The sequence below is a fragment of the Streptomyces sp. NPDC031479 genome (assembly GCF_055581065.1).
Map to the genome: position 1 here is coordinate 104,668 of NZ_JBVIKC010000013.1, position 55,990 is coordinate 160,657.

The 55,990-nt window shown below is 75.0% G+C and carries 50 protein-coding genes (2 of these 50 running past the window's edge); 23 read left to right on the forward strand and 27 right to left on the reverse strand.

The window, feature by feature from the left end; all coding sequences use genetic code 11:
* Positions 1-813, reverse strand: partial view of a LacI family DNA-binding transcriptional regulator gene (locus tag ACZ5D2_RS17145; RefSeq protein ID WP_371675056.1) — the 5' portion only. It extends 231 nt beyond the left edge of the window; the window shows 813 of its 1,044 coding nt (coding positions 1-813); it begins with the start codon at positions 811-813; the stop codon falls past the left edge of the window.
* A gap of 234 nt (positions 814-1,047) precedes the next feature.
* Here ACZ5D2_RS17145 and ACZ5D2_RS17150 point away from each other — a divergent pair, with 234 nt between their 5' ends.
* Complete coding sequence (locus tag ACZ5D2_RS17150; RefSeq protein ID WP_266847404.1) at positions 1,048-1,419, forward strand: VOC family protein; 372 nt, start codon at positions 1,048-1,050, stop codon at positions 1,417-1,419.
* A gap of 83 nt (positions 1,420-1,502) precedes the next feature.
* Here ACZ5D2_RS17150 and ACZ5D2_RS17155 read toward each other — a convergent pair whose 3' ends face one another.
* Positions 1,503-1,928 carry a guanyl-specific ribonuclease gene (locus ACZ5D2_RS17155; RefSeq protein WP_468930040.1) on the reverse strand — a complete coding sequence of 142 codons (426 nt, stop codon included), beginning with the start codon at positions 1,926-1,928 and terminating at the stop codon, positions 1,503-1,505.
* A gap of 196 nt (positions 1,929-2,124) precedes the next feature.
* Here ACZ5D2_RS17155 and ACZ5D2_RS17160 point away from each other — a divergent pair, with 196 nt between their 5' ends.
* A complete protein-coding gene (locus tag ACZ5D2_RS17160) occupies positions 2,125-2,379 on the forward strand; it encodes a hypothetical protein (protein WP_371675058.1) in 255 nt (84 codons plus the stop codon).
* 53 nt (positions 2,380-2,432) lie between these two features.
* On the opposite strand, the gene ACZ5D2_RS17165 is transcribed toward ACZ5D2_RS17160, so the two are convergent.
* Both ACZ5D2_RS17165 and ACZ5D2_RS17170 read right to left on the reverse strand, forming a co-directional pair.
* Positions 2,433-3,149: a hypothetical protein gene (locus tag ACZ5D2_RS17165; protein WP_371675059.1), complete on the reverse strand. Its 717-nt coding sequence runs from the start codon at positions 3,147-3,149 to the stop codon at positions 2,433-2,435.
* Positions 3,150-3,263: 114 nt separating this feature from the next.
* Positions 3,264-3,431, reverse strand: coding sequence for a hypothetical protein (locus ACZ5D2_RS17170; protein WP_356217465.1), 168 nt, complete (start codon positions 3,429-3,431; stop codon positions 3,264-3,266).
* A 150-nt stretch (positions 3,432-3,581) separates the two neighbouring features.
* On the opposite strand from ACZ5D2_RS17170, the gene ACZ5D2_RS17175 reads away from it, so the two are divergent.
* On the forward strand, positions 3,582-4,319 hold the full coding sequence (locus ACZ5D2_RS17175; RefSeq protein ID WP_371675060.1) for a ribonuclease H family protein: 738 nt from the start codon (positions 3,582-3,584) through the stop codon (positions 4,317-4,319).
* 191 nt (positions 4,320-4,510) lie between these two features.
* Positions 4,511-5,059 (forward strand): DUF4232 domain-containing protein, encoded by a 549-nt coding sequence (locus tag ACZ5D2_RS17180; protein ID WP_371675061.1) that lies wholly within the window; start codon positions 4,511-4,513, stop codon positions 5,057-5,059.
* Positions 5,060-5,110: 51 nt separating this feature from the next.
* On the opposite strand, the gene ACZ5D2_RS17185 is transcribed toward ACZ5D2_RS17180, so the two are convergent.
* The 3 genes from ACZ5D2_RS17185 to ACZ5D2_RS17195 all read right to left on the reverse strand — a co-directional run bounded on the left by ACZ5D2_RS17185 (position 5,111) and on the right by ACZ5D2_RS17195 (position 10,553).
* On the reverse strand, positions 5,111-5,722 hold the full coding sequence (locus ACZ5D2_RS17185) for a nucleoside/nucleotide kinase family protein (protein ID WP_371675062.1): 612 nt from the start codon (positions 5,720-5,722) through the stop codon (positions 5,111-5,113).
* 49 nt (positions 5,723-5,771) lie between these two features.
* Positions 5,772-6,833, reverse strand: a complete 1,062-nt coding sequence (locus ACZ5D2_RS17190; RefSeq protein WP_468930048.1) for an NAD(P)-dependent oxidoreductase — start codon at positions 6,831-6,833, stop codon at positions 5,772-5,774.
* Positions 6,834-6,950: 117 nt separating this feature from the next.
* Positions 6,951-10,553, reverse strand: coding sequence for a hypothetical protein (locus ACZ5D2_RS17195; protein WP_468930051.1), 3,603 nt, complete (start codon positions 10,551-10,553; stop codon positions 6,951-6,953).
* Between the two features lie 308 nt (positions 10,554-10,861).
* Here ACZ5D2_RS17195 and ACZ5D2_RS17200 point away from each other — a divergent pair, with 308 nt between their 5' ends.
* Complete coding sequence (locus ACZ5D2_RS17200) at positions 10,862-11,977, forward strand: mechanosensitive ion channel family protein (RefSeq protein WP_371675065.1); 1,116 nt, start codon at positions 10,862-10,864, stop codon at positions 11,975-11,977.
* Between the two features lie 130 nt (positions 11,978-12,107).
* Here ACZ5D2_RS17200 and ACZ5D2_RS17205 read toward each other — a convergent pair whose 3' ends face one another.
* Positions 12,108-12,539 (reverse strand): VOC family protein, encoded by a 432-nt coding sequence (locus tag ACZ5D2_RS17205; RefSeq protein ID WP_371675066.1) that lies wholly within the window; start codon positions 12,537-12,539, stop codon positions 12,108-12,110.
* A 241-nt stretch (positions 12,540-12,780) separates the two neighbouring features.
* On the opposite strand from ACZ5D2_RS17205, the gene ACZ5D2_RS17210 reads away from it, so the two are divergent.
* The 3 genes from ACZ5D2_RS17210 (at position 12,781) to ACZ5D2_RS17220 (ending at position 15,792) form a co-directional block, all read left to right on the forward strand.
* Positions 12,781-13,329, forward strand: coding sequence for a hypothetical protein (locus ACZ5D2_RS17210; RefSeq protein ID WP_468930055.1), 549 nt, complete (start codon positions 12,781-12,783; stop codon positions 13,327-13,329).
* A gap of 119 nt (positions 13,330-13,448) precedes the next feature.
* Complete coding sequence (locus ACZ5D2_RS17215; RefSeq protein ID WP_371675068.1) at positions 13,449-14,102, forward strand: M15 family metallopeptidase; 654 nt, start codon at positions 13,449-13,451, stop codon at positions 14,100-14,102.
* 181 nt (positions 14,103-14,283) lie between these two features.
* Positions 14,284-15,792, forward strand: a complete 1,509-nt coding sequence (locus ACZ5D2_RS17220) for a glutamate synthase subunit beta (RefSeq protein WP_371675069.1) — start codon at positions 14,284-14,286, stop codon at positions 15,790-15,792.
* Between the two features lie 22 nt (positions 15,793-15,814).
* Here ACZ5D2_RS17220 and ACZ5D2_RS17225 read toward each other — a convergent pair whose 3' ends face one another.
* Positions 15,815-16,330, reverse strand: coding sequence for a cupin domain-containing protein (locus ACZ5D2_RS17225; RefSeq protein ID WP_371675070.1), 516 nt, complete (start codon positions 16,328-16,330; stop codon positions 15,815-15,817).
* An 88-nt stretch (positions 16,331-16,418) separates the two neighbouring features.
* Between ACZ5D2_RS17225 and ACZ5D2_RS17230 the strand changes: the two genes are divergently transcribed.
* Positions 16,419-17,033, forward strand: a complete 615-nt coding sequence (locus ACZ5D2_RS17230) for a TetR/AcrR family transcriptional regulator (RefSeq protein WP_371675071.1) — start codon at positions 16,419-16,421, stop codon at positions 17,031-17,033.
* A 33-nt stretch (positions 17,034-17,066) separates the two neighbouring features.
* On the opposite strand, the gene ACZ5D2_RS17235 is transcribed toward ACZ5D2_RS17230, so the two are convergent.
* The 4 genes from ACZ5D2_RS17235 to ACZ5D2_RS17250 form a co-directional block, all read right to left on the reverse strand.
* A complete protein-coding gene (locus ACZ5D2_RS17235) occupies positions 17,067-17,543 on the reverse strand; it encodes a hypothetical protein (RefSeq protein ID WP_371675072.1) in 477 nt (158 codons plus the stop codon).
* Positions 17,544-17,658: 115 nt separating this feature from the next.
* Entirely contained in the window at positions 17,659-18,906 is a 1,248-nt protein-coding gene (locus tag ACZ5D2_RS17240; protein ID WP_468930062.1) for a phosphodiester glycosidase family protein, read from the reverse strand.
* Positions 18,907-18,993: 87 nt separating this feature from the next.
* Positions 18,994-19,893, reverse strand: coding sequence for a PhzF family phenazine biosynthesis protein (locus ACZ5D2_RS17245; RefSeq protein ID WP_468930065.1), 900 nt, complete (start codon positions 19,891-19,893; stop codon positions 18,994-18,996).
* 59 nt (positions 19,894-19,952) lie between these two features.
* Positions 19,953-21,254: an MFS transporter gene (locus ACZ5D2_RS17250; RefSeq protein WP_371675075.1), complete on the reverse strand. Its 1,302-nt coding sequence runs from the start codon at positions 21,252-21,254 to the stop codon at positions 19,953-19,955.
* A gap of 98 nt (positions 21,255-21,352) precedes the next feature.
* Between ACZ5D2_RS17250 and ACZ5D2_RS17255 the strand changes: the two genes are divergently transcribed.
* Positions 21,353-22,279 (forward strand): ArsR/SmtB family transcription factor, encoded by a 927-nt coding sequence (locus ACZ5D2_RS17255; protein ID WP_468930068.1) that lies wholly within the window; start codon positions 21,353-21,355, stop codon positions 22,277-22,279.
* 34 nt (positions 22,280-22,313) lie between these two features.
* Here ACZ5D2_RS17255 and ACZ5D2_RS17260 read toward each other — a convergent pair whose 3' ends face one another.
* Positions 22,314-22,973: a hypothetical protein gene (locus tag ACZ5D2_RS17260; RefSeq protein WP_468930071.1), complete on the reverse strand. Its 660-nt coding sequence runs from the start codon at positions 22,971-22,973 to the stop codon at positions 22,314-22,316.
* Between the two features lie 127 nt (positions 22,974-23,100).
* Between ACZ5D2_RS17260 and ACZ5D2_RS17265 the strand changes: the two genes are divergently transcribed.
* Positions 23,101-23,490: a response regulator gene (locus ACZ5D2_RS17265; protein ID WP_468930074.1), complete on the forward strand. Its 390-nt coding sequence runs from the start codon at positions 23,101-23,103 to the stop codon at positions 23,488-23,490.
* A gap of 54 nt (positions 23,491-23,544) precedes the next feature.
* On the opposite strand, the gene ACZ5D2_RS17270 is transcribed toward ACZ5D2_RS17265, so the two are convergent.
* Entirely contained in the window at positions 23,545-25,902 is a 2,358-nt protein-coding gene (locus ACZ5D2_RS17270; RefSeq protein WP_468930077.1) for a family 20 glycosylhydrolase, read from the reverse strand.
* A gap of 224 nt (positions 25,903-26,126) precedes the next feature.
* Here ACZ5D2_RS17270 and ACZ5D2_RS17275 point away from each other — a divergent pair, with 224 nt between their 5' ends.
* Entirely contained in the window at positions 26,127-27,032 is a 906-nt protein-coding gene (locus ACZ5D2_RS17275) for an alpha/beta fold hydrolase (RefSeq protein ID WP_371675080.1), read from the forward strand.
* A 20-nt stretch (positions 27,033-27,052) separates the two neighbouring features.
* On the opposite strand, the gene ACZ5D2_RS17280 is transcribed toward ACZ5D2_RS17275, so the two are convergent.
* The 3 genes from ACZ5D2_RS17280 to ACZ5D2_RS17290 form a co-directional block, all read right to left on the reverse strand.
* Positions 27,053-27,451: a nuclear transport factor 2 family protein gene (locus ACZ5D2_RS17280; protein WP_266846204.1), complete on the reverse strand. Its 399-nt coding sequence runs from the start codon at positions 27,449-27,451 to the stop codon at positions 27,053-27,055.
* A 72-nt stretch (positions 27,452-27,523) separates the two neighbouring features.
* Complete coding sequence (locus tag ACZ5D2_RS17285; RefSeq protein ID WP_371675081.1) at positions 27,524-28,645, reverse strand: cation diffusion facilitator family transporter; 1,122 nt, start codon at positions 28,643-28,645, stop codon at positions 27,524-27,526.
* Between the two features lie 109 nt (positions 28,646-28,754).
* Complete coding sequence (locus ACZ5D2_RS17290; protein ID WP_371675082.1) at positions 28,755-30,206, reverse strand: MFS transporter; 1,452 nt, start codon at positions 30,204-30,206, stop codon at positions 28,755-28,757.
* A gap of 101 nt (positions 30,207-30,307) precedes the next feature.
* On the opposite strand from ACZ5D2_RS17290, the gene ACZ5D2_RS17295 reads away from it, so the two are divergent.
* The 6 genes from ACZ5D2_RS17295 to ACZ5D2_RS17320 all read left to right on the forward strand — a co-directional run bounded on the left by ACZ5D2_RS17295 (position 30,308) and on the right by ACZ5D2_RS17320 (position 36,124).
* Positions 30,308-31,195, forward strand: coding sequence for an MmyB family transcriptional regulator (locus ACZ5D2_RS17295; RefSeq protein WP_371675083.1), 888 nt, complete (start codon positions 30,308-30,310; stop codon positions 31,193-31,195).
* A 117-nt stretch (positions 31,196-31,312) separates the two neighbouring features.
* Positions 31,313-32,335, forward strand: a complete 1,023-nt coding sequence (locus ACZ5D2_RS17300) for a methyltransferase (RefSeq protein WP_371675084.1) — start codon at positions 31,313-31,315, stop codon at positions 32,333-32,335.
* 27 nt (positions 32,336-32,362) lie between these two features.
* The gene (locus ACZ5D2_RS17305; protein ID WP_371675085.1) at positions 32,363-32,917 is read left to right on the forward strand and encodes a YbaK/EbsC family protein; all 555 of its coding nucleotides are present in this window, start codon (positions 32,363-32,365) and stop codon (positions 32,915-32,917) included.
* Between the two features lie 230 nt (positions 32,918-33,147).
* Positions 33,148-33,807, forward strand: a complete 660-nt coding sequence (locus ACZ5D2_RS17310; protein WP_468930085.1) for a hypothetical protein — start codon at positions 33,148-33,150, stop codon at positions 33,805-33,807.
* A 94-nt stretch (positions 33,808-33,901) separates the two neighbouring features.
* Positions 33,902-34,447, forward strand: a complete 546-nt coding sequence (locus ACZ5D2_RS17315) for a heme-binding beta-barrel domain-containing protein (RefSeq protein ID WP_371681069.1) — start codon at positions 33,902-33,904, stop codon at positions 34,445-34,447.
* Positions 34,448-34,570: 123 nt separating this feature from the next.
* Positions 34,571-36,124, forward strand: coding sequence for an alpha/beta hydrolase (locus tag ACZ5D2_RS17320; RefSeq protein ID WP_371675087.1), 1,554 nt, complete (start codon positions 34,571-34,573; stop codon positions 36,122-36,124).
* 119 nt (positions 36,125-36,243) lie between these two features.
* On the opposite strand, the gene ACZ5D2_RS17325 is transcribed toward ACZ5D2_RS17320, so the two are convergent.
* Both ACZ5D2_RS17325 and ACZ5D2_RS17330 read right to left on the reverse strand, forming a co-directional pair.
* A complete protein-coding gene (locus tag ACZ5D2_RS17325; RefSeq protein WP_371675088.1) occupies positions 36,244-37,005 on the reverse strand; it encodes an SDR family NAD(P)-dependent oxidoreductase in 762 nt (253 codons plus the stop codon).
* Positions 37,006-37,111: 106 nt separating this feature from the next.
* Positions 37,112-37,696 carry a TetR/AcrR family transcriptional regulator gene (locus ACZ5D2_RS17330; protein ID WP_371675089.1) on the reverse strand — a complete coding sequence of 195 codons (585 nt, stop codon included), beginning with the start codon at positions 37,694-37,696 and terminating at the stop codon, positions 37,112-37,114.
* A 158-nt stretch (positions 37,697-37,854) separates the two neighbouring features.
* Here ACZ5D2_RS17330 and ACZ5D2_RS17335 point away from each other — a divergent pair, with 158 nt between their 5' ends.
* Positions 37,855-38,289 carry a CBS domain-containing protein gene (locus ACZ5D2_RS17335; RefSeq protein WP_266846192.1) on the forward strand — a complete coding sequence of 145 codons (435 nt, stop codon included), beginning with the start codon at positions 37,855-37,857 and terminating at the stop codon, positions 38,287-38,289.
* Positions 38,290-38,341: 52 nt separating this feature from the next.
* Here the strand turns inward: ACZ5D2_RS17335 and ACZ5D2_RS17340 are convergent, their stop codons facing one another.
* The 4 genes from ACZ5D2_RS17340 to ACZ5D2_RS17355 form a co-directional block, all read right to left on the reverse strand.
* Positions 38,342-39,004, reverse strand: coding sequence for a DUF2278 family protein (locus ACZ5D2_RS17340; protein WP_468930091.1), 663 nt, complete (start codon positions 39,002-39,004; stop codon positions 38,342-38,344).
* A 157-nt stretch (positions 39,005-39,161) separates the two neighbouring features.
* Complete coding sequence (locus ACZ5D2_RS17345; RefSeq protein WP_371675091.1) at positions 39,162-40,676, reverse strand: alpha/beta hydrolase; 1,515 nt, start codon at positions 40,674-40,676, stop codon at positions 39,162-39,164.
* 81 nt (positions 40,677-40,757) lie between these two features.
* The gene (locus tag ACZ5D2_RS17350) at positions 40,758-43,994 is read right to left on the reverse strand and encodes an amidohydrolase family protein (RefSeq protein ID WP_468930094.1); all 3,237 of its coding nucleotides are present in this window, start codon (positions 43,992-43,994) and stop codon (positions 40,758-40,760) included.
* 138 nt (positions 43,995-44,132) lie between these two features.
* The gene (locus ACZ5D2_RS17355) at positions 44,133-45,605 is read right to left on the reverse strand and encodes a multicopper oxidase family protein (protein WP_371675093.1); all 1,473 of its coding nucleotides are present in this window, start codon (positions 45,603-45,605) and stop codon (positions 44,133-44,135) included.
* 347 nt (positions 45,606-45,952) lie between these two features.
* Here ACZ5D2_RS17355 and ACZ5D2_RS17360 point away from each other — a divergent pair, with 347 nt between their 5' ends.
* Positions 45,953-47,839: a glycoside hydrolase family 15 protein gene (locus ACZ5D2_RS17360; RefSeq protein WP_371675094.1), complete on the forward strand. Its 1,887-nt coding sequence runs from the start codon at positions 45,953-45,955 to the stop codon at positions 47,837-47,839.
* On the opposite strand, the gene ACZ5D2_RS17365 is transcribed toward ACZ5D2_RS17360, so the two are convergent.
* The 3 genes from ACZ5D2_RS17365 to ACZ5D2_RS17375 are packed head-to-tail and all read right to left on the reverse strand — an operon-like array spanning position 47,787 to position 51,828.
* Positions 47,787-49,037, reverse strand: a complete 1,251-nt coding sequence (locus tag ACZ5D2_RS17365; RefSeq protein ID WP_468930102.1) for an anhydro-N-acetylmuramic acid kinase — start codon at positions 49,035-49,037, stop codon at positions 47,787-47,789. The genes ACZ5D2_RS17360 and ACZ5D2_RS17365 overlap by 53 nt on opposite strands.
* Positions 49,034-50,386, reverse strand: coding sequence for an MFS transporter (locus ACZ5D2_RS17370; RefSeq protein ID WP_468930105.1), 1,353 nt, complete (start codon positions 50,384-50,386; stop codon positions 49,034-49,036). Before ACZ5D2_RS17370 ends, ACZ5D2_RS17365 begins: the two co-directional genes overlap by 4 nt.
* Positions 50,383-51,828 (reverse strand): L,D-transpeptidase, encoded by a 1,446-nt coding sequence (locus ACZ5D2_RS17375; RefSeq protein WP_371675097.1) that lies wholly within the window; start codon positions 51,826-51,828, stop codon positions 50,383-50,385. Before ACZ5D2_RS17375 ends, ACZ5D2_RS17370 begins: the two co-directional genes overlap by 4 nt.
* A gap of 263 nt (positions 51,829-52,091) precedes the next feature.
* On the opposite strand from ACZ5D2_RS17375, the gene ACZ5D2_RS17380 reads away from it, so the two are divergent.
* The 3 genes from ACZ5D2_RS17380 to ACZ5D2_RS17390 all read left to right on the forward strand — a co-directional run.
* The gene (locus ACZ5D2_RS17380; protein WP_371675098.1) at positions 52,092-52,712 is read left to right on the forward strand and encodes an L-threonylcarbamoyladenylate synthase; all 621 of its coding nucleotides are present in this window, start codon (positions 52,092-52,094) and stop codon (positions 52,710-52,712) included.
* Positions 52,713-53,280: 568 nt separating this feature from the next.
* Positions 53,281-54,984 carry an AfsR/SARP family transcriptional regulator gene (locus tag ACZ5D2_RS17385; RefSeq protein ID WP_371675099.1) on the forward strand — a complete coding sequence of 568 codons (1,704 nt, stop codon included), beginning with the start codon at positions 53,281-53,283 and terminating at the stop codon, positions 54,982-54,984.
* A 353-nt stretch (positions 54,985-55,337) separates the two neighbouring features.
* A protein-coding gene (locus ACZ5D2_RS17390) for a TOMM precursor leader peptide-binding protein (RefSeq protein WP_371675100.1) crosses the window boundary here: on the forward strand, positions 55,338-55,990 show its 5' portion. 1,543 nt of this gene lie beyond the right edge of the window; only the first 653 of its 2,196 coding nucleotides appear in the window; its start codon is at positions 55,338-55,340; its stop codon lies off the right edge, out of view.

The window sequence follows — 55,990 nt, forward strand, 5'->3', positions numbered from 1 at the left end:
CCGCAGGACGCGCAGCGCACCGACCGCCATCTGGTCGCTGGCGGCGAAGACGGCGTCGAGCCGCGGATGCCGCTCCAGCAGGTCCGCCATCGCCCGCGCCCCGCCCTCCACCGTGAAATCGCCTTCGGCCACCATCGGCGGGCAGCCGGGCGGCAGGGCGTCCCGGTAGCCGTCCAGGCGGTCGGTCGCCGAGGTCATGTCGTCGGGGCCGGCGATGTGCGCGATGCGGGTGCGGCCGGTGTCGGTGAGGTGGCGTACGGCCAGCCGCGCCCCGCCCCGGTTGTCGGCGTCGACGTACGTCACCCCGGCGGGTCCGCCCGGGGCCGGGGTCCACGCGGGTCGGCCGCCGTACACGGTGGGCAGCCCGATGCGGGCCGCGATCGCGGGGAGCGGGTCGTCGGTGTGCAGGGAGAAGGCGAGCGCCCCGTCGACGTGGCCGCCGGCCAGGTACCGGGCGATCCGCTCGTAGTCCTCCGGGCCCTCCACCAGCAGGAGTACCAACTGGGTGTCGTGGGCGGTGAGTTCCTTGCTGATACCGCGGACCTGCTGGGAGAAGTAGGGGTCGGAGAAGATGCGGACCTCCGGCTCGGCGATGATCACCGCCACGGCCCCGGTGCGCCGGGTGACGAGGGTCCGGGCCGCCGGGTTGGGTACGTAGCCCAGCTCGGCCACGGCTTCGCGCACCTTGTCCGCGACGAGCTGCCGCACCCCCGCCCCGCCGTTGACCACACGCGAGACCGTCGCCCGGGAAACCCCGGCGCGCGCCGCGACGGCTTCCAGAGTGGGTCGGTGTCCGGTGGGCTGCTCAGGCACGGCGGGCTCCATTCCTGTCGCGGTCGGCAGCAGAGCGGCTGCGTCGGGATCTGCAGGGTATCCGGTGCCCTCCGGCCCGGAGAGCGCTCCCGTGACAACGGTCCGGGCTCGTGCTTTCGGGGGAATCGGTGGCGCGCGCCGGTGCGGAGGCGCCGCACGCGCGCGGCGGGGTCGGCACTCTTGGCAGTCGGCCGTCGGCTGTCGGCCGTCGGGACGCATACGGGAGGACGGCGCGTGTTCAGCGACACCAGGGCATTCAGCGGTTTCGCCGTGGACGACATCCAGCGGGCGAAGGAGTTCTACGGCGAGACCCTCGGCCTGCGGGTGACCGAGGAGCACGGCCTGCTCACCCTCCACATCGCGGGCGGCGCGGAGATCCTCGTCTACCCGAAGGACGACCACGCTCCGGCCGGTTTCACCCTGCTCAACTTCCCCGTCGAGGACATCGACGCGGCCGTCGACGAGCTGACCGGGCGGGGCATCCGCTTCGAGCGGTACCCCGGCTTCGAGCAGGACGAGAAGGGGGTCGTCCGCCAGGGGGGCCCGCTCATCGCCTGGTTCACCGACCCCGCGGGCAACATCCTCTCCGTCCTCCAGCCGTCGTAGCGGGCGCGCCGCACGGACGACGGCCGCCGTACCGCCCCGGTTGGGGGGCGGTACGGCGGCCCGGGTGGGGGAGGAAGCCGGGATCAGCAGGCGAAGTCGACCCGGCGGAACGAGGCGTAGTGGTCGGCGGTGTAGTAGTCCTCCTGCCACTGCTGCCCGGTGATGATCCGGCGGGCGCCGCGCGTGGGCGAGCCGGGGGTGATGACGGTGTACTCGTGGTAGTAGCCCGTGCTGTGACCGGGCAGCAGACCCTCACGGTTCTGGAAGACGACGCCGTCCTGGGAGTACGGGAACGGTCCGCCCTGGTCTATGAGGTCGAGGGTGTCATGCGCCTGGGAGGGCAGCGCGGAGTAACAGACCCTGCCCACCGCCTTCACCGATACGGAGGAGGCGGAGGTGACTGCGGAGGCGGGGGAAACGGGAGCCGCGGCGGCGACGGGTCCCGCGATGAGGGTGGCGGCGACGGCTGCGGCGCCGGCGAGGGCGACGAGGCGCGGGGGGATTCTCATATCGCCATGATGACGCGCGTAGAGCCGTGGCCGTCAACGCCAACTACGTTGATTTTCTTACCTGTTCACGACAAGGGCATCTACCGGAACGCGGGTGCCCCCGGGCCGTAACCCGTGCGCCACCCGGGGTGCGGTCCGGGGCCCGCACGGCGGCGCCCGGGATGCCCGGGTCGCGGGTCTCGGGCAGGCTGGGGCCATGGAGCATGCGCCGATCGTCGTGCACAGGATCGCGCCGTCGGGTGGCCGGCGGGTGACGATCCGGGTCCAGGGCCACGAGACCGCCCTGGGGGTCGCCCACGCGGATTCCGACGTGATCGAGTTCCTGCGGCGGATCGAGGTGCCCGATCCGGACGAGCTGGTCCTCGGCGACGCGCGGGTGATCGAGTGGCAGGGGGACTCCCCGCACCAGTACGAGTCCGAGACCGGGCCGCCGCCTCCCGACCTTCCTTAGGGCGTGAGGATCCTGCACCGACCGCGCGCGCCCGTTGAACCGTTCGCGCCCGGTCAGTGCAGGATGCTCACGGCCCGGGCGATGACGAGGAGGGAGGTGAGCAGGGCCGCGACCGACTGGACGGCCATCAGGAGCTTCGCGCGCGGGGAGAGCGGCATGGTGTCGGTCGGGCTGAAGGCCGTGGAGTTCGTGAGGGACACGTAGAGGTAGTCGAGCAGGGTGGGGACCCAGTCGGAGGCTCCGCTCGCACCGGCGGCGACCTCGCCGACGGCGTCGTCGTTCTCGTCCTGGGAGAACCGGAAGTCCGCCAGCGGCAGCTCCTCGCGCGGGAGTTGGGTGCGGCTGACCGGGCCGCCGCGGTCCAGCTCCCAGAAGGCGAGTCCGAAGGCGATGACGTTGGTGAGCCAGACCTGGAACGCCGCCACCAGTAGGGAGCGCCCGTCGGCGACCTGGGCGTGGAGCAGTTCGTGGACGAGGATGCCCAGTGCCACGAGGTTGCTGGCGACGATGACCAGTACCAGCGCCAGGGACAGGACGCGGAAGGTGCCGGTCTGGCGGGTCAGCCGTCTCGGGTTGATGGCGATGAGCGGGAGCAGGAGCAGTATCTCCAGGGCGGGCACCAGGTACCGCGGGGTGATCAGCAGCTGCTGGGGCAGGACCAGGTACAGGGCCATGGCGGTCAGCGTCGCCAGCACGGCGGGCCACCTCACCTCGCCCCGGCGCTGGTGGCGGGGGTGCAGGGTGTGTGCCTCGGCGCGGGTTCGCGGCATCGGTCCCCGTCCTCCTCGTCACTCGCAGCGGCGCCCCGCGCGGTGCACGGTGCGCCCAGTGTGACGGTCGAGCGGCCGCGCGGCCCGGCACGGCGCGGCCCTCGCGAGGACGGTTCAGTACTGGGTGCGGTGCCGGCCGCCACGGGGCGCGGGGACGGTGGTCAGGCGGGTGCGGGTGCGGCGGACGGAGGGGTTGCGCCTCGCCGGGATGTCGGGGCCGGCGGCGATCAGGGCGATGACCACGACGACCAGACCGATGATGAGAACGGCGAACAGGGACATGTTCCTGCCTTTCGTCGCATTGTGATGACGTGTCACTACTTCGTGTCACCAAATCCACGGGCGGTAAACACGTCGGGTGAGGAAACGCGTGTACGCCCCCTCACCCGTACCGCTGCCGGGGCCGCTCCGCGCGTGGGGCATGATCGGGGCATGTCTGATCGCATCATTGCCGCCTGCGACGGGGCGGCGAAGGGTAATCCCGGGCCGGCCGGATGGGCGTGGGTCGTCGCGGACGCCCAGGGGCGCCCGGAGCGCTGGGAGGCCGGCCCACTGGGCCGGGCCACCAACAACGTCGGCGAACTCACCGCACTGCAGAGACTGTTGGAGGCGCTCGCACCCGGAACCGCCGTCGAGGTGCGGATGGACTCGCAGTACGCCATGAAGGCGGTGACGCAGTGGCTCCCCGCGTGGAAGCGCAACGGGTGGAAGACCGCGGCCGGGAAGCCGGTGGCCAACCGGGAGCTCGTCGAACGCATCGACGGGCTGCTGGGCGAGCGGGACGTGGAATTCCGCTACGTTCCCGCCCACCGCGAGGACGGTGACCACCTCAACGCCATCGCCGACCAGGCGGCCAGCGACGCCGCGGTCACCCAGCAGGCCGCCGGTACCGCCCTCGGCACCGCGGACCTGCCGGTCCCGGCCCCCGCGCGCAGCACCCCGGCCCGCAGTGCCCCGGCGCGCGGCGGATCGGTCCGCCGGGCCCCCTCCGGCGCGGCGAAGGGGGCGGCGGCCTCCCGTACCGGGGGCGGCGCGGCCCGCGGGCGGGCCTCCGTCAAGGCGAAGTTCCCGGGGAGCTGCCCGTGCGGGCAGCCGTACGCCGCCGGGGACACGATCGTCAAGCTGGCCTCGCGCTGGGGCCACCCCGACTGCGCCGGATCGGAGGACTGAGGCGGCGCGGGCCCGGGAGGGCCCCGTCCGCCCGCGGCGCGGCCGTCGTGACGTCCGTACGCCGCCCCGCGGAGGGGCCTCCTGCGGTCCGGAGCCCCGGCAGATCCCCCGTGGGATAGTGGAACGGGGTCGAACCGACATCGAGCGGGGTGGCCGGATCCTGGCGCCCCCTGTCGGGGGGTGGAGCACGCATGAAGGGCACAAGGAGAAGCGGCGCGGCCAAGGCCCCGCTCGCGTTGCTCGCGACGGGCCTGCTCACCGCGGGTCTGCTGGCCGGCACCGGTACGGCGACGGCCGCGGCCAAGGCCGCGCCCGGAGCTCGGGCGCCGGCCGCGGCCTGCACCGGCGCGCAGCTCACGGCCGGCAGCGCGCAACGGGCGGGGTCCAACGGGGTACGGGTGACCGTCACCAACACGGGCTCCACGCCGTGCACGCTGAAGGGCTTCCCGACCGTGGGCCTCGCGGGTCTGGGCTCGCCCGGCAGCAACAAGGGGCTGAGCGTCGTCCGCCAAGGCCAGGCGCGCACCGTGCAGTTGCCGGTGGGCGGCACGGCCACGACCCAGCTGACCTTCACGCCGGTGCTCGGAGAGGCCGACGGCTACTGCGCTTCCGGCGGGAAGCCGATGGTCGCACCCACGATCGTGGTGGGTGTCGCGGGAGGGGGCACCCAGCTGGCGCCGGACGACGGCGGCGACTTCGCCCTGTGCGGCAACAGCGTGCGCGCCACGGCGTTCCGCTGACGTCGCCCGGCCGGGTCCGGGGCCCCGGCCCCTGACCCGGCCCCGGGTGCGTCAGTCCACCACCAGGTCCGCCCGGTGGCGGCCGGCCTCGATCAGCCGGGCGTTGGCCTCGTCCGAACGGGAGACCCACCGGGCCGCATCCGCCTCGCTCCTGCCGTGCAGCACGTGCCGGGCGACGAGGCGGCGCACGCGCAGGCCGTCGTCGGGAGCCAGGTACCAGGTCTCGTCCAGCAGGGGGCGCAGCCCCGCCCACTCCCCCGCCTCGTACAGCAGGTAGTTGCCCTCGGTGATCACCAGCGGTACCCCGGGAGGCACCGCGATGCTGCCGGCGACGGGTTCCTCCAGGGCGCGGTCGAAGGCCGGGGCGTAGACCACCTCTGGGGCCGCCGCGCGCAGCCGGCCGAGCAGGGCCCGGTATCCGGCCGCGTCGAAGGTGTCCGGCGCCCCCTTGCGGTCCGCGCGCCCCAGCCGGACCAGCTCGGCCTGGGCGAGGTGGTACCCGTCCATCGGTACGACGACGGCCCGTTCGGGGCCCAGCGCCCGCGCGAGCCCCTCGGCCAGGGTCGACTTGCCCGCTCCCGGCGGTCCCGCGATGCCGAGGATCCGCCGTCCGCCCGCGGCCGCCAGGGCCCGGGCACGGTCTTCCAGTTCCGCCCACTCCATCCGCGTATCGTGCCACCGCGGCGAGCCTCCGCGTCACACGGTCACACGGTCACGCGCTCACCACGGGAACGCCGTCCGGGCGGTCGCCGAGGAGGGCAGCGACGTGGTCCGCGCAGCGCAGGGCCGCGGTGCTCACGGCGCTCCGGGTCATCCCGGCGACGTGCGGGGTCAGCAGGGCGTTCGACAGGCCGGCCAGCGGGGACTCGAAGGCCGCGTGCTCGTGGGCGAAGGTGTCCACCGCGGCGGCCGCCAGGGGATGTCCGGGGTCGCGCAGGGCGTCGGCCAGGGCCTGTTCGTCCACGATCCCGCCGCGGGCGGTGTTCAGCAGGATCGAGCCGGGGCGCATGAGCGCCAGCTCCGCCCGCCCGATCATCCCCCGGGTGGCCGCCGTGAGCGGCAGGTGCAGGGAGACCACGTCACTGGTCGTGAGGAGGGCCGTGAGCGAGCGGACCGGGCGTGCCGGTGCCCCGGCCCGGTCCTGCCGGGACAGGCCCTGGACGTCCATGCCCAGGGCGGCCGCCCGCCCGGCCAGCGCCGAGCCGATGCGGCCCAGGCCGACGATGCCCAGGGTCAGCTCCGACAGCTGCACGGCCGGAGCCGCCGGGGCCCGCCAGACACCCCGGTGCGCGGTCGCGTTGTGGGCAGGCAGGTCGCGGGTCAGGGCGAGGAGCTGGGCCAGGGCGAATTCGGCGACGGCGCCCGCGTTGGAGCCGGGGGTGTGGGTGACCGTGACGCCGTGACGGGCGGCGGCGGGCAGGTCGACGTGGTCGGTGCCCGCCCCGGCCCGCCCGATCACGCGCAGCGGGCGGACGAGCGCGGGATCGGTGGCCGCGGCGAGGAACCCGGCGCGCAGGGGCACGCCGGCACGGGACTTGAGCGCGTCGTAGCCCTCTCCGCCGCGGACGGTCGCGGCGGTCAGGGCGGACTCGTCGAAGGCGTCGAAGTCGGTGAACTCCACCCGGTCGCCCCAGACGTCCCGGGTCCCGGTGTGGTCGGTGACCCTGCGGAGGTTCAGCGTGATCGCCAGCCCGTGGCCGAGCAGGCGGTCGACCTCTCGCGCCATCAGGTCCCCGGGAGCCGCGTCGAGCAGCAGGATCCGAGCCTTGTCCATGTGCGTTCCCCCCTTCCCCGTGCGCACACCCTACGACGGCCGCTCGCCGTGGGCGGGAGCGGCCGTCGGCCGTACGGGCTCGGGCTCCGCCCCGACGGCACGGGCCTTCGCTCCGGTTCAGGTCAGCAGGGCGGCCACCGGTGACAGGGGCTCCCATGCCGGGTCCCGGCCCGTGAGCCGGTCGGTGACGCGCCGCCAGGCCTGCGGATCGCTGCCGAGGCGGGCGGCCACGAGGCCGGTGAGGGCCCGCAGGGCGGCGTGCGCCTGCTCCGGGGCGTCCGTACGCCGGGCCGCGCCGCTCAGGTAGGCCAGCATCAGCGCCGCCGGGGCCGCCTCGTGCAGCAGGTCGGTGCCGGTGAGCATGCCGGAGGCGAGCAGTCCGTCGAGCTGGTTCGGCAGCGGGCAGTGGTACAGCCCGCCCAGCCCGTACCGGGCGCGGGCCCGGGTGAGTTCCGCGCCGTCGGGCAGGCCGTCCGGGCCCGGCTCCCGTACGAGGGCGGCGTTGCGCAGGCGCAGGCCGGCCGGGGCGGCGGCGCTGTTGACGACCCATCCCCAGTTGGGCAGCGGCTCCTCGGTGTGGGCGGCCTCCACGGCCTCCCAGTCGATGCCGCCCGGCACGGTGGCCGCGCCGCCCGGGGCCTGCCAGGCGGGACGGTCGCGCCGCAGCCGCGTGATGAACTTCTCCGGGGCGAGTTCCCGGGCGGCCCGGGTCCTGAGCACGGCTGCCGGGTCCGTGGACGCCAGCGCCTTCGCGCACAGGGTGGCCGCCGCCCGGCCGAGCAGATCGCGTCGGACGAGGGCGGCGAGCCGGTCGGCGCCGCCGTGTTCGAGCAGGTTCAGACAGCCGAGGACCTGCTGGAGGAGGCTCAGGTCGCGCCCCTCCCTGGCGAAGACCTCCTCGATCAGGTCCGGTTCGGCCGAGTGCAGCCAGAGGGCACCGCCGGCCAGCCGTCCGGACGGGTCCCTGCGTGCGTCGGCCAGCGCGAGCGCGCCGACCGAGACGGTCCCCGCGCCGGTCGTGCCGTGGGGACGGGAGCGGGCCACGATGCGCCGGCCCGTCGGTGTGGTGCTGCCGTAGCGCAGGAGGGTGAGGTCCACCTCCGGGTCGTCGAGGTCGGCGAGCAGTACGTCCGCGCCGGCCTCCAGTCGGCGTGTGCGGGCGGCGAGGACGTACAGGGCGTGCGGATCGCGTCCGGCCAGCAGTCGGCCGAAAGCGGTACGGGGGGTCCGCTCGTGGCGCGTCAGGTACGCGGCGAGCAGCCAGGGCCCGTCGGGGCCGAGCCGGGGCAGGACCGCGTCGACGGTGTCGGCGTCGGCCAGGCAGAGCAGGGTGCCGATCGGCCAGGTCCAGCGGTGGTTGCCCACTCCCACGAGGCGGACGGCCTCCTCCGGGGTGGTGGGGCGGGGGGTGGCGGACTTCGGGTCCTCCAGCGGCCGGTACGCGGGGTTCTCCATGAGGGCGTCGGCCGGTCCGGCGGAGAGTTCCAGCAGCTCCGCCCAGGTGGGTCCGCCGGCCGACCGGGGATCGGCACAGCCGGCGGCGGCCGACGCGGTCTCGGCCAGCCGCAGCCAGGCGTCGGGGTCGGTGCCGAGGGTCGAACGCAGCAGGCGTCCGACCGCGGCCCGCCAGGCTGCGGCGAAGGCGAAGCGGCGCCAGTCGGACGGGAGGCCGAGCAGGCGGCGGGCCGGCAGCAGGCCGGGAAGTTCCTCGGCCGGGAGGAGACCCTGGGTGTAGGCCATTTCGATGGGTGCGGCGGTGGAACCCCAGCTCTGGGGGAGTTCCGCACGCACCTCGGCGGGGCCGGGCGCGGTGGGCCAGGAGCCGTCGTGGGGCGGCTCGACGCCCTGGTCCGCGCAGGCGCGGACGAGCCAGCGGGGCGTGGTGAGACCGGGGGCCTCGTCCTGCCGGTGGTGCGCCAGGAACCGGAGCACACCGGGGTCGGTGGGGTCCGGGACCTCGTCGGGGGCGGCGGCGAGGGAGCGCAGCAGATCGAGGGCCGCGAGCGCGGCCCGCTCCTCCCGCCGCGCCGGAACCGCGGGTGGCTCGAAGCCGGGGGCCGCGGGCCGGGCGGTCCCGGGCTCCGCCCCGGCACCGGTCCCGGCCGAGGCCTGCGGGCGGCCCGCCGGCGCGGGAGCTGCCGGCGGAGTGCCGCCCGCCTCGGTGATCAGGGTGTGGAGGGTGCCCTGGTGGCCCGGCAGGAGGGTGTCCAGGGCGGTCCAGGCCTCGGGACGCTCGCCGAGGTGGGCCTCGGTCAGCTCGCGGAGGGCCGCCGGGGCGGCGTCACCGAGCCGCCCCCGGCCGGCCAGCCGGGTCAGCGCGCCGAGCGCGTGCACGGCGGGGTGTCCGGTGCGGACCAGTTCGACCGGGTCCAGCAGCCCGGCGGCGACCATGCCCTCCGCCCAGAGGGCGGCGGAGTCGTCCAGGGGTTCCCGGGCGAGCCGCAGCTCGGGCGGGTGCGTGTTCCCGGACCGGCGGCCGCCCGCGCGCCAGGGCTCGTTGAGGACGCTGAGCCGGAACGCGAGGCGCTGCTCGTCGCTCGCGTCCTCGTGGCGGGCCAGCTCCTCGCACGCCTTGGGCATGAACGGGGTGGCCGCGTGGGCCTCGGCCAGGGCCGTCAGGTCGTGCGCGTACGGTTCGGCGAGCAGGTCGCGCAGGGTGCTGGTACCGCGGGCGGTGGCGAGCAGGGCCGGGAGCCGTGCGGGGTCCGCGTAGGGCTCGCACCCCTCGCGCAGGCTTCGCAGCGCGGAGCCGTCGTTCGATCGGGCTTCGGCCGCGAGCGCCTTCTCTACGGCCGCGACGACGGGGATGCTCAGGTTCCATGTGAGGGCCGGTTCGTCGAGGACGGTGCGTACCGCCGCGGGTCCGGAGCATTCCCACACGCGGACGAGGGCGTACCGCACGACGGCGCCCCGCCCGGTGTGGAGCAGCAGGGCGCGGACGGTCAGCTGCGGGTCACCCGAGCCGAGCAGGGGCGTGAGCCAGGTGGCCGGCGGATACCCGGCGGGGTCGGTCAGTTCGGCCCGCAGGTCCGCGTCCATCGGGACCCGGTCCAGGCGGTGCGCGAGGGTGCGGCGCAGGGATGGGGTGCAGCGCGGGTTGCGGTAGACGGCCGCGCCGACCCGGGAGTCGCCCGTGGCGAGCAACCGGGCGAGGACCCGGGAGTCGATCCGGCTGTGGCGGGCCAGGGCGGTACGGGTGCGGGTGTCCCCGTGCTCGGTGACGGCGGCGACGAGGCCGGGGCCCGGGAGCGGACCGCCGGAGAGCAGCGCCTCGACCGTCCGGTCGGGCAGGGCGGCCAGCACGGCAGCCGCTTCCTCGGGCCCGGCGTGCTCCAGGAGCAGCTCCAGGGTGAGGTCGACGCTGCGGGGCACGGGTCTGGGGACCGCGCCGGGGCCGGCCACCGGTGCCGGATCGGGTACGTCGGCCAGCAGCGCGGGCAGGGTGCCCCGGTGCGTGGCCAGTGCCTCGCGGAGGGCGAGCCAGCGGTCGGGACGGCCCGCGAGGTGACCGCGTATCAGCTCCCGCAGGCGGGACGCGGCTTCGTCGTCCGCCCCGCCGGCGGCGGCGACACCCGCGCCGACGGTACGCGCGGGGCGTGCCTCCTCGACCACCCGGAGTGCGGCGCCGTCCGGGGGCACGCTCTCGGGGGTGGTCGCGGCGGAGGGCGCGAGGAGGCCCCGCACCACGTCGGCGGTCGAACTGCTCTGCGAGTGGCTCATGATCGCCATGCTAGGGCGGGGGTCCGACAACCGGTGTCCGCCGGCGGTCGGCGGCGGGTGCCGGGCGAGCCGGGGAGGCATGACGGCCGGGTGCCCGGCCCACCTGCGGAGTCTTCGGTTCCATGAGGGAGGATGGCAGCTCGCCCCGGTGCGCACACCCTTGCGAACGGGGTCGGCACGCAACACGACCTGACAGGTGACATCGTGACGACACAACACATACGGCGAGCGGCGGCCGCGCTCCTCGCCGCCGCCCCGGTCCCGTCCCCGGCGTCCGCTCCGGACGCGCGAGGCCCGGAGGACGTCCGTTGACCCGTGACCTCGTCCTGCACGACTGGGTGGTCGCCGCCATCGCCCTGGCCTCGGGCTGCGTGGCGGGGCTGCTGGTGCGCGCCCTGCTGAAGTGGCTGGCCAAACACGCCCTCCGGACGAAGTGGACCGGGGACGACCTGATCGTCGACTCCCTTCGCACCCTCGCGCCGTGGGCCACGGTCATCGCCGGCGTGGCCGTGGCGGTGTCGGCGCTGCCCCTCACCGCCCGGATCGGGGGGCTGGTGAACCAGTCCCTGACCGCCGTGCTCATCCTCATCGCCACGGTCACCGCGGCCCGGGTCGTCGCGGGTCTCGTGCAGTCGGTGGCGCAGTCCCGGACGGGGGTCGCCGCCTCCGCGTCCATCTTCGTGAACATCACGCGGATCGTGGTGCTGACGATGGGCGTGCTCGTGGCCCTGGAGACCGTCGGGGTGTCCATCGCCCCGCTGGTCACCGCCCTCGGCGTCGGCGGTCTCGCGGTCGCCCTCGCGCTGCAGGACACCCTCGCCAACCTCTTCGCCGGCGTCCACATCCTCGCCTCGAAGACGGTCCAGCCGGGCGACTACATCCGGCTCAGCAGCGGGGAGGAGGGGTACGTCGTCGACATCAACTGGCGCAACAGCGTGGTGCGCAACCTGTCGAACAACCTGGTGATCATCCCCAACGGGCGCCTGGCGCGGACCAACATGACCAACTACACGCAGCCCGAGCAGAAGCTGTCGATCCTCGTGCAGGTCGGGGTGGGCTACGAGAGCGACCTGGAGCACGTCGAGGCGATCACGCTCGACGTCGTGGACAGTGTGATGGCCGACATCACCGGTGGTGTCCCCGACCACGAGGCGGCGGTGCGCTTCCACACGTTCGCCGACTCCAGGATCAACTTCACCGTGATCCTGGGCGTGGGCGAGTTCAGCGACCAGTACCGGATCAAGCACGAGTTCATCAAGCGCCTGCACCAGCGCTACCGGGCCGAGGGCATCTCGATCCCCGCCCCCGCGCGGACGGTCTCGCTCCGCCAGGACGGCCCCCTCGTGGAGCCCTCCGGGCCTCCCCCCCTCCCGCTCCCGCACCAGCGCGACGCCCCGTCGGACGCGCTCCTGGCGGACCGGTAGCCCTAAGGGTCGCGGCGACGCCGGCGGCGGGCACGGCTCCGGCCCCGGGGGCACTCCCCCGGGGCCGGCGGCCGTCCCGGGGACGGGTGGTGCGGCGCCCCGGTACGGGGGGGGTGGCCCGGGACGCGGTTCAGCGCTGCGACAGCTCCGAGGGCGCCTCCTGGACCGTCCAGCCGTTGCCGTCCGGGTCCTCGAACGACATGAAGGAGTTCCAGGTCTCCCCCTTGCCGTCCGCCCAGCCCGTCGCGCCGATGTGGCGGACCGGGGAGACGTCCACGCCCCGGGCCACGAGCTCCGCCCGGGCCGCCTCGATGTCCGTCACGCAGATCTGCAGGCCCTGGAGCGTGCCGGGAGCCATCGCCTTCGTGCCGGGGGCGGCGGGCATGCCCTGGAGCATGGCGATCGAACAGCGGGAGCCCGGCGGGGTCAGCTGGATGACGCGCACCCCGGGCGCCACCTCACTGTCGAGGTCGACGGTGAAGCCGGCCTTGTCGGCGTAGAACTCCTTCGCCCGGTCCATGTCGGTCACGGGGACCGGAACCACTTCCAGCGTCCAGTTCACGGGGATCTCCTCACGCGCGTGTGCCGGTCGGCGCTTTCGCCGGGGGCCGTGTCGGGTCCAGCCTCGCGCAGCGGGCGGCGGAGCCGCACGCCGCAACGCCCGTACACGGGACGGGAGAAGCGGGAGGGGAGGGATGCCGGTGGTCACGATTGGGTGGAGACCCCCGCAGAACCGGATGTCCGTTCCTATGATGTTGCTCCTTTAACCAAATCCAGACGACCAACTTCAGGTGGGGGCACGGATGTACGGCGCGAACGACGACCGGGGCAGAACGACGGCGACGGCGAACGGCCGCGGGGCGGGGCGGCGGGCGGGGCGGATCCGGCTCGCGTTCGTCGGCCTGTTGGCGGCGGGCGTCGCCGTCGCCTGCGGACCCGCGGAGGGCAGCGGTCCGGCCGTGAGGCCGCCGGCCCCCGCCTCGGCGTCATCGTCGCCGACGACGGCCTCCTCCCCCACCGCCTCCCCGACGCCGACGCCGACGCCGACGATGACGCCGACGGCCCTGCCGAGCCCGTCCGCCACCACCACCGGCCCGGACGCCAAGGCTCCCGAGGCCCCCACCCCGACCCGGGCCGCCACCCGGCCCGCGCCGGAGCCGACGACGAAGGCGCCGACCACGGCCCCGGAGGAGCCCGCGAAGGCCGACTGCGAGATCGTCTCCAACGCGGGCAACTGCTACAACGCGGGCCAGTACTGCCGCAAGGCGGACGTGGGACGCTCCACGCACGCCGGGAACGGCCGCATGATCCACTGCCGGCAGGACGGCGGCCAGCCGCGCTGGGGCTACTGAGCCCGGCCCCGGCGGCGGTCCCGATCCGGACCGCCGCCGGGATGAGGGACCGTCAGAGCGGCCCGTCCGCCCGGGGGATCCCCCACCAGCTCCGCCGCGGCCCGGGAGATGATCGGCCCATGAACGAAATCATCCTGATGTCCGACCCCAGGGTCGCGGCCGTCCCCGTGGCCGAGTGCGGTGAACGGCTCGTGGACGTGCGCGCCGGGGGTTCCTTACTGGTCGATTCCCGCAAGCAGGACCCCGCCGGGGCCTTCTCCCGGCTCCGCGAGGGCGTCCTCGACCGCCTCCTCGCGGCCCAGGGCGCGCTGCCCGCGGGAACCCGGCTGCTGTTCGTCGAGGGGTACCGGCCCCCCGCGCTCCAGCGCCGGTACTTCGAGGAGTACGCCGCCACCCTGCGGGCGGAGCACCCCGACTGGTCCCCCGAGCGGGTCCACACCGCCGCGAGCCGCTACGTCTCCCCGCCCGGCATCGCCCCCCACAGCGCCGGCGCGGCGGTGGACCTGACCCTCGCCGATGCCGACGGCCGGGAACTCGATCTCGGTACCCGGATGAACGCGAGCCCGGAGGAGAGCGGGGGCGCCTGCTACACGGACGCCCCCGGCATCACGGCGGCCGCCCGAGCCCGCCGCGCGACCCTCGGAGCCGCCCTGTCGGACGCGGGCCTGGTGAACTACCCGACGGAGTGGTGGCACTGGTCGTACGGAGACCGCTACTGGGCCCTGGCCACGGGCGCCGTCTCGGCCCCCTACGGCCCCCACGGGCCGGCGTAGGCCTCCGGCGGGCTCCGGTGCGGGCACAGCGGCCGGGCCGCCGCGTGTCCGCCGCCGCCGTCCCGACCGGGCTCCGAATCGCCCGGACGGCGTAATCTGGTCAAAAGGTGGCATACGGCGCGCGTCATGCGCGCCGTACCGCGCCTCGTACCCGCTCGCACGTGGGCCAGGGAGGCGGCGCGTGACCGATCCGTTCGGCTTCCTCAGGATCCCCCGCAAGGCCGTCGCGGCGCGGCCCGTCGAGGAGCGGCTCGGGGACTGGCGCGAGGTGTACGCGGGCCAGGCGCTCCTGCCGCTCGTCCGCGAGCAGGCCGACCGCTGCATGGACTGCGGCATCCCCTTCTGCCACACCGGCTGCCCGCTGGGGAACCTCATCCCCGAGTGGAACGCCTACGCGGCGCACGCGGACTGGAGCGCCGCGTACGAGCGGCTGCACGCCACGAACAACTTCCCGGAGTTCACCGGCCGGCTCTGCCCGGCGCCCTGCGAGGACGCCTGCGTCCTGACGATCAACGCCGATCCGGTGACCATCAAGAACGTCGAGCAGACGATCGCCGACGAGGGCCTGCGGCGCGGCTACATGACCCCCCGCCCGCCGGAGCGGCGCGGCGGGAAGTCCGTGGGCGTGATCGGCTCCGGGCCGGCGGGGCTCGCCGCGGCGCAGCAGTTGACCCGGGCCGGGCACCGGGTCGTCGTCCACGAGCGGGCCGACCGGATCGGGGGCCTGCTCCGCTACGGCATCCCCGAGTTCAAGATGGAGAAGGTCCACCTCGACCGCCGGATCGAACAGATGCGGGCCGAGGGGACCGTGTTCGTGACCGGAGCGGACGTCGGCGGCGCCGAACGGGCGGACGAGCTGCGCGGGCACTACGACGCGCTCGTCGTCGCGGTCGGCGCCGGGGAGCGCAGGGAGCTGCCGGTCCCGGGGCGCGCGCTGCTCGGCATACACCAGGCGTTGGACTACCTGACCTGCGCCAACCGGGTGCGCGAGGGCGACTGCGCGGTGTCCCCGGTGACGGCGGACGGTGCCCACGTCGTGATCGTCGGCGGCGGGGACACCGGCTCGGACTGTCTCGGTACGGCCCTGCGGCAGGGGGCGCTCTCGGTGGTCCAGCTCGACATCAACCCGGAACCGGGGCCCGCGCGCCGCGACGGCGAGCCGTGGCCGGTGTACCCGAAGGTGTACCGGATCTCCCACGCCCATGAAGAGGCCCGCGGGCAGGCGGGCGGCGACCCCAGGCTCTTCTCCTGCGCCACCCTGCGGTTCGACGGGGACGCCGACGGCCGGGTACGGGCGCTGCGCCTGACCGCCGTCGAGCCCCGGGCCCGGCGGCCCCTGACGGGGACCGAGCGCGTGATCCCGGCCGGGCTCGTCCTGCTGGCCCTGGGATTCTCCGGTCCCGAGCGGGCGGGCGGACTGAGCGGGCAGCTGGGGCTGGAGTTCGACGAGCGCGGGAACTTCGCCCGCGACGCGGGCTTCGCCGCCGCCGGCGGACGGGCCCCGGGGGTGTTCGTCGCCGGGGACGCGGGCCGGGGCCAGTCGCTGGTGGTGTGGGCCATCGCCGAGGGCCGGTCGGCGGCCTCGGCGGTGGACCGCTACCTGACCGGCTCCACGGCCCTGCCCGCGCCGGTGGCCGCGCACGACCTGCCCATGACGGCCCTGGGACGGATGCGGTACGGGGACCTGTAGGACCCTCGGGATCCGTCGGCGCTCAGGGCCGGGCCTCGTAGTGGATGTGGTGCCGGGAGGCGATGGGGTTGATCTTCACGGGATCCAGTTCCCCGTCCGTGAGCACGGCGGGGCCCGCCTCGATCAGGTCCTCGACGTAGCACTCCCAGCCGCCGGGCGAGGAGATCTGCAGCACCCGCGGGGGCGGGTCGGAGGCGCGGCGCAGGGCGTGCGGGACGCCCCGGGGCAGCAGGACGAAGGTGCCCCGGGGCGCCGAGTGGGTCCGGTCGTCGAACTCGACGTCGAGGGTTCCGTCGAGTACGTAGACGCACTCGTCGGCCCGGTGGTGGGTGTGCCGCGGGATGTCCTTCGCGACGGTCACCTCCAGCAGCGACAGCCGCCCCTCGGTGTCGGCCGTCGTGGCCTTGACGGCGAAGGCCGGGGGCAGCGGTACGCGGCCCGGCCGGGCGGCGCCGGGCCCCAGCAGGAGGAAACGTTCCGCTCCGGACGCCCGCCCTTCGGACGTGACCGGCTCCGGTGTGTCGTCTTCTCGGTGCATGACGCGGACCCTCCTCGCATGGCACAATGTGAACCGGAATCCGGTTCCGTTTACTGACGGGTCCAATGTACGTGGAGGAGTGGTCGGATTGTCAACGCCCCCGGCACCGGGCGGTAGCCGCAGGCCGCGCGCCGACGCGGAGCGCAACCGCGCCCTCGTGCTGGCCGCCGCCCGCGCCCTGTTCGAGGAACACGGCGAGGAGGTCCAGATGCCGGAGGTGGCCCGGGCCGCCGGGGTCGGCATCGGCACCCTGTACCGGCACTTCCCCTCCAAGCAGGCCCTCGTGGAGGCGGCGGCGGAACAGCGGTTCGCCGAGATCCTCCGGCTCGCCCTGACCGACTGCCTGCGCGAACCCGAGGCCGGCCGGGGGCTGGCCCGGTACCTGCGCCACGTCGGGGGGATCCTCGCCGAGGGCCGGGGCCTGACGGCCTCCGTCGCAGCCGCCCTGGGCTCCTCGGCGCCCGGAGGGGAGACCCTCGCGCACCTGGAGGACGCCGTCTCGGCCCTGATCGACCAGGGGCGCACCGCCGGCACGCTCCGGGAGGACCTCACCGTCACCGATGTGTACATGCTGGTCGGCGGGCTGTCCGCGATCATCCGTACGGGGAGCGGGGACTGGCACCGCTTCCTCGACCTCGCCTTCGACGGCCTGCGCCCGCGCGGGGGCGGAGCAACGGATCCCGACGGCGGCGGCTCCCGCTGAGGCGGGGCCCGGCCCGAGCGCGGCAGGCCGGCCTCAGTCCGCGGCCGGGGGCTCCGCCGAAGGGGTCGCGGGGGCCCGGGACTTCGAGTGGGCGCCGTCGCAGAGCAGGGTGATGACGACCTGCGCGGTGGGGAACTCCGCAGCGGCGGAGCCGGTGAGCTCAGTGGTCGCGGTCCAGTTGGCCTTGCGGAGGCTGAGCATCCCCTCCATGGGGCTCCGGGAGTCCTTCCAGCCGTGGCCGGAGCGGGCGCGGGCGAACCCGGCCCGCAGCGCCGCGTCCGCCGTCGCCGAGGGGTACTCGGCGCCCAGGGTCTCGTGGCACTCGATCGGGCTCGTGTGCTGCGGCATCCGGCGCACCGTCACCCCTTCCTCGGCCATCGCCGCCGTCAGATCGGCCACCGCCTCGTCCGTGGCCAGCGGTGGGCCCGAGTACCGCGGGGGCAACGGCCCCAGATCCTGGAGGGGGTGGCCGCAGCCCGTCACCGCCACCATGACCAGTACCGCAGGCACCCAGCGTCCTCGCCCCCGTCGCACGTTCCCGCCCTTCCGCTCTCCGCCGTTACGGCCGCCCAGTCTCGCACCGGCCCGCCTCCCGCGTCCCACCGGGCCCCCCGGCCGGGGGCGTTCACTTCCCGGCGGTGATCGCGATGCCGTTCGGCACGCGCCGTTCCTGGCCCTGCTGGAGGTGGTTGCGGATGGCGACCTTCCCGGTCGCGGGGTCGCGTACGGCGAGGGTGGAGGAGGCGCCGCCGTCCATGTAGAGGCCTTCGACGCAGCCGAGCGAGCGCAGCACGTCGGCGAGTTCACGCACGGTCAGACCGGTGGAGGTGCCCTCCCGGCCGTCGGTGACCAGCAGGAACAGCGTGTCGCCGCCCTCGCCGACGCCCACCGCCGAGCGGGGCTCCGCGGTGCGCGCGTCCAGGCCCGGCAAGGGCCGGTGGTCGCGCAGCACGGTGTGCGCGCCCAGCGCGAAGCGGAAGGGGACCCCCGGGCCGGAGTCCAGGTCGTACGCGATCCGGACGCGCGTGCCGGGGACCAGGGCGCGGAGCGCGTCCGCGCCCGCCTCCCGGCCCAACAGGATCTGGGTGTCGGCGTCGACGGGCCCGCTGCCGGGGGTGTCGGAACCGGAGACCACCTCGCCCCGGCGGACGGTGACCTCGTAGACCTCTTCCGAGCAGGGCGCCGCGCGGCTCCTGTCGGTGCCGCACACCGCCCGCGCGCGGGACGCGGAGCCCCAGTGCGAGGTGAACAGGCCGACGGAACCGACGGGCAGGGCGTACTGGTTGTACCCGCCCAGGGCGAGCCGTCCCGCCGGGGTCTCCACGCGGCCGACCAGCTTCAGCCGGCCGCTGCGCGCCTTGCCGTCGGTGCCGACGCCGACCACGTCCCGGGCGCTGTCACCCGCCGGGGGCTTCCAGCCGAACCGCTGCCCTTCGGGTACGGCGGCCTTGAGCGCGCGGCCGTCCTTCACCTCCGGGCCCGACGGGGAGCCGGTGGCGGCGATCCCGGGGTGCTGGCTCTCCACCATGTGGAAGAAGTCCCCGTTCACCGCGGCCACGGCTCCCTGCCGCCGGGCCATCTGCGACACCGGGGCCCGGCCGCTGACGGAGCCGGGGTACAGCAGGTCGGCCCGCACTCCGGGCGTACGCAGATCGACTTCGACGAGATGGAGGCGGGCGCTGCCGTGCGAGGTGGGGACGGTGAACTCCCGGTAGGTCACGCCGGGCGCCGGGTGCTCGGGGCGGGTCGCCTCCGGTCCGGGCGCTGCCGGGCGGGCGGTCTCCGGGCGGGCCGCCGCCGGCCGGGCCGGGACGGCGGCGAGACCGACCGCGGCCAGGACCGCGACGGCGGCGAGGCGGGGGAACCTCTTCATCGCGTCATCGTGGGTGATGGTCCGTGAGCAGGCCCGCAGACCCGCCGGGTTCGGGCCCGGTTCACACCGACGTGTGCCGGCGCGGGGTCAGGGGAGTTCGGCGAGCCGTCCCTCGCCGACGATGACGACGCCGCCGCCGACCTCCACCGTGCGCACGTCCGTCCCGTGACCGTGCGCGCTGATGGTCATCTCGCTGGGCCGGCCGGTGAAACGTCCCTGCCGCAGCACGGCCCGCTCCCCGTCGCCGAGCCGGCCGTGGCGGCGCAGGTACGCCGCCGCGCAGCCCGCTCCGCTGCCGGTGGCCGTGTCCTCCAGGAGGCCGTCGTTGGTCCAGTGCCTCCCTTCCATCGCGGTGACGTCGAGGAGGTAGGCGTACGCGGCCCCCAGGCGGGCCAGGGGCGCGTCGAGCGGGGTGGCGACGCGGGCCCGGGCCAGTGCGTCACCCCGCACGGGAACGACCAGGTAGCGCAGTCCGGCGGACACCGTCTCCGGTGGCAGCCGCGGGTCGAGGTCGTCGGCGCCGAGGGAGAACCAGGAGGCGATGGCGGCCCGGGTGGCCCGGTCCGGGCCGTGCGGGCCGCGGGTGAACTCGGCGGGACCCTGGTCCAGGGTGCCCTCGTAACGGCGCGGTCCGTTGCGGCGGGTGACGGCCTCCACCGTGCGGGAGCGCAGCCGCAGGGTCCACCTGACACGGTCGTCGGGAACGCCGTCCGCGGCGTCGGCGGCGTGCTGGTCGTGGAGCACGCCCGCGGCGCCGAGCAGGGGGTGTCCCGCGAAGTCGAGTTCCCCCGTGAGGTCGAAGACCCGGGCCCGGTGGGTGCGCGGGCGCGCCGGGTCCCGTGCCAGGAAGACCGATTCGAAGTGGCGCAGTTCCCTGGTGATGCTCAGCATCCGGTCGCCGGTGAGGCCTTCGGCCTCGGGGAAGACCGCGAGGCTGTTGCCGCTGTAGGGGCGGGCGGTGAAGACGTCGACGTGGGTGTAGCGCACGAGGTGCTCCCTGTGGGATTCGGGCGGGCGGGGTCGGGGGCGCGTGGGGCCGGGGCGGGTCAGGGGCGCGAGGCGGGCGCGGGGTCGGACCGTTGCGCGCCGGACGGCAGTTCGCGGGCCGTGCGCAGCGGCGAGAGGAGGAGGGGAAGTACGGCCAGGAGTTCGCCCAGGGCCCCGGTCCACAGGGCCGGCCGGGCTCCGAAGTACCGGCCCAGCAGCCCTCCGGCGAGCGCGCCGACCGGCATGGACCCCCAGACCACGAAGCGGAAGGTCGCGGTCATCCGGCCCAGGAGCGGTTCGGGGCACAGCCGCTGCCGGTAGGCGACCGAGGTCACCTTGAAGGTCATGAAGGCCGTCCACCCCAGTCCCTGGAGGGCCACTGCCACGGCGAACCGCCAGTCGGCCCGGTAGAAGGGCAGCGCGAGCACCCACAGCAGCCCGCTGACGACCACCGACGCGCACATCGCGCGTCCCTGGCCCCATCGGGCGGCGATCCGGCCGGTGAGCAGGCTGCCGATCAGGCCGCCCACGGCTTCGGCGGTGAACACCGCGCCGCAGAGCAGCGGGGGCAGCCCGAGGTCCCCGGCGAGCAGCACCAGCAGCATGGAGGCGCCGATGGTCCCGCACAGGTTGGAGACGGCGGCGGCGAGGGTGAGTGCCCGCAGGACCGGGTTCCGGAAGACGAGGCGGAGCCCTTCCGCGATCTCGGCGCGCAGTGTGGTGCCGGGCCGCTCCCCGTCCCGCCGGCCGAGGGGGCGCACGCGCGAGAGGAACAGCGCCGAGACGCCGTAGCTGAGGGCGTCGGCGGCGAGGGCGAGGGGCGCGGTGAGGGCGCCGACGAGGGCTCCGGCCAGGCCGGGGCCCCCGACCTGGGTGATGTTGCGGCCGGCTTCGAGCCGGACGTTCGCCCGCACCAGCCCGGTCCCGCCCACCAGGCGCGGCAGTGCGCTCTGGGCGGCCACGTCGAAGAAGACCGTGCACACCGACATCCCGAAGGCGACGGCGTACAGCTGAGGGAGCGTCAGCGCGTCCCGCCACGCCGCGACCGGGACGGAGAGGAGCAGGGCGGCGCGGCCGAGGTCGCCCGCGACCATCACGGGGCGCAGCGGCAGCCGGTCCACCCAGGCACCGGCGGGCAGGCCGATGAGGAGGAAGGCGAGGTACTCGGACGCGACGAGCAGGCCGACCTCGAACGGGGTGGCGTCGAGGGTGCCGATGGCCACGAGGGGCAGCGCGAGCAGGGTCACGGCGGATCCGCACTGGCTCACAAGGTCGGCGATCCACAGCGGGCGGAAACCGGAGCCGAGGGCCGGACCGGCTCGGCGGGGGCGCGGGGCGGCGCCGGGGCGGGGGTGCGTCATGGATGCGAAGATCACCGGCGCGGGGGCGGCGCGGCCATTGTTTTAGTCTGGGCCGAAAGCTGGTGCGGGCGGGCGTCCCGCCGGACGGGGGCGCGGGCATGGGTGAGGTGCGGTTCGGGGTGCGGGACGTCGCGGGCGTCAGGTTCGCGATCTCACCGCTGTGGGAGACCGTCACCAGCTTCCGGGCCGTGGCGGATCCGGGCCGCTACGCCGTCCACCTGCCGTGGCTCACCTCGGTACGGGCGCTGCGGACGGACCGGGCCCTGGCCGTGCGGACCGCCCCCTTGCGGGCCCTGACCGCCGTGGACCGGCCCGGGGCGCGTCCGCCGGCGGACGTACCGGCCTTCCTGACGCCCCCTCCGCGCTGCCCCCTGGCCGAGTTCGAGGAGGAGCTCGCGCTGCTGGCGGTCCCACCCGCCGGGGTGGCCGGGATGGCCCCGCCGGACCCGGCGGACGCCCTGCGCGCCTGGTGGGAGGCGGCGGTCCGGCCCTGTTGGCCCCGCGTCCGGGCGGTCCTGGAGGCGGACATCGCCTACCGGACCCGGCAGTTGGCCGAGGACGGCATCCAGGAGGTGCTCTCCCGGCTCCATCCCGCGCTGCGCTGGACGGGCGACCGCCTGGTCTCCCCCGAGCTGGGCCCGGCGGTCCTCGACCTGGACGGCGGGGGGATCACCCTGGCCCCGAGCGCCTTCGCGGTCCGCTGCCACCTGCTGACCGGGCCCGGGCCGACACCGCCGGCCGTCGTCTACCCGGCGCGGGCGGTGGGCACGCTGTGGGAGCGGCGCGGTGTCCCCGGCGAGGGGCTGGCGCGTCTGCTGGGGCGCAGCCGGGCCCTGCTCCTCTCGTGCACGAGCTCGCCCGCCACCACGACCCAGCTGGCGGCCCGGACGGGGCTCAGCCTCGGCGCGGTCTCGCAGCACCTCGGGGTGCTGCGGGACGCCGGTCTCGTCACGAGCCACCGCTACCGGCGCGAGGTGCACTACGCGACCAGCGAGCTGGGCGACGCCCTGCTGGAGCGGGCGTAGGGTCCGGGCCCTCCCCCGGCCGGGCCCGGCCCGTTCACCGGGCCCGGCGGCCGGCGGTCAGCCCGACCGGCCGGACGGCGGGCCGGACGGACGGGTCGCCGGGGCGGCGGGCCAGGGGGGCGAGGGAGGCGCAGAAGAGGGCCGCGGCGAGGGGCATCAGGTCGAGGCCGCCGGCCGCCGCGGTGGCGGTTCCGGCCACCGCCGCCAGGGGGCTCCAGAGGCTGACGCGACGCCGGGCGGAGAGCTGGACGAGGATCCAGATCAGGCCGACGTAGAAGAGCAGCGGGCCCACGCCGTACACCGCCGGCACCACCCCGGGGTGACTCTGCACCTGCTCGAACAACCGCTCCATGCCGGGCCGGTCGGTGGCGCGGAGGCCGACGTACAGGTCGATGCACGACTGGACGGTCACGGCCAGGGTGCCGGCCAGCCCGAGGGCCGTCGCGGCGCCGGCGCTCAGCCGCCCGGCGGGCCCCGCGTCCGGCCGTGCCAGCGTCCACAGCCGGGCGAAGACCGGCACGAACAACAGCATGGCGACGGTCAGCGCGAGGTGCCCGGTGGTCCATACGGGGCCGGGGCCGTGGTCCGGATCGGTGAGCCGGATGGCACCGTAGGCGAGGATGAGGAGCGGCGCCGTCACGAAGGCGGCCCGTGTCAGGGCCGTCCGGGCGGAACGGCGGGGTCGACGAGTCATGAGTCGATCTTGTCCGTGGGGCCGGCCGCCGGACATCGGGCATCACCCCGACCCCACCCCGAACCGACCCCGAGCCCGCTCGGGGCTCACAGCTCAGGGCTCACCGCCCGGAGCGGAAGGAAGCACCATGAGCGGCGACATCCCCGCCAGGATCCTCCTGATCGTGAAGGACCGCAGGCTCTGGGGGCTGCTCGAACGGCTCCTCGTCTCCGCCGGCTACGTGGTCCTCGACGGCGGGAGCGGCCGGGAGACGGTGGCCCTGCTGGAGCGCGAGGCGCCCGTGGGCCTGGTGGTCTGCGAGCGCACCGGTCCCGGGCTCGACGAGGTGGCACTGTTCGAGGAGATCCGGCGGGATCCCGGACACGGGCGGGTCCCGATCCTCGCTCTGCCCCCGGCCGACCCGGAGTGCACCGTCCAGGCGTTGAAGGCGGGAGTGGACGAGGTCCTCGCGAAGCCCTTCCATCCGAACAACCTCCTCGACCGCGTGCACCGCCTCACCCGGGGCGGGCGCGACTGACCCGGGGCGGGACGGTGGCGCCACGGGGCGGCGGGGCCGCCGGGCGCCACGGGGTCAGGCGATCAGCCAGCTCTGGAACGCCGACCCGGTCGCGGCCTGCTGGGTGACGGCGGCCCCGTCCGTTCCGGAGGCGGTGGTGAGCAGGAGCCCGCTCTTCCCGTTCGTCACCGAGGAGCCGCCGCCCGGCAGCCCGGCTGTCCTCCAGCGCTGGCCGTCGCCGCCGGTGCAGACGGCCTGGACGACGGCCGCGCCGGCCGAGGCGGAGCCGCCCTCGATGTCCGCGCAGAGCCCGGAGGCCACGTTGACCAGGGTGTGGGTGCCGTCGGGGCCGGGGGTGAGCCGCCACTGCTGGTTGGGGCCGCCGTGGGGTGTCCAGGTGATCAGCCGGGTGCCGGGGGCGGTGGAGCCCGCCGGGTCGTCGAGGGCCTTGCCGGCGGCCGTGAGGGTGCGCGGGGCCGGCGACGGGCCGGCGTAGACCTCGAACTCGTGGAGGGAGTAGCCGTAGGCGGTGCCGCGCCGGGTGCCGAGGACGCGGATGTACCGGCCGGTCCCGGTCAGGCCGGTGAGGTCCTGGACTCCCCCGGTGCCCGTGGTGGTGGAGTGGATGGTGCGCCAGGTGGTGGCGTCGTCGGAGAGCTGGATCTGGAAGGACTTCGCGTACGCCGCCTCCCAGCGCAGGACGACGCGGCCGACGTCGCGCGGGGCGCCGAGGTCCACCTGGAGCCACTGGGGGTCGGCGTAGGCGCTGGACCAGCGGGTGCCTGGGTCGCCGTCGGTGGCGGCCGCCGCCGGGAAGTCCGCGGTCTCGGTGCTGGAGGCGGTGGTCGGGCGGCCCAGGGCGAGGTTGCCGGGCAGGGCGGCGCCGGGCCAGGCCGGGTTGTGGCCGACGGCCGCCACGATCGGGGTGAAGGCGGCGTACGTGGGCACCGGCTTCGGAGAGCCCCAGGTCTGCTGGGCCAGTCCGCGCAGCGGGTACATGATCCCGGCCGCGATCTGGTCCTCGGTCTCGGCGGTGGGGTTGTCGCACCAGACGTGGAGCAGGGAGCCGGGGTTGCGGGTGGGGTCGGAGAGGGTGGCTCCGCCCTCGAAGCGGTCCGCGGTCCAGGTCTCGTACATCCACTTGGTGTCGGGTTTGGCTCCGCCGAGGACGTAGTAGGTGGGCGTCCAGGAGGCGTTGGCGACGGTGTGCCCGGCGGCGGCGAGCTGCTGCGGGGTGAGGCCGTAGGTGTACCAGTACTCGACCAGGATGCCGGGGTGCGGGGTGAGGGTGCCGTCGCCGGACTTGATGCCGTCGTTCCACATCCTGGTGGTCTTGCCGGCCGCCCGGACCAGGTCGTCCGCCCAGTTGACGAACCCGTAGTAGGTGTCCTTGGCGGTGGCGCCGGCGCCGTAGTGGGCGCGGGCGTAGGCGAGGAGCTGCGGGTACTTGGTGTAGTCGGTGACGTATTCGTCCGCGCCTATGTGCCAGTACGGGGCCGGGAACAGCGGCAGGTACTCGGTGACGAGGTCCTTGACCAGCGCGTACGAACCGGGCAGCGAGAGGTCGATGAAGTCGGGGCTGGCTGCTCCGGAGGCGCTCGTGAGCCTGAGTTCGGGGTGGGCGGCGAGGACGGCGTTCATATGGCCCGGGGTGTCGATCTCCGGGACGATGGTGACGTGGTACTTGCGGCCCAGGGCGACGAGGTCGGCGATGTCCTGCTTGGAGTAGTGGTCGGCGGAGACGACCTCCGGGTGGGTGGAGCTCTCCAGGCGGAAGCCGAAGGTGTCCGACAGGTGGAAGTGGAAGTAGTTGAGCTTGAGGTAGGCCAGTTCCTTGATGTGCCGCCGCAGCCATTCGACGGTGAAGAACTTGCGCCCCTGGTCGACCATGAGCCCGCGCTCGGGCTTGTCCGGCCAGTCGACGGCGGTGCCCGCCGGCACGGCGGCGGACCGGTGGAGCAGTTGCAGGACGGTGCGGGTGCCGTTGAAGGCGCCGGTGGCGGTGGCGGCCCGGAGGGTGAGGGCCGGTCCGACGGTCATCCGGTAGCCCTCGGGCGGCAGGGCGGGATCGTCCAGGCCGATCCCGATGTCCCCGGCGGCCGGAGTGCCGGTGACCACGGGGACCTGGTGCCCGGTCAGCGCCGTGAGGTCCTCGGCGAAGGTGGCGGCCTCGCCGGAGAGCCGGTCGGCCGCTGCGGGGTCGACGACGATCCGGGCGGCGGCGGTGAAGGAGTAGGGATCGGCGGCCGACGCGGTCCACTCCCGCAGGGCGGGAACGGTCTGCGGCGGGGTCACCGCCGAGGCGGCCTCACGGTCGGCGACGGCCGCGGGACGCGTGTCCGCGGCCGCGGAAGCCCCGTGGGCCGCGGCGCCGGGCGCTGTCAGTACGGACACCGCGCAGGCGGTGGCGACCAGGAATCCGAGCGGGCGCATGGCTGCCTCCAGCCGGGTGGGGCCGCGGAACACGGGTGCCCAGTGCAGCGCAGCGTCACGTACATGTCAAGAGATGCTCGGAACGGCGCGGAATCGAGCACCCTCGCGCATTTTCCCGCCGATCGCGCGGATCCCGCCGCCCCGCACGGGCACGGGACCCGCGACGGGAAACGTCGGGATCCGTCTTCGGCCGGGGCGGCCACGCGCCGCTCTATGGTGGGCCCATGACGGAACAGAAGGCGTTCGGCGTGGGCCCCTCGAAGATCGAGATCGCCTACGAGCGTTTCGGTGATCCGCGCGATCCGGCGGTGCTGCTGGTCATGGGCATCGCCGTGCAGATGCTGGGCTGGCCCGAGGGATTCTGCGCCGAGCTCACCTCGCGCGGGGTGCAGGTGATCCGGTTCGACAACCGCGACGTCGGGCTGTCCTCGCACTTCCCGGACGCACCCGTCCCGGACGTCCGCGCGGCGCTCGCCGGGGACCTGTCCTCGGCCTCGTACACCCTCTCCGACATGGCGGCCGACGGCGTCGGCCTGCTCGACGCGCTGGAGATCGACGGCGCGCACGTCGTCGGCCTGTCCATGGGCGGTGCGATCGCCCAGACGATGGCGCTCGAACATCCGGGCCGGGTGCGTTCGCTGACCTCGTTGATGTCCACGACGGGCGACCTCTCCGTCGGACGGCCGAGGCCCGAGGCGCTGGGGGCCCTGGCGGCGCCGGTCGCGACGGCGCGCGAGGAGGTCGTCGAGCGGATGGTGCGGACCGTACGGGTCCTCGGGTCGCCCGGTTTCCCGTTCGACGAGGCGGCCGTGCGCGACCGGGCGGCCCGCGCCTACGACCGGTCCCACGACCCCCTCGGCGTCGCCCGCCAGGCGGTGGCCTCGATCGCGGCCGGGGACCGTACGGAGCGGCTCCGCGCGCTGGCGGTGCCCACCCTGGTCATCCACGGCGCCGACGACCCGATGTGCGACGTCAGCGGGGGGCGGGCCACCGCCGACGCCGTCCCCGGCGCCGAGTTCGTGACCTTCGAGGGGATGGGCCACGACCTGCCGCGCGCCCTGTGGCCGGAGATCGCGTCGCTGATCACCGGGCTCGTCCGGCGCGCGGAGGCGGTCGCACCGGTCCGCTGAGACGCCGGGCGGCGGCGGGGTCAGGGCCGGTCGAACCAGGAGAAGGCGGCGATCCGCCAGCCCTGCGGGGTGCGGACGAACTGGATGGTCTTGGTGCCGCCGCCCTCGAAGGGTTCGCCGTCCAGGGTCCCGGACTTGCGGTACTCGCCGAAGCGTGACGCGATGCCACCCTCGATCTCGGTCCGTTCCGAGACCTCCCACTCGCTGAACCCGACCAGCCGGCCGTCCTTCAGGAGGCGCTCGCGGGGCTCGATGAACTCGTCCACGGTGTACACCGTGAACTCCGGTCCGGTATGCACGATCACACCGCCGGGCAGGATCAGCCGGCGGAGCCGGGCCACGTCGGCGCCCCCGCCGTCCCGGTTGTCGAAGGCGGCGAAGAACTCGGCGGTCAGCGCGTCTATTTCGGTCTTGGACATGGGCGCGACGGTAACACCGGGAGGCCTCGGGTCACGGGGGAAGGCCGGGTTTCCCCCGGGCGGAGCCGGGCCTCAGCCACGGCCGGGATGGTGGGCGAGGGCGGCGTGGGGGTCGTGGCCGCCGGCGTGGACGTGGTCCGTGTGGACCGTCGCCGCCGTCAGCCTCGGCACCGCGTGGATCAGGGCGTGCTCCGCGGCGACCGCCAGGCGGTGGGCCTGGACGACGCTCAGGTCGGGGCCGACCACGATGTCGGCCTCGGCGCGCAGGGCGTGACCGATCCACCGCATGCGCAACTGGCCGACGTCCAGCACCCCCTCGACGCGGCGCAGCGCGCGCTCGGCGGTGTCGACGAGGGCGGGGTCGACGGAGTCCATCAGCCGTCGGCCGACCTGGCGGGCGGAATCACCCAGGACCAGCAGGATCGCGAGGGTGATCAGCAGGCCGACCACCGGGTCGGCGCTGCGCCAGCCGAGGGCGGACCCGCCTGCGCCGAGGAGGACGGCCAGCGAGGTGAAACCGTCGGTACGGGCGTGGAGCCCGTCGGCGACCAGCGCGGCGGAGCCGATCCTGCGGCCGGTGCGGATGCGGTGGCGGGCCACCCATTCGTTGCCGGCGAACCCGGCCAGCGCCGCGGCGGCGACGGCCCACAGGTGGCTGACGTCGCGGGGGTGCAGCAGCCGGTCGACGGCCGCCCAGGCCGCGAGGGCCGCGGAGGCGGCGATGGTGAGGACGATCAGCACGCCCGCCAGGTCCTCGGCCCGGCCGTAACCGTAGGTGTAACGGCGGTTCGCCGCCCGGCGGCCGAGGACGAAGGCGATGCCCAGGGGGACGGCCGTCAGGGCGTCGGCGGCGTTGTGCACGGTGTCGCCGAGGAGCGCCACCGACCCGGACAGGACCACGATCACCGCCTGGACGGCGGTGGTGACGCCGAGGACGGCGAGCGAGGCCCACAGGGTGCGCATCCCCTCGCGGGAGGTCTCCATCGCCGCGTCGACCTTGTCCGCGGTCTCGTGGCCGTGCGGGGTGAGCAGGTGGGTGAGCCGGTGCCGGAGGCCGTCGCCCCGGCCGTGCCCGTGGCCGCCGGCGTGGTCGTCGCCGTGGCCGTGGCCGTCGCCGTGGCCGTCGCCGTGGGTGGGGCCGTGGTGATCGCCGTGGTGGTGTGCGGGGGTGTGGGTGCTCTCGTTGGCCTCCATACGTTCACCGTGGCACACGGAGCCGATTGCGGCTACGGCCGTCGTACGCCCCGTGACCAGGTGCGACGTCCTCGCAACTACGCTCCGTGGGACGGACGGCGGGGCGCGCTCAGCGCAGCACGCGCGGCAGGCGGAGACTGAGGAGCACGGTGACCGCGATCATGCCCAGCTGGACGAGCAGCGCCACGGTCAGGGCCGTCCCCATGCCCGCCCCGGGCACCAGGGCGAGGAAGAGGCTGCCCAGGGTCGCCACGCCCAGGGCGAGCGCCGACTGCTGGGTGGTGACCATGACCCCGCCGCCCACGCCGGCCCGGTCGGCCGGGACGTCCGACAGCATCATCCGCATCAGCACGGGCAGTTGCAGGCCCTGACCGAGGCCCGCCACGGCGACCGCGGGAGCGAGGGCGGCGAGGCCGACGTCCGGCCAGTCGGCGCGGACGGTCAGCAGGAGCAGGCCGATGCCCAGGCCCTGGAGCAGCCCGCCCGCGGTGACGACCCGGCTGCCGAAGCGTCCGACCAGCTTCGGGCCGGCCAGGGACGCGGCGAAGAAGGCCACGGCCATCGGCACCAGCGCCAGCCCGGCGGACACCGGCCCCATCCGCAGGCCCTGCTGCAGGGCGACGGCCACGACGAACATGAAACCGCTGAAGCCCATCGAGAAGGGCACCATCAGCACCAGGCCGCGCCGCAGCGACTCCAGCCGCAGCAGGCTCGGCGGCACGAGCGGGGTACGGCCCAGCCGGTCCGCGCGCCGCTCCGTGAGGTAGAAGGCCGCGGCCGCGAACGGGAACACGGCGAGCGAGAGCCAGGTCCACAGCGGCCAGCCGGTCGCCCTGCCCTCGGTCAGCGGCAGCAGCAGGGACACCAGCGACAGGCCGAGCAGCAGCGTGCCGGGTACGTCGACCGAGGCCGGGCGGTCCGAGCGGGTCTCGGGGACGTACCGCGCGGCGAGGACCAGACCGAGGACCACGACGGGCACGTTCACCAGGAACACCGAGCGCCAGCCGGACCCGGCGAGGTCCGCGGCGACCAGCACCCCGCCGAGGATCTGCCCGGTGACCATGGACAGCCCGGCGGTGGCCCCGTAGAGGCTCATCGCGCGGGCCCGGCGCGGGCCCTGGGTGGTGGCCTGGATGGTGGCCAGCACCTGCGGCAGCATCAGCGCCGCGGCCGCTCCCTGGGCCACCCGGGCCCCGACCAGGGTCCATGCCGTGGGGGCCAGTCCGCAGGCCAGCGAGGTGAGGCCGAAGGCGGCCATGCCGATGAGGAAGAGCCTGCGCCGCCCGGCGGTGTCACCGAGGCGGCCGCCGAGCACCAGCAGGACGGCGTAGGCGACTCCGTAGCCGCCGACGATCAGTTCCAGCATCGCGGGGCCGGCGGCGAGGTCGCTGTCGATGGCCGGCAGCGCCACGTTGACGATGAAGAAGTCGATCAGAGGCAGGGCCGCGCCCAGCAGTACGGTGAACAGGCCCAGCGGGTTCAGCGCCGCGCCCGTCCCGGCGTCCGGGTACGTGGGGCGGGAGGGGGACGGATGGTTCGTACGTACGGTGGTCTCACTCACACCCAGGACGATCCTCCAGCACCCAGTCTGGTACCAGAGTCTTCTTATCCTGGTATTGGCACTACCTGGCACCCGGATGCCGGCTGCGGCACCCTGGAGTCATGACCACTGTGGCCCCCGAGAGCGACGTACGCCGGCACGAGCTGGCCGATTTCCTGCGCAGCCGCCGCGAGCGGATCACGCCCGAGCAGGTCGGGCTGGTGCGCGGCCGCCGCCGGCGCACGCCGGGGCTGCGCCGCGAGGAGGTGGCCCAGCTCTCCGCGGTGGGCGTCACCTGGTACACCTGGCTGGAGCAGGCCCGCGCGATCCAGGTGTCGCCGCAGGTGCTGGACGCCCTGGCGCGCGCCCTGCTGCTGGACCCCAGCGAGCGGGCGCACCTGTTCGCGCTGGCCGACAGCACCGATCCGGCGTCGCACACGCCCTGCCCCAGTGTGACCCCGGCCCTGCGCGCGATGCTCGACCAGCTGGATCCGGTTCCGGCCTGCGTCCAGAACAGCCGGTACGACATCCTCGCGTACAACACCACGTACGGGCGGCTGTTGTGCGATCTGGACCGGCTGCGGCCCGAGGAACGCAACTGCATGTGGCTCGCCTTCACGAACCCGGACTGGCGGGCGGCCGTCGTCGACCTGCCCGAGGTGAACCGGATGATGGCGGCCAAGTTCCGGGCGTCGATGGCGGAGCACCTGGCCGAGCCGACGTGGAAGGCGCTGCTGGCCAGGCTGGAGGCGGCCTCGGCCGAGTTCCGGGAGATCTGGGCGCGGCACGAGGTGGTCGGGCCGGGCGGGAAGGCGAAGTACATCTTCAACGCCCACGTGGGCCTGCTGCACCTGGAGCACACCAACCTCTGGCTGGGTCCGGCGGCCGGACCTCGGCTGGTGACGTACGTCCCGCTGGACGAGGAGAGCCGCGAGCGCCTCGAACGCCTCGGTTCCCTCCGGTCCCCGGACACCGCCGCCCCGGCGGTGGCAGCCGCCCTCGCGTCCTGAAGGCTCCTGCCCTGAAGTCGACTTGACGGCGGGCGGCTGCGGCGAAAGCGGCCCGCCCCGCCGTGCGGGGGGCCACCATGACGGTGCGGCAGTCCCCGACACGACAGGAGCGCGACCGTGGCCCGTCCCGGCGACCTCACCGACCCCTACGCACCGTCCGCCCTGCACGACGTGATGTTCGGGCACGTACACGCCGCGGCCCTGCGGGCCGTGGCCGTCCACCGGATCCCCGACCACCTCGCCGACGGCCCCCGCACGGCCGAGGAACTCGCCGCCCGGACCGGCACCGACGCCGCTGCCCTGCGGCGCCTCCTGCGTCTGCTCGCGGTCCGCGGGCTGTTCCGCGAGGACGAGCGGGGCGCCTTCCGGCTGGAGGAGAGCGGGCGCCCGCTGCGCACCGACGCGCCGGACTCACAGCACGCCGGCGTGCTCATGATCACCGATCCGATGTTCGCGCGGTCCGCGGCCGAGCTCCCCGGGACGCTGAGCACCGGGGAGTCCTCCTTCGAACTGGCCCACGGCGTGCCCTTCTTCGAGTACCTCCTCAAGTCCCCCGCCGAACGGTCCGTCTTCGACGCCGGCATGGCCTCGCTCTCCGGCCCCGCCGACGAACTGATCGCGGGGAGCTACGCGTTCCCCGAGGGCTCCCGCGTCATCGACGTCGGCGGCGGGCGGGGCGGGCTGCTGCGGGCCGTGCTCGGCCGGTGGCCCTCGCTGGAGGGCGTCCTGTTCGACCGGCCCGCCACGGTGGCCGAACACCTGCTGGACCAGCCCGGTATCGCGGGGCGGTGGCGGGTCGAGGGCGGGGACTTCTTCACCGCCGTACCGTCCGGCGGCGACTTCTACGTCCTCAAGCACGTCCTGCACGACTGGAGCGACGAGGACGCCCTGCGCATCCTCGAATCCGTCCGCCGCGCGGCGGCGCCCGGCGCCCGGCTGCTGATCGCGGACGCGGTGCTGCCCGGGAGCGGCGTGCCGCATCCGGCGGTGGAACTGGACATCGTCATGCTGATGGTGGTCCGGGGCCGCGAGCGCACCGCGGCCGAGTTCGAGTCGATGCTCGCACGGTCCGGGTTCCGGCTGCACCGGATCCTGCCGACGCCCGCGCTGCCCTCGGTCATCGAGGCCGTCGCGGTGTGAGGGCGCGGGCGCTGTTACCGTGCGGGCATGCGTGCTCCCATCGGCTCCTTCGACCTCGCCCGGCCCGCCCCCGACTGCCTGGAAGAACTCGTCCCGCCCGTGGCGGCGGCACTCCGCGCCCTCGCGGCGGACCTGCCCGTCGAGCGGATCGTGTACGTCGACACGGATCCGGCCGTCGCCGACACGGCCGCCTTCGTGGAGCACTACGGGCGCGACCTGCTGGCCCGATCGGCGAACTGCGTGGTGGTGGCCGCGCGGCGCGGGGGCGAGACCGCGCTCGCCGCCTGCCTGGTGCCCTCGGCGTCCCGGGCCGACGTCAACGGCGTGGTCCGGCGGCACCTGGGGGCCCGGAAGGTGTCCTTCGCGCCGATGGACACGGCCGTGGAGCTGACCGGGATGGAGTACGGGGGCATCACCCCGCTGGGCCTCCCGTCCGACTGGCCCCTGCTGGTGGACCCCGCCGTCGTCGACATGCCGTACTGCCTGGTGGGCAGCGGCCGCCGCCGCGGCAAGCTCATCGCCCCGGGCGACCTCTTCGCCCGACTGCCCGGCGCCGAGGTGATCGAGGGCCTGTCGGCCTAGAACCCCGGGGCCCGGCCCTGCCCCGCCTGACGGGCCGGCCGGCTGAGGCATCCGCAGAACGGGATCGTCCACCGCCTCACCCGGCGGCGTGCCGGCGCGGTGCAGGCGCCACCCTTCGCCATCGGCCATTCGGGTCGCCGCCGCCCCCCGGGTGTCCGGGGCGCTCCTAGGATGGGGCGCGCCGCGGCTCCAGGAGCCGCGTTTCGCGTTCACGAGCGGGGAGTTGAGGCATGAAGCGGTTGCGGGTGCTGGTGGCGATCGGGGTCCTGGCACTGGGTTCGGCCGGTGCGGGGACCGCCCAGGCCGCTCCGGTGTCCCGATCCGGCTGTCCGACGGCGGAGGTCTTCGCCACGGACAACACGGCGGTCATCACGGATCCGGCCGACCCCCGGCTGCGGACGCGCCTGACGCGCTTCGACCACGAGGTGCGGGGCATCGTCCGGGCGCACGGCGCGCTGACGGCCGGCTCGACCCTGCTGGACGGGGTGTTCTGGTCCGGCGAGCAGAAGCAGACCACGTACGAGCGGTCGCGGGAGTTCGACGTCGAGCGCGTGGGGCGGGACGGTCTGCACCACATCGCCGACGTCATCCGCAAGCAGTACGACCAGGAGTCGGTGCTGACGTTCCGCTGTCTGCCGCGCACCTCGCCGGAGACCGACGCGGTGGAGGTGCGGGCCGCCGGGGTCAGCCCCACCCGGCTGCGCGAAGCGCTGGTCGCGGACCCCGAGGCCCGCGAGCGGCTCGGCGGCGGCTCGGTCACCCTGGGCGGGGAGCTGATCCTCATCGCCCCGGTGTCCGACCTGCCGCTGGCCCGCAGGTTCACGGCCGCCCTCGGGGTCGACTGGAGCCGTGCGGAAGTGCGTTACGGTGACGAGGAGTTCGTGGCCTGATCCGTCGGCCCGCGCCTGACGCCCGCCCCGGGACGGCGGCCGCGTCCGGCTGGGCTGCGCGCCACGGGGGAATCCGCAGACAGGCAGGGTGAACATGTTCGAGTCGGTCCAGGACAATCCGTACCCCGACACCCACGTCCTCGGCGAGGGCCCCGAACCGCACCCGCTGCTGCGGCCGGTGCTGCCGCTGATCGGGCGTTGGCACGGGCGCGGGGAGGGCGAGTACCCGACGCTGGAGCAGGACTTCCGGTACGAGCAGGAGCTCACCTTCAGCCACGACGGCCGTCCGTTCCTGCGCTACGAGGCGCGCGCCTGGCTGATCGACGGATCCGGGGCGCCGGTGCGGCCGGCGGGGCGGGAGGCCGGGTGGTGGCGGGTGACCCCCGACGCCTCCCTGGAGGTGGTGCTCGCGCACCCGACCGGCATCGTCGAGACCTACGTCGGCCGGGTGTCCGGGACCGAGGTGGAGATCGAGACGAAGGACGTGGCGCTGACCCCGCTGGCCAAGGAGGTCACGGCCACCCGCCGTCACTACACGCTCGACGGCGACCGGATGACGGTCGTTCACGACATGGCAGCCGTGGGCCGGCCCCTGCAGCACCACCTCACCGCGCACCTGCGCCGCCGCCCCTCCTCCTGACCGGCACGCCCCCGGGGGTGGCACCAGCACCACCCCCGGGACGGATGCCAGGGGGATCGCCGCGGGACCCCCGGGGCGGAGAGGGTGGGGTGACCGATCCACTCCACCGGGGGGAACCCGACCGTGCACCTCTTCCGCAAGCCCGCGCGCTGGGCCGCGACCGCCGCCTGCGGGCTGCTCGCCCTCGCAGCCCTGCCCGCCTCACCCGCCGCCGCGGCCGCTCCGCCGGCCGGCGCGCCCGCCGTTCCCGGGCGGTACGCCCACCAGCGGCTCGACTGGCGTCCCTGTCCGTCCGGTTCGCTCGAATGCGCCTCCATGACGGTGCCGCGCGACTGGTACCACCCCGGCGAGGGAGCGGACCTCACGGTCACGGTGTCCCGCCACCGGGCCGCCGGTCCCGCCGCCCGGCGCGGTGTGCTGATGATGGCCGCGGGCGGGCCCGGCGCCTCGGGGCTGGGCCGGCCCGAGGGGCTGGCCTCTTACGCCCCGAAGCTGGCGGCCGCGTACGACATCGTCGGCTTCGACCAGCGAGGGGTCGGGGCCAGTACGAACGTGGTCTGCTCGGACCAGGACGCCGTCGACGACATGTTCGGCGGCGGCGACCTGCGCGACCGCTCGCCGGAGGCGGTGAACGGCACGCTGGAGCGGGCGCGGCGGTTCGTTCGGGACTGCCGGAACAACTCGGGCGGTCTGCTGCCCTTCATCACCACCGATCAGGCCGTGCGCGACATGGACCTGTACCGCGCGCTGCTGGGGACCGAGCGGATCTCCTACTACGGCCCCTCGTACGCCACCTTCCTCGGTGCCCAGTACGCGCGGACGTTCCCGCGCCGGGTCGACCGCATGGTCCTCGACAGCGCCATCGACGCCACCGCCGGCTGGGAGGAGTTCATGACGGGGCAGCCGCTGAGCTTCCAGCGGCGCTTCGAGGAGGACTTCCTGCCCTGGCTGGCCCTCCATGACGACGTCTACCACCTGGGGCGGACCCCGCAGGAGGCCAAGGCCGGCTACGAGCGTCTGCGCGCCGCGCTCCGCGACCGCCCGCTGGACCTGGAGGGGACGCGGGTCACCCCCGACCGCCTCGACGCGGCCACGACGTCGATCATCTACAGCGGCAGCCGCTTCCCCGACCTCGCGGCCGTGCTCGGCCTGCTCCAGAACCCGGACGCCGCGCCGCCCGCCGCCCGGCAGGCCCTCGCCGCGAAGCTCAGGCATCCGCTGGGGGCGGCGTTCGCGGCGGACTTCTTCTCGGTCGTCTGCCAGGACTCCCCGTGGGACCGTGACCTCGACCACTGGGTGGCGCGCAGCGGGGCCGACGCCCGCACCCACCCCATGATCGGGGCCCGGGAGCTGTCGTACGCGGCGGTCTGCGCCCAGTGGCCGCGCTCGCGCGCGCCCCGGCCCGCAGGGAACGGCCGGGAGCTGCCGCCCATCCTGATGCTGGGCTCGACGCACGACCCGGCCACCTACTACGAGGGCGCCGTACGGGCACACCAGCGGCTGGCGGGCTCTCGCATGATCACCGTGCACGGCGGCGACCACGGCGTGTACCAGGCGGGCAACGCCTGCGTCGACGGGTACGTGGAGGGGTTCCTGGCCGACGGCCGGATGCCGGCCGCGGACGCCGCCTGCGAGGGGAATCCGCTGCCGGTCCCCGCGGCGCCGGCCCGGGGCTGATCCGGCAGGGGCCCGGCGCACGGCGCACGGGCCCCCAGCCGGCCCGGACCGGCTCGCCCCGGGGCCTCAGGGCCTCGGGGCCTCAGGGCCTCGGGGCCTCAGGGCCTGGGCTCAGGGCCTCAGGCCGAGGAGCCGCTGTCCACGACGAGGTCGGACCCGACGACCGCGCCGGCGGCGGGCGAGGCGAGGTAGAGGACGGCCGCGGCCACCTCCTCGGCCTCCGCGGCCCGCCCGAGCGGGGTCTGCGTCTTCATCCGCCCGGTGCGCTCGGCCTCCGTCTCGCCCGGCAGCAGTGACATGGGCGCGACGGAGGCTCCCGGGCTGACGGCGTTGATGCGGACGCCGTCCTGGACGTGGTCGAGGGCGGCGGCGCGGGTGAGGGCGGAGACGGCGGCCTTCGAGGTGATGTACGCGGCGGCGCCGGGGACGCGGCGGTGGGCGCCGAGGTTGGAGGAGATGTTGACGATGGCGCCGCCGCCGTTCTCCCTCATGTGCGCGATCTCGTGCTTCATCGCCAGCCAGACGCCGGTGACGTTGGTGCGCAGCACCGCGTCCCAGTCCTCCTCGTCCACGTCGGCGACGGGGCCCGCGCCGCGCAGTATCCCCGCGTTGTTGACGGCGATGTCCAGGCCGCCGAAACGGGTGACGCTCGCGTGGACGAGGTCGCGCAGGCTGTCGGAGTCGGTGACGTCCGCGGTGACGGCGGCCGCGGCCCCGCCGGCCGCCCCGATGAGGGCGACCGTCTCCTCCAGCGGGGCCGCGGTGCGTCCCGCGGCGACCACTGACGCGCCCTCGGCGGCGAAGGCCAGGGCGATCGCCCGGCCGAGGCCGGAGCCCGCGCCGGTCACCAGGACGGTCTTGCCGGTGAAGCGGTGCTGCATGTCGATGACTCCTTCGAGGGAGGGGCACCCGCCCCATATTTGACTGATCGGTTCAGAATTCGGTGCCGCGGAAGGGGAGCCCGAAGGCCCCCCTTCCGCACGGTCTTCAGTCCAGCAGGGCCAGGGCCTGCTCGGCGGCGTCCCGCACCCTGGCGGGGTCCCCGCAGGCCTTGCCCACGATCCGTACGCCCTGGAGCAGCACCAGCAGCATGCGGGCCAGCGCGCGGGGGTCGCGGTCCGGGGCCAGCTCACCCTGCCCCTGGGCCCGTACGAGGGCCGAGTGGAGCAGGGTTTCCAGGCGGTCCCAGCCCGCCTCGACCCGGCGGGCCGCGGCCGTGTCGTGCGAGGCCAGCTCGGCGGCGGTGTTGGTGACGAAACAGCCGTTCAACCTCTCCTGCGGCGCGCCCGCCTCGGCGGCGAAGCGGCGCACCACCGCCCTGACCGCGGGCAGCGCGGGCCCCGGCCGCGACAGCTCCGCGAGGAGCAGCAGGTCACGGGATTCGGCGTAGCGGTCGAGCGCCTTCAGGTAGAGCTCGTGCTTGCTGCCGAAGGTCGCGTAGATGCTCGCGCGGCCGATGCCGAGGCACTCGACGAGGTCGGTCACCGACGTCGCCTCGTAGCCGCGCCGCCAGAACAGCTCAAGAGCCGACTGCAGCACGGCGTCCGGATCGAATTCCTTGGTCCTGGCCATGCCCAAGATCATAGAAGATTCTGGAACGAACAGTCAATAAATCGGGGCCGGGGCTCGCCTCCCCGCCCCGGCGCGCCCCGGCGGCCCATCCGTGCTGTGCTCGTAAGAGGAGGGGCAACGGGAGGAAGGTACGCAGTCACCGACCCAGAGGAGGAACCATGACCAGGAACCTGCGGGCCCGGGACATCATGACCGGGGACGTGCAGTGCGTACGGGAGGACCAGTCCCTGCTGGACGCGTCGCGCATGATGCGCGACCTGAACGTCGGCGCCCTGCCCATCTGCGGGAACGACGGACGCCTCCAGGGAATGATCACCGACCGCGACATCGTCGTGAAGTGCTGCGCCGAGGGCCGGGAGCCGGCCGGGGTGCGTGCCGGTGAGCTGGGCGGGGTCCTGCACTGGGTGGACGGCGAGACCACCGCCCAGGAGGCCCTGGACACCATGGAGGTCCACCAGATCAAGCGGCTGCCCGTCATCGACATGGCCGGGGGCCACCGGCTCGTGGGCATGATCACCGAGGCCAACCTCGCCAAGAACCTCTCCGACGCGGACATCGCGGAGTTCGCGGTGCGCGTCTACGCCGCCAACTGACGACCGCGCCCGGTGCCACCGGGCGGCCGTCCCCGCGGGCCGTCGCCAGGGCCTAGAGGGGGTGGCCGTCCGGGCCGGTGTGGTCCGCCTGGCTGGTGAACTTGTTGAGGAAGACGTCGTAGAGGCCGTCGGGGCGGCGGGTGAAGGTGGCCCCGTCCTGCCAGGTGCCGTTGTCGGGCCACCACTGGCTGCCGTAGGGGTCGCCCTGGTTCTGGTGGATGTTGTGCATGCCCAGGCCGCCGTGGTCGAAGGGCTGGCCGAGGATCAGGATCGGCCGGCCGATGACGAGGATCGGCTCCAGCGCCCCCGCGGCGTCCAGATTGGAGCCGGAGATCCACGGGCGGGGAGGGTCCAGCCGGTCCAGGAGGTGCTGGATCCACGCGGGCGGGCGGCGGACGAAGAGGCAGCCGGGGCTGTCCACGAGGGCCGGGTGGCGCAGGTAGTCGACGGCGCCCGAGCCGGACGACATCGACAGGTCGTGGTAGCCGGCGGCCAGCGCGGGCAGCGGGTCGAGCTGCGAGGCGGACAGGGTGAAGGTCTTCCACCGGACGCCGGTGGCGGACTCCTTGCTGTCCACGTCGACGGCGCACCGGTAGCGCCCGGCGGGCGCGTCGACCTCCAGGTTGACGTGGAACCAGTGCCCCTGGGTGTCGGGCTGGTCGCGGAAGTGGCTGTGCAGCGTCCCTGACAGCACGCCGTAGGAGTCGAGCGGCATGACCGTCAGTCAACCACCGCCGGCCCGTCGGCCGGGGGGACTCGCTCGACTGCCGCCGCCCGTGGCCACGGGCGGCGGTACCCGGTCACCCGCCGGTGTGGTCGCGGTCGGCGGCCGGCCGGCCGGATCCACCGGCGGACCCCCGGCGCGGTGGCCGTCAGTTGGCGCAGTCGGTGTCGCGGGCGGGGCGCCGGCCGGTGGTGAGGAAGGTGGTGACGGTGCGGTCCGCGCAGGCGTTGCCGTTGCCGAGGTAGAGGCCGTGGCCGCCCTGCTCGACGGTGACGAGGACCGCCCGGTCACCCAGGGCCTCGCGCATCTTCAGGCCCTTGGAGTGGGGCGTGGAGGGGTCGCGGCGGCTCTGGACCATGAGGATGTCGGACGGACCGTTCGCGGTGATCCGGGTCGGCTTCTGCTCCGGGGCGTCCTTCCAGTAGGCGCAGGGCAGCACGTTGACGGGCATGCCCGCGGTGAGGGGGTGGCGGGCGCGGTCCTCGTCCACGGCGCGCTGGCCCGCGGCGGCGCCCTCGCGCGGCCAGGCCACGTCGTTGCAGAGCACGGCGACCAGCTGGGCGGCGTCCTCGTCGCGCAGCGGCTGGGCCAGCTCCGGCGGGAGGACGGGGGTGGCCGCCGGGTCCCGGAGGGAGACGAGGAGTTTGGCAAAGGCGGGGAAGGCGGAGTCGCCGTACAGGGCGTTCTGCAGGGCCTGGCGCAGGCCGTTGCCGGTCAGGGGCACGCCCGGGGTGGTCGTCGGCCGCGGGGTGCGGTCCAGGGAGGCGGCGAGGGCCAGCAGCTGCGGCTCCACGTCCCCGGGGTCGCGGGCCAGCCGCAGGCCGTCGCGGTCCCGGTCGGGGTGGGCGGCCCAGGCGGCGAAGTCGGGGAAGCGGTCGTCGGCGCCCTGGCCCATGTTCGCCAGCCAGCCCCGGGCGAGGCGGGTGGGGTCGGGGTCGCCGCTGCTGTCCAGGACCCAGCGGTCGGTGCGCTCCGGGTGCTTCTGCGCGTACACGGCGCCGACGTAGGTCCCGTACGAGACGCCCCAGGCGGAGATCTTGCGTTCGCCGAGGACCTCGCGGAGCCGGTCCATGTCGGCCACCTCGTTCGCGGTGGTGAAACTGCGCAGCACGGGGCCGCCGTTGCGGGCGCAGGCCTCGGCGATGCGCTCGGAGCGGGCGACGTTCTCGGAGATGTCGCCGTTGGGGGCGGGCCAGGCGCGCAGGCTGGTGAGGTAGCGGTCGCCGGGGGTGAGACCGCAGGAGGCGGTGGTGCTGCCGCCGACGCCGCGGGGGTCGAAGGCGACGAGGTCGTAGGCGCCGGCGAGCTGCTTCTGGAGCGCGGCGCCCTTCTGCGTGAGGCGCTGGACGCCCGAGCCGCCGGGTCCGCCGGGGATGACGACCAGGGTGCCGCGCCGGGCCTCGGGGCGGTCGCTGCGGACGCGGGAGACGGCGACGGTGATCTGCGGGCCGGCCGGGTTCGCGTAGTCGAGGGGGACGGGCAGGTCGGCGCACTCCTGGGTGGCGGGGCCGCCCGGCTTCGCGCAGGGGTGCCAGACGAGCCGGGGAAGCTGCGCTCCCGCCCCGGGAGCCGTGGCCGCCGCCGGGACGACGGCGCTCAGGGTGGTGGCGGCGGTGGCGGCGCAGAGGGCGAGGAGGAGGGCCTTGTTCCTGGAATTCGTCATGGGGCAAGCCTCGTTGTCCGCGGCCCCGGCTCCCATCCGGCAGCCCGGTCGCCCCGGGGTGGGGATAACCCCCCTGGTCCGTCAGGCCTGGTGACCGTGGGACCGGTGGGTGCAGCAGCCGTCCCTGAGCATCTGGCGCAGGACCGGCTGCCAGTCGGGGCCGGGCCCTGCGGCGCGGGGGTGGGCGGCTTCGAGTGCGGCGCGTTCGTGGAGGGTTCCGGCGCGCACGGCGGCCCGGACGCGGACGAGGTCGGCGAAGTCGGTGAAGGGGTCGCCGTCGACGAGGGTGAGGTCGGCGAGCTTGCCCGGTTCCACCGTGCCGAGGTGGTCGGCGACGCCGAAGACGCGGGCCGGGGTGCGGGTGGCGGTGGTGAGGGCCTCGGCCGGGGAGAAGCCGTACCGGTGCAGGGCGCGCAGGGCGAGGTGGAGGTGGAGGCCGACCGGGGTGAGGGGTGCGTCGGTGCCGAGGGCGACCCGGCCGCCGCCCGCGAGGACCCGCCGGTAGACGCCGGTCTCCCGTTCCAGGGCCGTGAGTTGTTCGGCGGTCGGCGGCAGGGCGGCGGCGGCCCGGACGGCGCTCGCGTCCCAGGGGGGCATCAGGGCGGTGACGCGGGGGTCGTCGGCGAGGGACGGGTCGGCGCCGATCAGCGGCAGGGCCGCGAAGGGGGTGGCGATGAGGTCGAAGCCGCCGTGGGTGTAGAGCGCGAGGGTGTCCTCGTAGGTGTGGCCGGCCGGGGTGGCGCCGTGGCCGTGTTCGGCGCGTTCGGTGGCGACGAGGTGCGTGGTGAGGTCCTGGCCGGAGGTGATGCCCTGGGCGCACAGGTGGGAGCCGGCCAGGACGCCGAGCCGCTCGTGCGCGAAGCGGGCGGCCTGCTCCATGAAGGCGTACGGGGCGCGGACGTAGGTTTTGACGAAGTCCCAGTCCAGCGCCTGCGCGCGGGCCAGGGAGCGGGCGAGGCCCTCGGCGGTGCGGTGGGCGCGGCCCATGCTGTAGGCGACGCGGGAGCCGTCGAGGAGTTCGCCGCCGGCCAGCAGCCGGGGGGCGGTGAGCCGGCCGGCGCGGATGTCGTCGCGCAGGCGGGCCTGTTCGTGGGCGGAGCCGCCGAGGGAGACGGTGGTGGTGACGCCGTAGGCGAGGTGCAGGAGGCCCTGGCGGGCGCCGTAGGTGTACGGGTACGGGTGGACGTGGGCGTCCCACAGGCCGGGCAGGACGGTGCCCCGGGAGGCGTCGACGGTGCGGGCCGCGCGGCGGCGGGGCCGGTGTGCTTCGACGGCGGTGACGCGCCCGCCGCTGATCAGGACGTCGACGTCGGCGCGGGGCGGGGCTCCGGTGCCGTCCCAGAGGAGGCCGGCGTGCACGACGGTGTCGACGGCGGAGGGGCGGCGGTGGGTCAGCGAGACCGGTACGGTGCGGGGCGGGCGCGCGGGGGCGCCCTGGGCGTCGAGGGTCAGCAGGCGCAGCCGGTCGCCCGACTGGTAGAGCAGGGTGCGGGAGTCGGCGGCCCAGGAGGGGTGGTCGGCGCACTCGTCGGTGAGGCGGCGGGCGGTGCCGGTGGGGGTGCCGTCGGGGGTGACGGGCAGCAGCCACAGGGCGGATTCGGCGACGCAGGCGAGGAAGCGGCCGTCGGGCGACCAGACGGGGCCGCTGGCGTAGCTGTCGGAGAGGGAGGCGTGCGGGGCGAGGGCGTGCAGCCGGGCCGCGCCGGTGGTGGTGTCGACGATCCGGATGAGGTTGTGGCCCTCGCGGAAGCGGTGGCTGATCCGGTTGCGGTCGCAGAGGGCGACGTGGCGGCCGTCGGGCGACCAGCTGGGCGGGCTCGGCAGTCCGCCGCCGCCGAGGGCCGCCACGAGGGGGGTCTCGGTGGCGGTGGCGAGGTCGCGGACGAGGAGGCGTCCTGAGAGGTCGAGGCAGGCGAGCCGGGTGCCGTCCGGCGAGAGCGAGCCGTAGACGCGGCCGTCGGCGGCGAGGACGCTCTCGTGGCCGCCGGCGAGTTCGCGGCGCCGTACGGTGTTGAGCCCGTCGCGGTCGTCGGTGTAGATCAGCGCCCGGCCGTCGGGGGTCCACACCGGTCCCTGGACGTAGGCCGTCGCGGGGGCCTGGGCGATCCTGCGCGGGGCTCCCCCGCCGACGGGGACGGTCCACAGGGCGTTGAGGGCGACGAAGACGACGGTGCGGCCGTCGGGCGAGAGGCGGGGCAGGTGGACTCCGCGTACGGGGCGTCCGGGCTCGGCCTCCAGCGCGTACTCCTTGACGCGGTAGCGGGGGCGGGGCACTTCGAGGGTGGCGTCGAGGGGGATCTCGCGGCCGGTGGTGTCGCGGTGCGGGCGGATCACCCGGAAGCGGCCGTCGAGGGTGACGAGCAGGCGGTCGTCACCGATCCAGCGCGGGGGCGCGGGGGCGACGTCCCCGTCGAGGGGGACGGGGCGGCCGTCGGCGTGGAGGGTGAGGATCTGGGTCTTGCGGGGTCCGGGGGCGGCGGACAGCCAGGCGGTGCGGCCGGCCGGGGAGAGGGCGGGGGTCAGCAGGCTGCCGTCGGCGACGGTGTGGTCCACGCGTACGGGGCCCCGTCCGTCGGCGGCGACGGAGGCGAGGGTCCGGGCGGTCAGGGTCTCCCCGTCGACGGTGGCGCGGACGAAGAGCACGCGGGCTCCGTCCGGGGTCCAGACGGGGTCGAAGTCCTCCCAGGCGCCCTCCTGTCCGGGACCCTGCTGCCCGGGGAGACCGGTGAGGGGGACGGGGCGGCCGCCCGTGAGGGGGACGGTCCAGATCCGGTACGGGCCGCCGGCGACGGGGTCCCCGCCGCGCTCGGAGCAGAAGGCGAGGTGGCGGCCGTCGGGCGACCAGGCGGGCGCCCGGTGGTCGAAGGGGCCGTCGGTGAGCCTGCGCAGGCCGGATCCGTCGGCGTCCATCACCCAGATGTGGAAGGCGCCGCCGCGGTAGGCGCTCATGGCGATCCGGTGACCGTCCGGGGAGAACACCGGGCGGCCGGGCTCCAGGTCGGGCGGGGTGAGGCGGGTGGCGGGCGCGCCGTCGGGGGGCAGCGACCACAGGACGCCCTGCACCTCGGCGACGACGCGCTCCCCGGTGGCGGTGGCGGTGGCCGCGCCGTTGGTCGCGCGGGTGAGGCGGATCCGGGCCGTTTCCCCGGCCGCGTACGCGCCGGCCGCGGCCGGACCGGTCACGGCCGCGGGGGCCGTGACCGCGCCGGCGGGGTCGGGGCCGGCCGGGGCCGTGGCCGCCGCGGCGGCCGGCGGGTGGCCGACCAGCGCCGCCAGCGCTCCCGCCGAGCCCGCCCGTAGAACCGTCCTGCGCGCCACCCGCACCCCGACCACCCGTCCCGTGTCTCGCCGTCCGTCCGACGGCCCGTCAGGCAGCCAAACGATCAAGACCGGGTTCCGGCAACGGCCTCGCCCCGGCGGGCCGTACGTCCGCCGGGGCGAGGGATCCGTGGTACTTCAGGAGATGCGCATGTTCGCCATCATGCCCATGGCCCCGTGGTCGAACAGGTGGCAGTGGTAGACGTAGGTGCCACGGTAGCCGGTGAAGGTGGCCTGGAGCTTCACCGTTTCGCCCGGCTTGAGCGGGACGGTGTCCTTCAGGCCCGTCTCGGAGCCGGCGGTGACCGGCTGCCCGTTCCGCTCCAGCACCCTGAACTGCACGAGGTGCATGTGGAAGTTGTGCGGGGCGAACTGGTTGGAGTTCTTCACGGTCCAGATCTCGGTGGCACCGTAGGCGATCTCGGTGTCGATCCGGTCCATGTCGTACGTCTTGCCGTTGATGTACGCCTGGCTGCCCGGGCTGCCGGTCTCGTCCATCTTCATGTCGAAGCTGCGGTTGACGGTGGCGGCGGGCAGCGGCGGGAGGGTGCGCAGGGTGTCCGGGACGACGCTGTCGTCCCGCGCGGTGCGGGTGACCCGGAACTGGATCACCTTGCCGACCACGTCGGCCGATTCGAAGGGGGCGACGTCCTTGTTGACCAGTTCGATGGTGGTGCCGACCGGGTAGCGGGAGAAGTCGATGACGACGTCGGCGCGCTCGCCCGGGCTGATCGCGACGGTGTCGGTGCGGTGCGGGGCGGGGAGCAGGCCGCCGTCCGTGCCGATCTGGACGATCTCGGAGCCGTCGGCGAGGCGGAGGGCGAAGAACCGCTGGTTGGCCGTGTTGGTGAGGCGGAAGCGGTACTTGCGGGCCGCGACCTCGAAGTACGGCCAGGCCCTGCCGTTGGCGAGGATGACGTTGCGGTGCTTGAAGTCGCCCATCTCGTAGATGAGTTCGCCGTTCTGCGCGAAGCGGGCGTCGCGCAGCGAGACCGGGACGTCGTAGGCGCCGGAGGGCAGGCGCAGGCGGCGCTCGATGTCGTCGGTGAGCACGTAGGTGCCCGTCATCCCGCGGAAGACGTTCTCCGACTCCATGTGGTGGGCGTGGTCGTGGAACCACAGGTTCGCGTGCGGCTGGGTGTTGGGGTACGTGTACGTCTTGGTGCCGCCGTCCGCCTCGATGAGGTCCATGGGCGAGCCGTCGCTGTCCTGCGGCACGTGGGCGCCGTGCAGGTGGATCGAGGTGGGGACGGAGAGGGAGTTGGTCTGGCGGACCACGACCCGGCGGCCGGACTCGGCCTTGATGACGGGGCCGGGGAAGGATCCGTTGAAGGTGCGCAGCCGGGTGGTCAGGCCGGGCACGATCTCCTTCGAAGCCTCCTTCAGGTTCATCCGGTAGTAGCTGGTGGTGCTCGTCGTCAGGTACGGCTGGAGGACCGGGGCGAGCGGCATCCTCTGGGTGAACTTGGCTATGCCCGCGGCGTCGAGCTCGGCCGCGGGGGCGGGGGGCTCGGTGGCGACGGCGTTCACGACCGGCAGCAGCATCCCGCCCGTGCCGACGATGCTGGTGGCGGCCACGCCTGCCCTGAGTGCGGTCCGTCGAGTGATCACTGTTCCCCCGTGGGTGGTTGCCCGGCGGCTCACGGCCGCGCGGCTGGGCGCGTGGGTACGCGGTTGTGGACGCGGGAAGCTTGTTCGATCACGGTTGTGCCGCGCTCGTGCGGCCGTGGGGCGCCCGCCCTGCTCCGCTGGAGCCGCGGGGCGCGACGCCGGGCGGTCCGGGCACGGGGGCCGTGCCACGGACCGTTGGGCCATACGGGCGACAGTGCGGGTGTCCTGCGCGGCAGGAGCGGTAGCGTCCACGCCGTGGCGCCCCGGCCGGGTCATATTGACTGAACGGCGCGCCGAGTGCGCGACGCGAACTGCTTCATGACGCTTCATCACTGTGGAGGCCATGCGTGATGCGTATCCGGTCCGTTCTGGTGGCCACCGCCCTGCTGGCGACCCTGTCGCCCGCCGTGTACGGGCGGGCCGCCACGGGCGGGCCCCTCTCCTTCGACGGGCAGCCGGCTCACGACGTGGCCCTGTACGGGATCGCGGGGTCCGGGACGACGGGGCACGCGGGGGCCCAGGAGTTCGTCTCCGACGGCTCCCGGCTGACCCGGGTGAGCCTGTACCTGAGCAGCCGTGCCGGGACGGGGACGGTGGACGTGCAGGTTCGCGGCGTCCGCGACGACCCCGCTTCCGCGGTCGCGTCCGGCCGGGTCGACCTCGCGGGGCTGGGCGGGCCGGGCGCCGGCTGGGTGGAGGTCCCGCTGGAGGCCGCGCTGCGGCCGGGCGCCAGGTACTACCTCTTCGCGCAGGCCGCCACGGCCGGGGGCCGGCCGGTCGTCTGGCACGGCACCCGTGCGGCGTCGCCGGGCCTTCCGGCCGCCTCGCGGTACGACGAGGAGCTGGGCGGCTGGCAGGAGGACGAGGGGCGGCTCGCGTTCTACGTGAACCCGGAGGGCGGCGAGCGGTGCGGGGAGACCGAGGCCTGCTACGTACCGGACACGATGCGGGGCGCGCGGACCGCCGGGCTGCTCACCGACGGGAAGGCGGTGGAGGCCGTCGACCCGCCCTTCGCGGTCGGCGCCCACTACGTGGAGGGCAGCAACGTGCTGGCGCTGCCGTCGGGCCGGTGGCGCTACCTCCCGCCGGGGGCGGCGAAGTCGCGCGTCGTGGCGGCGGACGACCCCGGCGCACTGGCCCAGATCTCCGAGTCCCGGCGCTGGCTGGCCTCCGGCGCGGTCCCGGGTTCGGCCGGGGCGCGGCGCGCGGGCGCGGAGCGGGCGCTGCTGTCGATGCGGGCGCTGCTGCGTCCCAACGGGGCCTTCGCGGCGGCCTGGTCCCCCTTCTGGGACTTCTCCTGGCCGCGTGACTCGGCCTTCGCCGCGGCCGCCTTCGCACACACCGGCCACGACGAGGAGGCGTACCGGATCCTGCGGTACAACGCGGCCACGCAGCGGGAGGACGGCACCTGGGAGGCCCGTACCCGCCTGGACGGCTCCGGGCCGCCCGACTCCCGGACCTGGCAGCTCGACGCCAACGGCTGGGTGCCCTGGGCCACCTGGCAGTGGTACCGGGCGGCTCCCGTGGCGGACCGCGACGAGCGGCTGCGCGCGCTGTACCCGGCGATCGCCGGTGCCGCCGACCACACGTCCGGGTCCCTGGACGCGGAGGGGCTGCCGCCGGCCTCCCCCGACTACTGGGAACTGCCCACCGGCACCGCCAACATCGGTACGGCCGCCCCCCTGCTGGCGGGGCTGAACGCCGCTGCCGACCTGGCGGCCCGCCTCGGGCGGGCGGAGGACTCGCGGCGGTGGGCGCAGGCCGCCGGGCGGCTGGAGGCGGGGATCGCGAAACGGTTCGCGCCGCTCGGCTACCCGCGCACCGTCGACGGGCTCCACGGCCGCGACAGCGCGGCCGCGTTCATGGCTCCGCCCTTCAACACCGCTCCCGCCGGTCTGCCCGCCGCCCTCGACGACACCTACCGGGCGCTGCTGCGCCCCAACGGCGGTGTGGTTCCGGGGAACGACCCCGACGCGCCGTGGGGGAACGTCTCCTGGACCGCGAGCACCTCCTTCTTCGCGCTGGCCTGGTCGACGACGGGCCGGCGGGACAAGGGCGGCGCGGTGCTGGACTGGGTGCTGTCCCGGCGCAACCTGCTCGGCGAGCTCCCCGAGACGGTGGACGAGAAGGGCCTGCCGAAGGCCGTGGTGCCGCTGGGCTGGACGGACGCGCTGGTGCTGCTCACCCTCCTGCAGCAGGACGGCACGACGCTGCCGACCCCGCCGCGGCGCTGACGGCACGGCGGCCGCTCGCGCGCCGGTCCCCGATGGTGAGTACGCCCGGCGGGCGGCTGACGGCGGGCGGGAGCGCCAGGGGGCGGCGGCCGGGGGTGAGGGAACCGAGGACGCGGGGGCCGCGGGCCCCGGTGCAGTCGGGTGCGTTGCCGGGGAGGCCGTGGACGGTGAGGAAGCCGAGGACGGTGAAGGCGTACGCCTCCTTCGCGGCGGCGGGCAGACCGAGCGCGTCCGAGGTGAGCAGGGCGGTGCCCGGGGGCAGTTCCTCGCGCAGGGCCGCCATCAGGGCGTGGTTGCGGGTGCCGCCGCCGGAGGCGATGACCTCGGTGGCGCCCAGGGGCCGCAGGGCGTCGGCGACGGTGCGGGCGGTGAGCCGGGTGAGGGTGGCCAGGACGTCCTGTGGTGGGAGGCCGGGGTGGGGGGCCAGGGCGGCGCGCAGGTGGCCGGGGTGGAAGAGCTCCTTGCCGGTGGTCTTGGGGGCGGGCAGCCGGTAGTACGGCTCGTCGAGGAGCCGGCGCAGGAGGGGCGCGTGGACCCGTCCGGCCGCGGCGAGGGCGCCGTCCGCGTCGTGGTCGAGCCGCCCGGCGGTGAGTTCGCGTACGGCGGCGTCGAGGAGGGCGTTGCCGGGGCCGGTGTCGAAGGCCACGGGCGGGCCGGCCGACGGGAGGACGGTGAGGTTGGCGATCCCGCCGATGTTCAGGGCGGCCGGGACGCCGGGGCGGCCGCGCAGCAGCATCAGGTCGACGAGGCTGACCAGCGGGGCGCCCTGGCCGCCGGCGGCGACGTCGCGGGGCCGGAAGTCGCTGACGACGGGGCAGCCGGTGGCCTCGGCGATCCAGGCCGGGCTGCCGATCTGCAGGGTGCCGTGCACCCTGCCGGCGTCCGCCCAGTGGAAGACGGTCTGCCCGTGCGAGGCCATCAGCTCGGCCCGCCCGGCGCACAGTTCGCGGTCGGCGCGGACGGCCAGCGCGGCGAAGGCCTGTCCGATGCGGGTGTCGAGGCGGCACACGTCGGCCAGGGTGGTGGCGGCGGGCGGCAGGGCGGCGGTGAGGGCGGCCCGCAGGGTCTCCTCGTAGGGGGCGCTGACCATGCCGAGCGGGACCAGGCGCAGGGCGCCGTCCTCGTCGAGGGCGATGTCCGCGGCGGCGGCGTCGACGGCGTCGTAGGAGGTTCCGGACATCAGCCCGACGACCCTCACCGCAGCGGTCCCCGGTGGTCGTCGCCGCGCAGGCCGGACAGGGCGAGGGCGCTGAGGGCGCAGAGGCCGCCGGCGTAGTAGGCGGGGACGTCGGGGTCGCCCGTGGCCGCGGTCAGGGCGGTGACGATCAGGCCCGCGCAGCCGGAGAAGACGGCGTTGGCGAGGGCGTAGGCGAGTCCGAGTCCGGTGCAGCGCACGGAGGAGGGGAACATCTCGGCGAGCATGGCGGGGCCGGGGCCGGCGAGCAGCCCGACCGTGGCGCCCGCGGCGAGCAGGGCGGCCGCCTTGGCGGGTGCGGCGGCGGCCGGGTCCCGCAGGAGGTGCAGGAGCGGGAGCGCGCACAGGGCCACGGCGAGGGCGCCCGCGAGCATGACGGGGCGGCGGCCCACGCGGTCGCTGAGCCGGCCGGCGGGGAGGATCGAGGCGGCGAAGCCGAGGTTGGCGAGGGTGGTGGCGATCAGTGCCTCCCGGAAGGACGCGCCGAGCGTGGACTGGAGGTAGGACGGCAGGACGACGAGGAAGGTGTACCCGGCCGCCGACCAGCCCATGATCCGCCCGACGCCGAGCGCCACGGCCCGCACCGTGCCGATGCCCGGGGCGGGGGCGGGTTCCGGGACGGGGGCGGGTTCCGGGGAGGGGGTGCGGGGGCCGGGTCCGGGGAGGGCGGTGCGCAGGCCGAGGGCGGCCAGGCCGAGCGGCAGGGCCAGCAGGAACGGGATCCGCCAGCCCCACGCGGACAGGGCCGCCGGGGGCAGCAGCGAGGCCGTCAGGGCGGCGGCCGCGGCTCCGGCGAGCAGGCCCAGGGCGACGGTGAAGGACTGCCACGCCCCGTACCGGCCGCGCTTCCCCGGGGGCGCGTGCTCGGTCATCAGGGCCACCGCGCCGCCGAACTCCCCTCCGGCGCACAGGCCTTGTACCGCGCGCAGCAGGACGAGCAGCCAGGGGGCGGCGGCGCCGGCCGTCGCCCGGTCCGGGAGCAGGCCGATCAGGGTGGTGGCGAGGGTCATCAGGGCGATCACGAGGACCAGCGCGCGGCGGCGCCCGGCCCGGTCGGCGAGGCGGCCGAAGAGGAGGGCTCCGGCGGGCCGGAAGAAGAAGGCCACGGCGAAGGAGGCGTAGGCGGCCAGGAGCGGGGCGGCCGGGTCCGTGCCCTCCGTACCCGGAGTGAAGAAGCGGTCGGCGATGACGGTGGCGAAGCAGCCGTACACGCCGAACTCGTACCACTCGACGAAGTTCCCGGCCGCGCCGGCCAGCAGCGCCCGGCGCGGCGGGACGGCCCGGCCGGTGGGCCCGGTGGCGGGGGGAGCGGCGGGCGGGCCGGGCGCGGCCGCTCCCGGCGGCCCGGTCACGTCGTCGGGTGCAGCCGGGAGGGGGCGTGCGCGGCGAGGGGTGCCGGGCGGGCGGCGGCGGAACTCAGGGCGCTGCCCGACAGCCAGGTGCGCCAGTCCACGTTCCAGTCGCCGAAGCCGTTGTCGAAGGGGGCCATCGGCGCGCCGCCGCTGTTGACCACCTCGACGATGTCGCCCTCGCGGACCGTCTCGAAGAACCAGGCGGCGTCCTCGGTGGACATGCCGGTGCAGCCGTGGCTGACGTTCTCCTCGCCCTGCGCCTCGACCGACCAGGGCGCGGCGTGGACGTACTCGCCGCTCCAGGTGACCCGGGTCGCGTAGAGGACGGGGAGGTCGTAGAACTCCTTGGTGCCCTTCTGGATGCCGACGGTGTCCCCGCGCATGCGGACCTTGGCCTCCTTGCCCAGGACGACCTTGATGCCGCTGCGGGTGAGGAAGCCCGCCTTGCCGGTGGTGACCGGGATGGTCCGGATGACCCGGCCGTTGCGGCGTACGGTCATCTCGTGGGCGGCGGAGTCGGTGACGGCCTCGATCCGGTCGGCGACGGTGAACTCCAGGGACTCGGAGGGGCCTCCGTACCCGTGGCCGCCGAGCTCGACCCCGTCGAGGCCGCTGCGGACGCGGACCACAGTGTGGGCGGGCCAGTAGGTGCGGGGCCGGAAGTGCAGGGTGGTGTCGTCGACCCAGTGCCAGGCGCCCTCGACGTGGGGCTCCGAGGTGACCTGGAGGCCCTGTTCGACGCGGGCCCGCGCGTCGGCGTCCCCGGCGGGGACCGGGCGGCTCAGGACGGCCGTCACGATCTCCCCGGCCCCGTACGTGCCCGGGCGGGGTCCGAACTCGGCGGTGAGCCTGCCGCCGTCGGCGGGGGGCGCGGTCCGGAAGGCCATGGTGACGCCGACCGGGGTGCCGTCCCCGTCCTGGGCGCCGACCCGCACGGTGTAGCTCTCCCCCGCCCGCAGCGGTTCGGTGTTGCGCCAGTGGCCGCCGCCCGGGGCGAGGGCGCCGGCCAGGTGGCGGCCGTGGCCGTCGTGGACGGTGACGTCGGTGAGGCCGCCGGCCTGCGAGCGGGCGAGGGCGATCTCCAGGGGCCCGCCCGCGTCCGTGGGGAGGGCTTCGGGGCGGCGGAACGCCGGGTCGGGCAGGACGGAAGCGGCTCCGCGGGCGGTGGCCAGAACCCGCTGCTCCCGCCAGGCACCGCAGGGCCCGCCCCGGAAGGCTCCGGCCTCGCACCAGCCGGCGGTGACGGGGCCGCGGTCGCCGTCCTCCCCGTCGACGGCTCGGCCGACCAGCAGGGTGACCGCCGCGTCCCGGGCCGCGCCCGCCGCCGTCCGGCCCAAGGGGCCGTTCCCCGCGGACGGTTGGCCGGGGGCGGCGGCGACGGCCAGCAGGGCGCCCGTCACCGCTGCCGCCGCACTCCACGCTTGAGTCCGTGACTTCGCCACGCAGCCCTCCCAGGTCGCACACGCCGGATGGCAGCATCAAAACGACCGGATCACGAAACGATGATCATAAACTCGGCCCTGGGGCCGAACGGGCACGCCAAGAGAACCCGGACGGAGCAGAGCGCGCCGTCCGCCGCCCCTCACGGCCGCCCGGCCCATCGCACCGGAGCACGATTTCCGGCCACCCCCTACGGGGTCGCGGGAGGGCGCCCTGGGGTTCGCGGGTGGCGGAGGGTGCCGGTCCGGTCCCGTAGGCTCGACGGATGGCGAAGTATTTCGACGTACACCCGGAAAACCCCCAGCGGCGCACCATCAGCGGCGTGGCCGACAGCATCCGTTCGGGCGCGCTCATCGCGTATCCGACGGACTCGTGTTTCGCGTTGGGCTGCCGGCTCGGCAACCGCGACGGCCTCACCCGGATCCGTACGATCCGCGACCTCGACGACCGCCACCACTTCACCCTGGTGTGCCAGAACTTCGCCCAGCTGGGGCAGTTCGTACAGGTCGACAACGACGTCTTCCGCGCGATCAAGGCGGCGACGCCAGGCCCGTACACCTTCATCCTGAAGGCCACGTCGGAGGTGCCGCGCCAGCTGATGCACCCCAAGAAGAAGACGGTCGGCGTCCGGATCCCCGACCACCTCGTCACCCAGGCCCTCCTCACCGAGCTGGGCGAGCCCCTGGTGTCCAGCACGCTGCTCCTGCCGGACGAGGAGGAGCCGCTGACGCAGGGCTGGGAGATCAAGGAGCGGCTCGACCACGTGGTGGACGCCGTGCTCGACTCCGGGGACTGCGGGACCCGGCCGACGACGGTCATCGACTTCTCCGGCGGCGAGGCCGAAATCATTCGCCGCGGCGCGGGCGACACGGACCGTTTCGAGTAACAGCGCCGGACGCACCTTCTCGCACGAGGGCGGATTCCGTTCCGGGAAACGGAATCCGCCATCCCGGACGACTGGATTCGGCCACGCGGAGGATCTCGCCCCATCCCGTTTCGACCCGCGGGTAATGCGCACTCAATTCAGACTCAAGCGAGCCGACCATCGGGACTCGTTTACTCGTGAACAGCATTGACGCGCCGACAGTAACCCCACGGGACGTCCGGGTGACGGAGAGGAGAAGGCGCGCCCGTGCGCCGGAAATGTTGCGGTCGACGCCTCGACTTTCGCAAGATCCGTTATGTAGGGTTCCAGATATTCACCGCCCGACGGGGAGCGGCGAGCATCCTCAGGCCATGGTCCGGACTATTTCCGGAACATGTCCGGCACGGAAGCTCCGCAGACCACCGCACCCGTCACACCCGTCTGCGAAACACGTGACCCGACACGGGGGACCATCATGCGGTTCCAGCTATTGGGGCCCCTGAGTATTGCGCACGGCCCCGAGACAGTGGTTCTCAAACCGTCCAAGCCCACCAGTCTGCTCGCGGCGCTTCTCCTCCATCCCGGCGCCGTGGTTTCCACCGGCTATCTCCTGCGCGCCGTTTGGGACGAGGAGCCGCCCGCGACCGCGCGGGCCGCGCTCCAGACGTGCGTACTGCGCCTGCGCAGGTTATTCGCGAAATACGGTATATCCGCGACGACCATAGAGGCCGTACCGGGCGGGTACCGGATGCGCAACGACACCGAGACCCTGGACCTGGTGCTGTTCCGGTTACTGGCGGCGCAGGCCCGCGCCGCCGCCGGCACGGACGGGGAGCTGCACCGGCTGCGCGAGGCGCTCTCGCTCTGGCACGGCCAGCCCCTGGCCAACGTGGCCTCGCGGATGCTCCAGCGGGACGCGGTGCCCGCGCTCGAACAGGAGCGGCTGCGGGTGCTGGAGCGGGTATGCGACCTCGAACTCGCCGCCGGCAACTGCCATCAGGTGCTGGTCGACCTCTACGGGAGCGGCCGCCGGTACCCGCTGCGCGAGCGGTTCACCGAGCAGCTGATCGAGGCCCTCTACCGCACCGGACGGCAGGCCGAGGCGCTGGCCGAGTACCGCACCGTGCGCGACCGGCTGCGCGAGGAACTCGGTGTGGACCCGGGACCCGGACTGCGCCGCCTGGAGCTCGCGATCCTGCGGGCCGAGGAGCTGGGGCCGGCCGTCCGTGCCGAAGGGATGGCCGAACTCCCCTCGCGGCAGGACCCGCCGGCGGTCGGCGGCCCGGTTCCGCCCCGGGGCTCCGGCGCGGGCGCGGGGCACCCCGGCGGCGCGGGTACGGCCCACCCCGGCCGCGCGGGCTCCCCGGCCGGCGGGGCGACGCCGGTACGCGGCTTCGCCGGACGCGAGGCGGACCTGCGGGCGATGGCCCTGCGGCTCACCGACGCGGACGGGCCCCGGGTCGTGGTCGTCTCCGGAGCACCCGGCATCGGCAAGTCGGCGCTGGCCCGGCAGAGCGCGTACGAGGTCCGGGACGCCTTCCCCGGCGGGGTGACCGTCGTCGACCTGGCCCGCCCGGACGGCAGTGCCCTCGGCGTGGAGGAGGCCCGCGAGCTGCTACCCGAGCCCGACGGCGGCGGGCGGCGGCTGGTCCTCCTCGACAACGCGGCCGGCGCCGGACAGGTGCTTCCCCTGCTGTCCGGCACGGGCGACGCCTCGGTGCTGGTGACCAGCCGGCGCGGGCTCGCCGCGGTCGTCGCCACCCACGGCGGGGCCGTGCACCGGCTCGACGTGCTCGGGACGGGCGAGGCCCACCGGCTGCTCGCCGGGCTGGTCGGGGCCGAGCGGATCGGCGCCGAGGAGGCGGCCGTCCGGGAACTGGCCGCGGTGTGCGGCCACTTCCCGCTCGCGCTGAGGATCGCCGCCGGGCGGCTGCTGACCCGGCCGGGCCTGTCCGTCGCGGACTGCACGGCCTGGCTGGCGGAGGATCCGCCGGGCAGGCTGGCGCTGGCCGAGGACCCGCGGCTGTCGGTGCCGGAGGTGTTCGGGCAGGCCGTGAGCGTGCTCCCGCCCCCGTTGCGCGAAACGTTTCTGCGGGTGGGCTCGCTCGATCCCGCCGAGGGGCTGTGCGCGGCCGGGAGCGAAACCGTCCTCGAACAGCTCGTGGAGGCGGGGATGCTGGAGGACGGGCCGCCCGGCCAGCCGTACCGGATCCATGCCTTCCTCCAGGTCTACGCGCGGTGGCTGGCCCGGGACGGCGAGGACGCGGCGGCGACGACGTCCCTCACGCGCTGATACGCCGCCCCGCCCGACCCCGTACCGCCCCGGCTGCCCCAGGGCCCACGCCCGGTCCGGCAGCACCGCTCGTACCGGCAGCCCCACTTGCCCGGCAGCCCCATTCGCCCGGCAGCCCAGCTCCGTCACGCCCACACCGTTCGTCCCGCACGCACCGCCCGGCCCGCACGCGCGCCGTCGCGCACCCCCACCCGCCCGCGACCCGCTCCTCCCGGCCCCGCCCGACCCCTGCGGTGGGCGCCGGCCGCGCACCCCCCACAGCCCGCCGCCCCTCCCTCCCCTCCCGCCCCTCCCGCCCCGGCATTTCCCACCTCACGTCTCCGACCCCACCAGACCGCAAGCAGAGGTGTTCCATGTCCCAAGCCAGCTTCGACGACGTCGCCGCCACCCGGCCCCGGATCCGCCGGGACGTGCTCTTCACCGAGACGCCGGACGGCGTGCTGTTCCACAACTCCGACGGCGGGTTCCGCCTCACCGCCCGCGCGGCCTACCGCTTCGCGACGCTGATCGTCCCTCACCTGACCGGCGAGCACTCCGTGGCCGAGCTCTGTCAGGGGCTGGGCGCACCCCAGCGCGCGATGGTCGGCGAACTCGTCAGAACCCTGTACGACAGGGACTTCGCCCGTCCCGTGGCCGAGCCGGAGTCCACTTCCCCGGCCGCGGTCCCCGAGCCCGACGTCGCACGGCGGTACGCGCCGCAGATCGCCTACGCCGACCACTACGCCGACGACGCCGAGGCCCGCTTCCTGCGCTTCCGCGGCACCCGGGTGGCCGTCCTCGGCGAGGACCCCGTCGCCCGCTGGTGCGCGGTCTCCCTGGTGCGCAACGGCTGCGCGGCCGTGGCTCTGCCGCCGGGGCCGGCGGTGGCCGAGGTGGAGGCCGAGGCCGCGGAGGCGGTCGCGGACGGCTGTCCGGTGGAGGTCCGCACGCTGGCCGCCCTCCCGTCGGGGTGGGAGGAACTGGCCGGCTACGACTTCGTGGTGGTGACCGGCGGGACCGACGCCCC

Bases quoted from the DNA above. Each gene is read 5' to 3' on its own strand.
- ACZ5D2_RS17260 (WP_468930071.1), bottom strand. From the start codon at position 22,973: ATGACTCGTCGACCCCGCCGTTCCGCCCGGACGGCCCTGACACGGGCC.
- ACZ5D2_RS17380 (WP_371675098.1), top strand. From the start codon at position 52,092: ATGGCGAAGTATTTCGACGTACACCCGGAAAACCCCCAGCGGCGCACC.
- ACZ5D2_RS17190 (WP_468930048.1), bottom strand. From the start codon at position 6,833: ATGGACAAGGCTCGGATCCTGCTGCTCGACGCGGCTCCCGGGGACCTG.
- ACZ5D2_RS17180 (WP_371675061.1), top strand. From the start codon at position 4,511: ATGAAGGGCACAAGGAGAAGCGGCGCGGCCAAGGCCCCGCTCGCGTTG.
- ACZ5D2_RS17305 (WP_371675085.1), top strand. From the start codon at position 32,363: ATGCGTGCTCCCATCGGCTCCTTCGACCTCGCCCGGCCCGCCCCCGAC.
- ACZ5D2_RS17155 (WP_468930040.1), bottom strand. From the start codon at position 1,928: ATGAGAATCCCCCCGCGCCTCGTCGCCCTCGCCGGCGCCGCAGCCGTC.
- ACZ5D2_RS17340 (WP_468930091.1), bottom strand. From the start codon at position 39,004: ATGCCGCTCGACTCCTACGGCGTGCTGTCAGGGACGCTGCACAGCCAC.
- ACZ5D2_RS17255 (WP_468930068.1), top strand. From the start codon at position 21,353: ATGGGTGAGGTGCGGTTCGGGGTGCGGGACGTCGCGGGCGTCAGGTTC.
- ACZ5D2_RS17295 (WP_371675083.1), top strand. From the start codon at position 30,308: ATGACCACTGTGGCCCCCGAGAGCGACGTACGCCGGCACGAGCTGGCC.
- ACZ5D2_RS17225 (WP_371675070.1), bottom strand. From the start codon at position 16,330: ATGCACCGAGAAGACGACACACCGGAGCCGGTCACGTCCGAAGGGCGG.
- ACZ5D2_RS17265 (WP_468930074.1), top strand. From the start codon at position 23,101: ATGAGCGGCGACATCCCCGCCAGGATCCTCCTGATCGTGAAGGACCGC.
- ACZ5D2_RS17280 (WP_266846204.1), bottom strand. From the start codon at position 27,451: ATGTCCAAGACCGAAATAGACGCGCTGACCGCCGAGTTCTTCGCCGCC.
- ACZ5D2_RS17175 (WP_371675060.1), top strand. From the start codon at position 3,582: ATGTCTGATCGCATCATTGCCGCCTGCGACGGGGCGGCGAAGGGTAAT.
- ACZ5D2_RS17160 (WP_371675058.1), top strand. From the start codon at position 2,125: ATGGAGCATGCGCCGATCGTCGTGCACAGGATCGCGCCGTCGGGTGGC.
- ACZ5D2_RS17285 (WP_371675081.1), bottom strand. From the start codon at position 28,645: ATGGAGGCCAACGAGAGCACCCACACCCCCGCACACCACCACGGCGAT.
- ACZ5D2_RS17270 (WP_468930077.1), bottom strand. From the start codon at position 25,902: ATGCGCCCGCTCGGATTCCTGGTCGCCACCGCCTGCGCGGTGTCCGTA.
- ACZ5D2_RS17195 (WP_468930051.1), bottom strand. From the start codon at position 10,553: ATGAGCCACTCGCAGAGCAGTTCGACCGCCGACGTGGTGCGGGGCCTC.
- ACZ5D2_RS17165 (WP_371675059.1), bottom strand. From the start codon at position 3,149: ATGCCGCGAACCCGCGCCGAGGCACACACCCTGCACCCCCGCCACCAG.
- ACZ5D2_RS17215 (WP_371675068.1), top strand. From the start codon at position 13,449: ATGAACGAAATCATCCTGATGTCCGACCCCAGGGTCGCGGCCGTCCCC.
- ACZ5D2_RS17315 (WP_371681069.1), top strand. From the start codon at position 33,902: ATGTTCGAGTCGGTCCAGGACAATCCGTACCCCGACACCCACGTCCTC.
- ACZ5D2_RS17240 (WP_468930062.1), bottom strand. From the start codon at position 18,906: ATGAAGAGGTTCCCCCGCCTCGCCGCCGTCGCGGTCCTGGCCGCGGTC.
- ACZ5D2_RS17345 (WP_371675091.1), bottom strand. From the start codon at position 40,676: ATGACGAATTCCAGGAACAAGGCCCTCCTCCTCGCCCTCTGCGCCGCC.
- ACZ5D2_RS17185 (WP_371675062.1), bottom strand. From the start codon at position 5,722: ATGGAGTGGGCGGAACTGGAAGACCGTGCCCGGGCCCTGGCGGCCGCG.
- ACZ5D2_RS17275 (WP_371675080.1), top strand. From the start codon at position 26,127: ATGACGGAACAGAAGGCGTTCGGCGTGGGCCCCTCGAAGATCGAGATC.
- ACZ5D2_RS17170 (WP_356217465.1), bottom strand. From the start codon at position 3,431: ATGTCCCTGTTCGCCGTTCTCATCATCGGTCTGGTCGTCGTGGTCATC.
- ACZ5D2_RS17335 (WP_266846192.1), top strand. From the start codon at position 37,855: ATGACCAGGAACCTGCGGGCCCGGGACATCATGACCGGGGACGTGCAG.
- ACZ5D2_RS17330 (WP_371675089.1), bottom strand. From the start codon at position 37,696: ATGGCCAGGACCAAGGAATTCGATCCGGACGCCGTGCTGCAGTCGGCT.
- ACZ5D2_RS17250 (WP_371675075.1), bottom strand. From the start codon at position 21,254: ATGACGCACCCCCGCCCCGGCGCCGCCCCGCGCCCCCGCCGAGCCGGT.
- ACZ5D2_RS17210 (WP_468930055.1), top strand. From the start codon at position 12,781: ATGTACGGCGCGAACGACGACCGGGGCAGAACGACGGCGACGGCGAAC.
- ACZ5D2_RS17310 (WP_468930085.1), top strand. From the start codon at position 33,148: ATGAAGCGGTTGCGGGTGCTGGTGGCGATCGGGGTCCTGGCACTGGGT.
- ACZ5D2_RS17325 (WP_371675088.1), bottom strand. From the start codon at position 37,005: ATGCAGCACCGCTTCACCGGCAAGACCGTCCTGGTGACCGGCGCGGGC.